This window comes from Pseudomonas sp. Z1-29 (assembly GCF_051131995.1).
In the GTDB taxonomy this organism is placed as follows: domain Bacteria; phylum Pseudomonadota; class Gammaproteobacteria; order Pseudomonadales; family Pseudomonadaceae; genus Aquipseudomonas.
Window position 1 is genome coordinate 1,485,555 of sequence record NZ_CP071645.1, and the last position, 57,671, is coordinate 1,543,225.

General features: G+C 60.2%; 41 protein-coding genes, 4 tRNA genes and 1 riboswitch (2 of these 46 cut by a window edge). Of the genes, 30 read left to right on the forward strand and 15 right to left on the reverse strand.

What is annotated here, in order from left to right; all coding sequences use genetic code 11:
- A protein-coding gene (locus tag J3P84_RS07020; protein ID WP_434628921.1) for an antibiotic biosynthesis monooxygenase family protein crosses the window boundary here: on the reverse strand, positions 1-128 show its beginning. The gene continues 181 nt to the left of window position 1, outside the view; only the first 128 of its 309 coding nucleotides appear in the window; it begins with the start codon at positions 126-128; the stop codon falls past the left edge of the window.
- Positions 125-835 (reverse strand): CTP synthase C-terminal region-related (seleno)protein, encoded by a 711-nt coding sequence (locus J3P84_RS07025; protein WP_434628923.1) that lies wholly within the window; start codon positions 833-835, stop codon positions 125-127. Before J3P84_RS07025 ends, J3P84_RS07020 begins: the two co-directional genes overlap by 4 nt.
- Before the next feature lie 14 nt (positions 836-849).
- Between J3P84_RS07025 and J3P84_RS07030 the strand changes: the two genes are divergently transcribed.
- Positions 850-1,797 (forward strand): LysR family transcriptional regulator, encoded by a 948-nt coding sequence (locus tag J3P84_RS07030; protein WP_434628925.1) that lies wholly within the window; start codon positions 850-852, stop codon positions 1,795-1,797.
- 3 nt (positions 1,798-1,800) lie between these two features.
- Here J3P84_RS07030 and J3P84_RS07035 read toward each other — a convergent pair whose 3' ends face one another.
- Positions 1,801-2,409, reverse strand: a complete 609-nt coding sequence (locus J3P84_RS07035) for a TetR/AcrR family transcriptional regulator (protein ID WP_434628927.1) — start codon at positions 2,407-2,409, stop codon at positions 1,801-1,803.
- Between the two features lie 189 nt (positions 2,410-2,598).
- Here J3P84_RS07035 and J3P84_RS07040 point away from each other — a divergent pair, with 189 nt between their 5' ends.
- Positions 2,599-3,645 (forward strand): MBL fold metallo-hydrolase, encoded by a 1,047-nt coding sequence (locus J3P84_RS07040; RefSeq protein ID WP_434628929.1) that lies wholly within the window; start codon positions 2,599-2,601, stop codon positions 3,643-3,645.
- Between the two features lie 10 nt (positions 3,646-3,655).
- Here the strand turns inward: J3P84_RS07040 and J3P84_RS07045 are convergent, their stop codons facing one another.
- On the reverse strand, positions 3,656-3,973 hold the full coding sequence (locus J3P84_RS07045) for a helix-turn-helix domain-containing protein (protein WP_305499305.1): 318 nt from the start codon (positions 3,971-3,973) through the stop codon (positions 3,656-3,658).
- A gap of 293 nt (positions 3,974-4,266) precedes the next feature.
- On the opposite strand from J3P84_RS07045, the gene J3P84_RS07050 reads away from it, so the two are divergent.
- A complete protein-coding gene (locus tag J3P84_RS07050) occupies positions 4,267-4,962 on the forward strand; it encodes a DUF6933 domain-containing protein (RefSeq protein ID WP_434628931.1) in 696 nt (231 codons plus the stop codon).
- A 46-nt stretch (positions 4,963-5,008) separates the two neighbouring features.
- Here J3P84_RS07050 and J3P84_RS07055 read toward each other — a convergent pair whose 3' ends face one another.
- The gene (locus J3P84_RS07055; protein ID WP_434628933.1) at positions 5,009-6,001 is read right to left on the reverse strand and encodes a hypothetical protein; all 993 of its coding nucleotides are present in this window, start codon (positions 5,999-6,001) and stop codon (positions 5,009-5,011) included.
- Positions 6,002-6,346: 345 nt separating this feature from the next.
- Here J3P84_RS07055 and J3P84_RS07060 point away from each other — a divergent pair, with 345 nt between their 5' ends.
- Both J3P84_RS07060 and J3P84_RS07065 read left to right on the forward strand, forming a co-directional pair.
- Complete coding sequence (locus J3P84_RS07060) at positions 6,347-7,663, forward strand: HipA domain-containing protein (RefSeq protein WP_434628935.1); 1,317 nt, start codon at positions 6,347-6,349, stop codon at positions 7,661-7,663.
- Entirely contained in the window at positions 7,660-8,064 is a 405-nt protein-coding gene (locus J3P84_RS07065; protein ID WP_434628937.1) for a helix-turn-helix domain-containing protein, read from the forward strand. The genes J3P84_RS07060 and J3P84_RS07065 overlap by 4 nt, the downstream gene beginning before the upstream one ends.
- Positions 8,065-8,076: 12 nt before the next feature.
- Here J3P84_RS07065 and J3P84_RS07070 read toward each other — a convergent pair whose 3' ends face one another.
- The 5 genes from J3P84_RS07070 to J3P84_RS07090 form a co-directional block, all read right to left on the reverse strand.
- Positions 8,077-8,268, reverse strand: a complete 192-nt coding sequence (locus J3P84_RS07070) for a DNA-binding protein (protein ID WP_434628939.1) — start codon at positions 8,266-8,268, stop codon at positions 8,077-8,079.
- 163 nt (positions 8,269-8,431) lie between these two features.
- Positions 8,432-9,145, reverse strand: coding sequence for an HNH endonuclease (locus tag J3P84_RS07075; RefSeq protein ID WP_434628941.1), 714 nt, complete (start codon positions 9,143-9,145; stop codon positions 8,432-8,434).
- Positions 9,146-9,246: 101 nt separating this feature from the next.
- Positions 9,247-9,780 carry a BRO-N domain-containing protein gene (locus tag J3P84_RS07080; protein WP_434628943.1) on the reverse strand — a complete coding sequence of 178 codons (534 nt, stop codon included), beginning with the start codon at positions 9,778-9,780 and terminating at the stop codon, positions 9,247-9,249.
- A 389-nt stretch (positions 9,781-10,169) separates the two neighbouring features.
- Complete coding sequence (locus tag J3P84_RS07085; protein WP_305499322.1) at positions 10,170-11,420, reverse strand: ribonucleotide-diphosphate reductase subunit beta; 1,251 nt, start codon at positions 11,418-11,420, stop codon at positions 10,170-10,172.
- Between the two features lie 489 nt (positions 11,421-11,909).
- Positions 11,910-12,173, reverse strand: coding sequence for a DUF2790 domain-containing protein (locus J3P84_RS07090; RefSeq protein WP_434628945.1), 264 nt, complete (start codon positions 12,171-12,173; stop codon positions 11,910-11,912).
- 419 nt (positions 12,174-12,592) lie between these two features.
- Here J3P84_RS07090 and acs point away from each other — a divergent pair, with 419 nt between their 5' ends.
- The 6 genes from acs to J3P84_RS07120 all read left to right on the forward strand — a co-directional run bounded on the left by acs (position 12,593) and on the right by J3P84_RS07120 (position 19,665).
- Positions 12,593-14,548, forward strand: coding sequence for an acetate--CoA ligase (acs, locus tag J3P84_RS07095; RefSeq protein ID WP_434601607.1), 1,956 nt, complete (start codon positions 12,593-12,595; stop codon positions 14,546-14,548).
- A 954-nt stretch (positions 14,549-15,502) separates the two neighbouring features.
- Positions 15,503-16,276 (forward strand): ABC transporter substrate-binding protein, encoded by a 774-nt coding sequence (locus J3P84_RS07100; protein WP_305499327.1) that lies wholly within the window; start codon positions 15,503-15,505, stop codon positions 16,274-16,276.
- 90 nt (positions 16,277-16,366) lie between these two features.
- A complete protein-coding gene (locus tag J3P84_RS07105; protein WP_434628947.1) occupies positions 16,367-17,056 on the forward strand; it encodes an ABC transporter permease in 690 nt (229 codons plus the stop codon).
- Positions 17,053-17,751: an ABC transporter permease gene (locus J3P84_RS07110; RefSeq protein ID WP_434572342.1), complete on the forward strand. Its 699-nt coding sequence runs from the start codon at positions 17,053-17,055 to the stop codon at positions 17,749-17,751. Before J3P84_RS07105 ends, J3P84_RS07110 begins: the two co-directional genes overlap by 4 nt.
- Positions 17,752-17,807: 56 nt before the next feature.
- The gene (locus J3P84_RS07115) at positions 17,808-18,572 is read left to right on the forward strand and encodes an ABC transporter ATP-binding protein (protein WP_434601606.1); all 765 of its coding nucleotides are present in this window, start codon (positions 17,808-17,810) and stop codon (positions 18,570-18,572) included.
- Between the two features lie 112 nt (positions 18,573-18,684).
- The gene (locus tag J3P84_RS07120; protein WP_305499333.1) at positions 18,685-19,665 is read left to right on the forward strand and encodes a GlxA family transcriptional regulator; all 981 of its coding nucleotides are present in this window, start codon (positions 18,685-18,687) and stop codon (positions 19,663-19,665) included.
- 6 nt (positions 19,666-19,671) lie between these two features.
- On the opposite strand, the gene J3P84_RS07125 is transcribed toward J3P84_RS07120, so the two are convergent.
- Together J3P84_RS07125 and J3P84_RS07130 are read right to left on the reverse strand one after the other, a co-directional pair.
- Positions 19,672-24,687 (reverse strand): dermonecrotic toxin domain-containing protein, encoded by a 5,016-nt coding sequence (locus J3P84_RS07125; protein ID WP_434628949.1) that lies wholly within the window; start codon positions 24,685-24,687, stop codon positions 19,672-19,674.
- Between the two features lie 292 nt (positions 24,688-24,979).
- Positions 24,980-30,082, reverse strand: coding sequence for an NEL-type E3 ubiquitin ligase domain-containing protein (locus J3P84_RS07130; protein WP_434628951.1), 5,103 nt, complete (start codon positions 30,080-30,082; stop codon positions 24,980-24,982).
- A 334-nt stretch (positions 30,083-30,416) separates the two neighbouring features.
- Here J3P84_RS07130 and J3P84_RS07135 point away from each other — a divergent pair, with 334 nt between their 5' ends.
- From J3P84_RS07135 to astE, 7 genes are all read left to right on the forward strand, one after another.
- Positions 30,417-31,637, forward strand: coding sequence for an aspartate aminotransferase family protein (locus J3P84_RS07135; RefSeq protein ID WP_434572346.1), 1,221 nt, complete (start codon positions 30,417-30,419; stop codon positions 31,635-31,637).
- A gap of 209 nt (positions 31,638-31,846) precedes the next feature.
- On the forward strand, positions 31,847-32,866 hold the full coding sequence (gene aruF / locus J3P84_RS07140; protein WP_434628953.1) for an arginine/ornithine succinyltransferase subunit alpha: 1,020 nt from the start codon (positions 31,847-31,849) through the stop codon (positions 32,864-32,866).
- Positions 32,867-32,922: 56 nt separating this feature from the next.
- Positions 32,923-33,948 carry an arginine N-succinyltransferase gene (astA, locus tag J3P84_RS07145; protein ID WP_434628955.1) on the forward strand — a complete coding sequence of 342 codons (1,026 nt, stop codon included), beginning with the start codon at positions 32,923-32,925 and terminating at the stop codon, positions 33,946-33,948.
- Positions 33,945-35,414: a succinylglutamate-semialdehyde dehydrogenase gene (gene astD, locus J3P84_RS07150; protein ID WP_434631183.1), complete on the forward strand. Its 1,470-nt coding sequence runs from the start codon at positions 33,945-33,947 to the stop codon at positions 35,412-35,414. Before astA ends, astD begins: the two co-directional genes overlap by 4 nt.
- A 132-nt stretch (positions 35,415-35,546) precedes the next feature.
- Positions 35,547-36,893, forward strand: a complete 1,347-nt coding sequence (gene astB, locus J3P84_RS07155; RefSeq protein ID WP_434628957.1) for an N-succinylarginine dihydrolase — start codon at positions 35,547-35,549, stop codon at positions 36,891-36,893.
- A 69-nt stretch (positions 36,894-36,962) separates the two neighbouring features.
- Complete coding sequence (locus tag J3P84_RS07160; RefSeq protein WP_305499345.1) at positions 36,963-37,250, forward strand: topoisomerase II; 288 nt, start codon at positions 36,963-36,965, stop codon at positions 37,248-37,250.
- A 12-nt stretch (positions 37,251-37,262) separates the two neighbouring features.
- The gene (gene astE / locus J3P84_RS07165) at positions 37,263-38,270 is read left to right on the forward strand and encodes a succinylglutamate desuccinylase (protein WP_434628959.1); all 1,008 of its coding nucleotides are present in this window, start codon (positions 37,263-37,265) and stop codon (positions 38,268-38,270) included.
- 123 nt (positions 38,271-38,393) lie between these two features.
- On the opposite strand, the gene J3P84_RS07170 is transcribed toward astE, so the two are convergent.
- On the reverse strand, positions 38,394-38,903 hold the full coding sequence (locus J3P84_RS07170) for a 6,7-dimethyl-8-ribityllumazine synthase (protein ID WP_434628961.1): 510 nt from the start codon (positions 38,901-38,903) through the stop codon (positions 38,394-38,396).
- 101 nt (positions 38,904-39,004) lie between these two features.
- A riboswitch (FMN riboswitch) is annotated at positions 39,005-39,172 on the reverse strand.
- Positions 39,173-39,433: 261 nt separating this feature from the next.
- On the opposite strand from J3P84_RS07170, the gene ltaE reads away from it, so the two are divergent.
- The 7 genes from ltaE (at position 39,434) to J3P84_RS07205 (ending at position 45,389) form a co-directional block, all read left to right on the forward strand.
- On the forward strand, positions 39,434-40,438 hold the full coding sequence (gene ltaE, locus J3P84_RS07175) for a low-specificity L-threonine aldolase (protein ID WP_434628963.1): 1,005 nt from the start codon (positions 39,434-39,436) through the stop codon (positions 40,436-40,438).
- Between the two features lie 145 nt (positions 40,439-40,583).
- Positions 40,584-43,205, forward strand: coding sequence for an alanine--tRNA ligase (gene alaS, locus J3P84_RS07180; protein WP_434601601.1), 2,622 nt, complete (start codon positions 40,584-40,586; stop codon positions 43,203-43,205).
- A gap of 83 nt (positions 43,206-43,288) precedes the next feature.
- Complete coding sequence (locus tag J3P84_RS07185) at positions 43,289-44,530, forward strand: aspartate kinase (protein ID WP_305499355.1); 1,242 nt, start codon at positions 43,289-43,291, stop codon at positions 44,528-44,530.
- 185 nt (positions 44,531-44,715) lie between these two features.
- On the forward strand, positions 44,716-44,904 hold the full coding sequence (csrA, locus tag J3P84_RS07190) for a carbon storage regulator CsrA (RefSeq protein ID WP_003178872.1): 189 nt from the start codon (positions 44,716-44,718) through the stop codon (positions 44,902-44,904).
- Positions 44,905-44,966: 62 nt separating this feature from the next.
- A tRNA-Ser gene (locus J3P84_RS07195) sits at positions 44,967-45,057 on the forward strand.
- Between the two features lie 106 nt (positions 45,058-45,163).
- A tRNA-Arg gene (locus tag J3P84_RS07200) sits at positions 45,164-45,240 on the forward strand.
- 72 nt (positions 45,241-45,312) lie between these two features.
- Positions 45,313-45,389: transfer RNA gene (locus tag J3P84_RS07205), tRNA-Arg, on the forward strand.
- Between the two features lie 47 nt (positions 45,390-45,436).
- Here J3P84_RS07205 and J3P84_RS07210 read toward each other — a convergent pair.
- On the reverse strand, positions 45,437-45,922 hold the full coding sequence (locus J3P84_RS07210; RefSeq protein ID WP_434628966.1) for a cell envelope protein SmpA: 486 nt from the start codon (positions 45,920-45,922) through the stop codon (positions 45,437-45,439).
- Between the two features lie 321 nt (positions 45,923-46,243).
- On the opposite strand from J3P84_RS07210, the gene mgtE reads away from it, so the two are divergent.
- Positions 46,244-47,686 carry a magnesium transporter gene (gene mgtE, locus J3P84_RS07215; protein ID WP_434628968.1) on the forward strand — a complete coding sequence of 481 codons (1,443 nt, stop codon included), beginning with the start codon at positions 46,244-46,246 and terminating at the stop codon, positions 47,684-47,686.
- Positions 47,687-47,913: 227 nt separating this feature from the next.
- Here the strand turns inward: mgtE and J3P84_RS07220 are convergent, their stop codons facing one another.
- Complete coding sequence (locus tag J3P84_RS07220) at positions 47,914-48,240, reverse strand: Arc family DNA-binding protein (protein WP_010226671.1); 327 nt, start codon at positions 48,238-48,240, stop codon at positions 47,914-47,916.
- A 527-nt stretch (positions 48,241-48,767) separates the two neighbouring features.
- Between J3P84_RS07220 and J3P84_RS07225 the strand changes: the two genes are divergently transcribed.
- The 4 genes from J3P84_RS07225 to J3P84_RS07240 all read left to right on the forward strand — a co-directional run.
- Positions 48,768-48,844: transfer RNA gene (locus J3P84_RS07225), tRNA-Arg, on the forward strand.
- A 430-nt stretch (positions 48,845-49,274) separates the two neighbouring features.
- Complete coding sequence (locus J3P84_RS07230) at positions 49,275-50,936, forward strand: ShlB/FhaC/HecB family hemolysin secretion/activation protein (RefSeq protein ID WP_434628970.1); 1,662 nt, start codon at positions 49,275-49,277, stop codon at positions 50,934-50,936.
- A 9-nt stretch (positions 50,937-50,945) separates the two neighbouring features.
- Positions 50,946-51,464, forward strand: coding sequence for a toxin-activating lysine-acyltransferase (locus tag J3P84_RS07235; RefSeq protein WP_434628972.1), 519 nt, complete (start codon positions 50,946-50,948; stop codon positions 51,462-51,464).
- A gap of 45 nt (positions 51,465-51,509) precedes the next feature.
- On the forward strand, positions 51,510-57,671 hold the 5' portion of the coding sequence (locus J3P84_RS07240) for a hemagglutinin repeat-containing protein (protein WP_434628974.1). The gene runs 3,063 nt beyond the window's last position; the window shows 6,162 of its 9,225 coding nt (coding positions 1-6,162); its start codon is at positions 51,510-51,512; its stop codon lies off the right edge, out of view.

A 57,671-nucleotide genomic window follows, 5' to 3' on the forward strand; every position in this document is an offset into this window, starting at 1 on the left:
GATTCGACGCCCAGGAATCCGGGCTGCTCCCGGGCAAGGGCCAGCATGCGTTCGGCGGCTTCGGCGTAGCCTTGGTCCCCTTCGGTACGCAGGGAGGTGAAGATCACTGCGTAATAATGGCCGTTCATGGCATTTTCCTCGCGCAGGCTTCGACAAACGCTTTGACCAGCGGCGGCACCCGGCCTTCCAACGCGGCACGTTCCGGCTGGAACAGCGTTGCGACAAAAAACGGATGATCGCGCAGCTCCACCGCTCGCAGGTCGCCGGCCGAATCTCGGGCCACGGCGTGCAAGTGTCCATTCAGCAAATCCTTTTCAAAATGCGGATTGACCCCGAAGCGGCAACGGTAACCCTCGAACGCTGTCGCGCAGCCATAAGCCTTGGCGATCAGCGAATCCACTTCGAGCTGAAGGCTGTCGATGGTTTCGATCAAGGCGCAGCTCAGCGGCGTCAGCAGCGCCCGTTCCGCCTCTGGAGAGGTTTCGCCATGGGCGGCGTTGGTCCAACCCAACACATTGCGGGCATATTCCAATACGGCATGCTGAAGACCACCGCAGGTGCCGAGGAACGGGCGCCGCTGTTCGCGGGCAAAACGGATGGCCCGCAAGGCACCGCTTTCGTTCCGGTAAGGACTGCCGGGCACGCACCAGATGCCATCGAAGTTATCAAGCAGCGTGTCGTCGACGATGAGATCGGTGGCCAGCCATTGGAAACCGATATCACAGCCGGTTCGCTCGCCAGCCAGCTCAAGTGCGAGGGGGATCGCCCGGTGGGCGGTGATTTGCGGGTCATGATCGCCGATCAGGGCGATATGGATGGGACGCTGTTTTTCCATGAGAGTCTCGCCGCTTGTTGATTCCTGGTCGCCACTATAGATTGGCGTTCACGCAATCAATATTGGCGTTTATCCAAGTGTTCAATGCAGCGACGCAATATCGCCTCGGTTATCCCGACTTATCCCTGATCCTGGCGCTGGTCCGTGGCGGCTCGCTGGCCCGGGCCGGGCGGCTGCTGGAGGTGGATGTGTCGACGGTTTTCCGCTCGGTGCGCCGTTTGGAAGCGGCTCTGGGCCAGCCCTTGTTCGAGAAAAGCCGTTCCGGATATTTACCCACGAGCCTCGCGCGGGCATTGGCCGAGCAGGCCGAGCGCGCTGAGCAGGCGCTGGAGGCCGCGCGTGTCGGGGTGGAGCAGGGCGGCAACGTGGTCAGCGGCACGGTACGCCTGACCTGTACCGACTTGGTGCTGCAGGCATTGCTGTTGCCCGCTTTAGCGAGGTTCATGCCTGCCTATCCGGCGTTGACGCTGGAGCTGAGCACCACGAATGACTTCGCCAACCTTAGCCGTCGCGATGCGGATATTGCCTTGCGGCTGACGCGCACGCCGCCGGAGCATCTGGTGGGTCGAAACCTGGGCCCCGTGGTTTACCGGGTATGTGCCGGCGCCACGTATTTGTCCTCGGCCAATGCGGATGACCTGGCCGCCATGACCTGGATCGCGCCGGACGATTTCCTGCCGGATCACCCCACCGTGACCTGGCGCCGCCAGCACTTGCCTGGCGTGGTGCCTGCCTATCGCTGCAACAGCATGCTCTTGGTGACTGAACTGGTGCGGGCCGGTCTGGGCGTTGCGGCGCTGCCGGATTTCCTGATCGATGGCAACCTGGGCCTGACGCCCATTGGCGAGCCTTTGGCCGGGTATGACACGGCGCTCTGGTTGCTGACCCGGCCGGATTGCCGCGCGTTGCGCTCGGTGGTGACGCTGTTTGACGAGCTGGGGCGCAATCTGCGGCTGAACTGAGGTTCAGCGCTGGTAGCAGGCGAGGAACATGTCCAGTGCCGATTCGATCACCTGCGCCTGTTCATGGGGCGCCAGGCTTGGTTGGCCCATGGAGATCTGCGGCCAGAAAGCGAACGTCTTGATCAGCCCGTGCATCTGCTGGGCCGCAAATGCCGGGTCGACGGGTTTCAGCCGGCCATCGGCCTGGGCCATGCGAACCCAGACGGTCAGGCCTTCTTCACGCTCGCCCATGCGCGCAACCATGTCCTGGGCCCGCTCGGGGGAATGAATCGTGGCGGCGATGGCGATGCGCGCCAGGTCGAGGAAATTCTCGTCGGCCAGCATCTGCAGTTTGGCTTGGAGCAGCGTTCGCAGCTGATTGCGCAGTGGTGTTTGCGAATTGTAGGGCGTGAGCTGTTCCGCCGTGATGCTGTTCCACAACCGATTGAGAATCTCGGCGAACAGCTCTTCCTTGCTCGGGAAGTGGTTATACACCGTGCGCTTGGACACCCCCGCGGTCGCCGCGATCTTGTCCATGCTGGTGATCTCGAAGCCGCTGCTGCGGAATTCGGCAATCGCGGCCTGGAGAATAGCTTCGCGTTTTCGCTCGGTAAGGCGTTGCGGTACGGTCATGGGCACTCGTCGGCTGGAAAGGGAGAACTTACACTCGGCAGTTTACTTGCTCCCGGGATTCATGCAATCTAGAAACTACACCGTGCGGTGTAATTTATTTGCCAAACGGCTGAGCGTGTATGCAGCGGCCATCCAGCGTCCCACGACGGCGAAGCGCATCTGCGTTGACGCCCTTGGAGTTATCGCACCATGACCACTCCCTCGTTTCGCACCGACAACCCCTCATCACGGCATGAGCAAGGCAAGTTTCGCAATCATGCCTTCACTCCGCGCGAAGGATTCGGTACGACCCTGCGCGTCATCTGGAACATGATTTTTCACAAGCCGCGAACCACACGGCCCGCAGGCACCATCGAGGTCAAGCCGCTGACCCGGGACGCACTGCTGGCCGCGCCGAACCACAGCGTCTTCCGCCTCGGCCATTCCACGGTGCTGCTCAAGCTGCGAGACAAGTTCTGGCTGACCGACCCGGTGTTCGCCGAGCGTGCCTCACCCGTACAGTGGGCCGGTCCGAAGCGTTTTCACCAGCCGCCCATCAGCCTGGAAGAATTGCCGCCGATCGAAGCGGTGATCCTGTCTCACGATCATTACGACCACCTCGATTATCAGGCCATCCTCAAGCTGGCGGCCAAGACTCGGCACTTCCTCACGCCCCTTGGCGTCGGCGACACCCTGATCAAATGGGGCGTCGATGCCAGCAAGGTGCGTCAGCTGGATTGGTGGCAAGGCACCGAGGTGGACGGTATCGAGTTCATCGCTACGCCATCCCAGCACTTTTCCGGACGTGGCCTGTTCGACAGCAACAGCACCTTATGGTCGTCCTGGGTCATGATCGACGGCGCCACGCGGATCTTCTTCAGTGGCGACACCGGATATTTCGACGGTTTCAAACGCATCGGCGAACAATACGGCCCCTTTGACCTGACGCTGATGGAAACCGGCGCCTATAACGTCGACTGGCCCCACGTCCACATGCAGCCGGAGCAGACGCTGCAAGCACATATCGACCTGAAGGGCCGCTGGCTGCTGCCGATCCACAACGGCACGTTCGACCTGGCGATGCACGCCTGGTATGAACCCTTCGATCGCATCCTGGCCCTGGCCTGGGAGCGCAACGTCAGCATCACCACGCCGCAAATGGGCGAGGCCTTCAACCTGGCGCAACCGCAACGGGGTCGCGCCTGGTGGCTGGACGTGGAGCCCTCGGTTTATCAGAACCAGACCGACATGGCTTGAAAGCGGGCCTCTACTCGATCATGGCGTAGTCCGCCCGCTCCATCGGGTTGGGCGTAGCGCCCTTGATATTCATGCCGCGCCCTGGAGTGAAGCCGGGGAAAAACACCAGGCCTTCGGCTTCGAATCGAAACGCCAGGGCCAGGCGCGTGACATCGAGCAACTCGCCGCCCGCCTCGAAACGTCGGATGGCCTGGACCGAGACGCCGGATTCACGGGACAGCTCCTCGACACTCCACCCCAGCATGGCTCGGGCCTGTGCGCTGTGGGCAGGGGTGAATTGATAGACGGCGATGCGTTCCAGGGTGGTTTTGATTGCGAGAGAGGCCATGGGGGTGCTCCAAAGCTGTGGATTCAAAAATACTGTGTTTTTGTACAGTTGTTTTGATCCCGCTTCAATCTCATTTTCTTGATCAATGACCAGCGGTCGTTTCCGGCGAGGTGCTCGGTGTGTGGCCTAGTACCCGACGAAACTCTTTGAGATTGCTGGTTGCATATGATCTGCTGAGCGATCAGGAACTGGCGGTTCTGAACGAGGAGCTACGTGAGAGGATTTCTGACGCTATTCGCCAACCCTTCGAGATTGAATGGGCCGAAGACGCCTAATATTTTCCGAGAGCCAAAATGTTGATCTTCAACTGCACCGAAGCAGCCAGCAACTTTTTCAGCCGCGTGAGCAAAGGCAAGAAAATCACCCCAGTGGAAAAACCATCATCGCCTGTTATCGACGACGATGAGGGGGGTGAGTTTGCCGAACAATGGCTCGTTCATGCGATCACTGTGCAGCGCAAACACGTGTTGTTCGTCATCCACGTACGAACCCGCTACTGCATGATTTTCGCAGATGCTAAAAAGGCTGACATCGAAGGTTTTATCCGGCGGTTTTCCGAACGATGGATAGATGGCCTGATGCGTCAGGCGGGGCTGCACGATCTTCTTGACTGGGTTGACGACGAACTGATGATGGAGCGTTTCCAGGAGAGCTGTCGCGAATACGTTTTTTACAGGCGCGGTCATCGCGGTGCGCAAAAGCACATCAACGAGATTTCCTGGACGTTCGAGGACTGCGCCGCTGAATGGGGCACGTTACCCTCTAATGAGGTCTCTGCAGGCCGCTTTGATGGCAGCATGAACGACGTCCCCAGAGGCAGTAAGGAATACAAGGGCTATCAGTACCCGGATGAAGAGATGATTGTTCACTGGTTGCGACGTTATGGCGGCCTGGATGAATCAGCGGCCCAGGCAGCACATGAGCGGCACATTGAAGTGAAACAGGAGATCTGGGCGTACGAACGCGAACTTGCCCGGGATACGCAATGAAACTGAAGGCCGGAAATTTGCTGCCCGAATCAAGGCCCTGGCTTTTTTAAAGTGACTCAGTCAGTCCGGGCGCCTCCCGAATAATGAAGTGATCCAGGTTCTCGATATTGGCACTGAACACGCCGAACGTCTGCTCGGGGTTCTTCTTGCTCGGCACCTGCTGCAACTCCGGCGTGACGCCATAAAAGAAACAATACAACGGCGCATCACTGTCGATGGCGTGCTTGATCTCTTCCAGGAACGCCTTGCGCTTGCGGTAGTTATCGATCAGCTTCTTGCTCAGGTAGACGTTGACCGAATAAGGCTTCTTTTTTGCCTCGTCCGGCTGCTTGAACCAGACCTTCGCTTCGAAATCGATGCGAAAGCTTTGGGTGTAATCCTTGATCTCCTTGATCTTGCCCCAGTAGATCAGTCCCTTGTTATCCAGCAGAAAGTCGATCTTCTTGAAAAAGGAACTGTAAGGCGCGGTGTGCTCGCCAATCTTCAGCGGCATGCGTTTGAGCAGATCCTTGTTGTCGAAATTCGAGACGAAACACTCCACCGGGTGGGCGAAGACGCTGGTCTTGTCGGGTGTCGAGTCCTCGGCGGAATGGGCGTTTTCGCCGTGGGACGATGGGAGGTTCGACGTGGGCCGAGTCGCATTAACATCCTTCGGCTGATCCGACGGCTTGCGAATGTACTCACGCCGAGTCAGCAACAGCTCCGACGGGAAATGCTCTTCACGGCCGTCATCCGCTTCTGCCTCGCCACTCTCCAGCCCCAACCCTGGCGTCTTCGGACTGACATACGGGCAACCCTCGATATGCCGGGTAGTTGGCTGATTCTTGAAATGTGGCGTGCGGATGTAATTGACGTTCTTGGCGTTGAACGTCGTCAGTCGATTCTCCTCATCAAACGCCGCCCGACACACATCGTTGGGGCACTGAAAGCGCTCCTTGGCCGAGTCGAATGCCATGGTCTCGTCGAAATTAAGATCCCGAACGTCATAGATCGAAAGCTTGGCATCGAGGCTGAGGCAGTAGGCAGTGTCGAATTTCATCGAGGCTCGGGTCCGTGAAAGGAAGTGTATTAATACCGAAGGACGCGGCGGGCTGCACCCAAAGTTTCAACACACCACAAACCTCTGTGGGAGCGAGCCTGCTCGCGATGCCCTATCCCGAACCCGGTCATCAAGCCTGCCATCCGCCGATGCCCCGAAACCCGTGGCGAGGGAGCTTGCTCCCGCTGGGCTGCGGAGCGGCCCCTCGTTCTGCAGTCCAGGGGTAAGCGGAGCCGGCATCATAATACCGATTGTACGTAGAGCCCTGCCGGTAATCGGAATTATATTGCTGATATATGGAATATAAACGAGACTAACCGGCATCATAGTTCCGGTTGATGGAAAATGTCAGAGCATCTCACGATCCAGACTTACGTTGACGGCCGGTGGCACGATGCTGTGGTCTTCACTGTGTCGAACGCTCAGAAAATTGAAGAGTCGCGATGCAGCGTAGCTTATGACCAGCATTATTTGCTTCATTTCATCCATAGGCTGGATACGGCGTTTGAGCCCGCCATCAGCGTAAACCTTCCGCTGAGCTGGGACGCTATCGATAGCAAAGGCTATCCGCCATTTGTCTACGACATCATACCGGCCGGTGCTGCTCGTAAATCTCTGCAAAAACGATTCGGTGGGGATAAGCCTGACGGCATGGACATGAGCTTTTTCCTCCTGAGTCGCTGCACGCCTTCACCCATTGGACATTTACGGGTGAAGGAGTCTTTTGAGCATATCGATCAAACTCGAAAGGAGGCCTTTGCGCGCAAAGAAGTCGTAAGCCGAACCAATGATTTTCTCGAATACGCCTATGAGTCTGGTGCTGCGTTAGGCGGTGCTACGGGGGCTCAGGGGGAAGCTCCGAAGCTGATTATGGTCGAGGATGAGAATGGCGCTCTTTATGCCGACGCGATGCTTTCTGATGAGCTTGCGCGTCGCCATTGGTTGGTGAAATTTGCTCGCAACCAAGCTACTGAGCGCGACAAGAACATCCTTAGGGCCGAGTACCACTACTACAAAGCGATCTCCCAACTCGGTTTGAGCACCATATCTACAAATGAACTGGTACTTGAGGAAGCCGATAAGCCAAGCCTGTGGATGCCACGCTTTGATCGGCGAGTCGCCAACGAGGTGGTAGAGAGGATTCCGATCGAGTCGATTTATTCAGTGTGTGAGAACACTGAGCCTGGTTCGAGAATGAATCATGAGGATGTGCTCAGCCGACTGATCCACCTGTGGCGTACGAATGGGCAGGAAGGTGAGCTTGAGGAACTGTTATTTGAATACCTCCGCCGTGATCTGTTGAATCGTATCCTGGGGAATTCGGACAACCATGGGCGCAACACGGCCATCTTCAGGTATCGGGACAAATTCGAACTGGCGCCGATCTATGATCTTGCACCGATGGTTCTCGATCCGGAAGGCGTCACTCGGGTAACCAAATGGAAGGCCGAGCATATGGGAAGTCCAAACTGGGAAGTGATCTGCAGTGGCTTCCAAGACTTGGTCAGCCCTGACGTGCTCTTTGAGCGTCTGCTCGGAGCCGCCGAGACATTCAGAGCGTTACCGGATCTGCTGGTCGATCTTCCTGATGAAGTGAGGCTCGCTCAGTCTATTCCGCTGAACAATTTGGATAAGCGCCTGGTTGCATGGGGGCTGCGATGAAAGAGAACACCAACGAACGGCGCAGGGAGCTCATTGACAACATCGTCATGCAGCATGTGACGGGGATCGAAACCCTGGGAACCGCTATTCGCCGGCTACGGCTTGAGGTGACTGGCCTGGATCAGGAAACCTTTGCAGCCATGTGCAAGATGTCGACCAAGGCCCTGTACCAGATCGAGAAGGACAAGGGTAATCCAACCATTAGCACCATCGAAGCTATCTTGAGGAAATTCGGGCTGCGCCTGGGATTGACGAAGTCTGCCACGACCCTTTACACGCCGCCGCCCAAGCCGCAAAAAACGACTTCCCCAATGCCCGTTCGCGGTGCCAATCCTAAACGCAAAACCGCAGCACAGCTCGGTACGAAGGCCAAGGATGGCGACAAGGGCGTGACCGAGTAGGTGGAGAAATCTTCACTGGTTTTGAGGGCGGCCAGCTCTGAGTTCAGACGAGTCTTCTTGCTCTAGGATTTCAGCAGACACCTCGGCTATGCAGTCCTCATCGAACTCCCGCATAGTGGCCATGTCCATAGCGCCGATTTTCAGCAGCGCTTCGGCCGAGCTGTGAATCGACTCGAAGGCCTCACTTCTTATTTTTTTCGTCATTACGTGTCTCCTTGGATTGTTCTAATCCAACATAAGCTGGACTGACGCTGATGCTCTAAAAATCATGGATCATGCTTGCCTGTCGCCTTAACGCCAGTACCCGTGGTGAGGGAGCTTGCTCCCGCTGGGCTGCGAAGCAGCCCCAACCCAACTGAGCGTTTTGTCACTCAACGACCAAACGATCAACCTTCTTATACAGCGACAAAGTAAATGCCTCTCTATCACTGGCAAGATGGCAACGCCGATGGCAATTCGGGCATAGCGCAACCGCGTTGGTAATGCTGTCCGACCCGTTCTGAGCTAGATGTTTCATATGATGCACTTCAAGAAACGGCAGACCGTCCACCTCGAACGGTGCGTTCTGTCCGCAACCCGCACAAACACCTTTAGCCCACTCAGCAACCCATGCCCGGATTTTGGGATCCCGAACGTAAGACGTCGTGGTCGTACTGACTTGTTGCGGGTTCGGGTTACCTAACGGTGCGATCTTGAGCCCATTCTTTTGCAACTTGGTGGCCCGGCGGATCAACGTCTTAAGATCAGCAGTTGGAGCAGACTCGGCCGTCCCAGGCAGCATCTTATTGGCAAGCACCTTGCGGATTCGCTGAGCCACACCCGCACCAATATTCTTGGCAGGCATATAGCCGCTGATTCGGCGCAACTCCATTTGATCGAGCACCGCAGAGATGTTTTGCATGCGATATTCAATCGACGCAGGGCTACGCTTGCTCAGCGGCCCGTCGCGTAAAAGCTGGTTTTCCACCGACTTCTTGAAGCTCTGGCCGTTTAACTCGCGGTCCAGCATCTTCAAGTACGCATCAACCGAAGCCTCGAGCTCTTCGTCGCTCCAGTTACTTTTTTCCTTTGAGGTATCCATACAGTCGCCGAGGGTTGAAAACCCTCGGACGATACTGAGTGGCCATTACGGTTGTCTACGAAAATTCCTACAGAAAAAGCCGCGCTTTCGTCTTGCTGTTTCTACGGCGTCGATTGTCCGGATACGTGAAATACCTCCACCAGCCGACGCCACCAAGGTTTAGCTGTAACTGACCGCCCCCGAGTCCGATTGAGCAACAAATACGGCATGTCCCGAAGTCGAATCCAGCCGTCGTTTTGCCAATGCAACATGCTCAAGGACATCTCCGGCCAGTCCAGAACACTCAGCATCGGCCGCTCGGTATCGCTTGATGCCTGGGCGTCACGCAGGGCCGGTACGACTTGATGCGTTAGCCATTCACGCAGCAAGCGATTCCCTGGCGCGTAGTGATAAACCAGTAGGGCATACGCGCCGGACTCGCTGAGCATTAGCCGCTTTTCAGGATGGCCGTGGTAACGAATCAGCAGGGCGTGTCGCTGGTCCTCATCCAATTTGCTGACCATGCGGTCGTTCAGATGCACGCCCATTAACCGTCCGAGGTCGCGAGCGCAGAACCAAGGTTGGTTCTCCAAAAGCAGGGCATGAAGATGGAGGCTATGACGGGTGAAAACCGCCGGAATGTAAGCATCAGACATGATGTGTCTCCGAGGTATACGGAGAGCAGAGCTGTGTTTTTATGGGCATGACCACCTCTACGTTAGAAGGTTAGCGGCGCAAACCCGACGTAGAGGATCTAAGAAAAATCCCAACTAGCTTTTCTTCCCACAGAATTGCAACGTCCTTAGACAGTATGCGGTTCTATGTTCGGCGATTAGCTACTACGTTGGGCGTTTCTTAGGCACCTGCGACTAAGATAGGTAACGAGGCGATACGGCGTCAATACGGAACGATTCTGAGTTTTGCGTAGGGTAAAAGCAGCGTTACAGTCTCAGAACTAAACGCAGTTTTGCTCCGGTAGAAAACTAAAAACCCCGTTTCCACGGGGTTTTTAGTTAAATGCTGATGGTGCAACGATGACTAGAAATCAATCCCAGCTCAAAGCCCCACCCGTCTGATACTCAATCACCCGAGTCTCAAAGAAATTCTTCTCTTTCTTCAAGTCCATGATCTCGCTCATCCAAGGGAACGGGTTGGTCGTCCCTGGGTACTCTTCCTTCAGGCCAATTTGCGACAGGCGACGGTTGGCGATGAACTTGAGGTAGTCCTCCATCATCGCCGCGTTCATGCCCAGTACGCCGCGAGGCATGGTGTCGCGGGCGTATTCGATTTCCAGTTGGGTCCCTTGCAGGATCATCTGGGTTGCTTCTTCCTTCATTTCGGCGTCCCACAGGTGTGGGTTTTCGATCTTGATCTGGTTGATCACGTCGATGCCGAAGTTCAGGTGCATGGATTCGTCGCGCAGGATGTACTGGAACTGCTCGGCGACGCCGGTCATTTTGTTGCGGCGGCCCATGGAGAGGATCTGGGTGAAGCCGCAGTAGAAGAAGATGCCTTCCAGGACGCAGTAGTACGCGATCAGGTTGCGCAGCAACTCTTTATCGGTTTCCGGGGTGCCGGTTTCGAACTTCGGATCGGAGATCGAACGGGTGTATTTCAGGCCCCAGGCGGCTTTTTTCGCGACCGATGGGATCTCGTGGTACATGTTGAAGATTTCACCTTCATCCATGGCCAGCGATTCGATGCAGTACTGGTAGGCGTGGGTGTGGATCGCCTCTTCGAAGGCTTGGCGCAGGATGTACTGGCGGCACTCCGGGTTGGTGATCAGGCGGTACACGGCCAGGACCAGGTTGTTGGCAACCAGGGAGTCGGCGGTGGAGAAGAAGCCCAGGTTGCGCATGACGATGCGGCGTTCATCGTCGGTCAGGCCTTCCGGGTTTTTCCAGAGGGCGATGTCCGCGGTCATGTTGACTTCTTGCGGCATCCAATGGTTTGCGCAGCCGTCCAGGTACTTCTGCCAGGCCCAGTCGTATTTGAAAGGCACGAGCTGGTTGAGGTCGGCGCGGCAGTTGATCATGCGCTTTTCATCGACGGCGACACGGGCGGAGGCACCTTCGAGTTCGGCGAGGCCTTCGGCGACGTCGAGTTTGTCGAGGGCGGCCTTGGCGCGAATGATCGCGGCCGAGTCGCTGGCCGTCACGGCGCGGGCTTCGAGCGCGGCGGCACCGCCGGCGCTGTCGAGGCGGTCCATGTTGGCTTCAGAAGCGTGGCCGGCGTTGGCGCCTTTTACCGCGACTTCGCCGTCGTCTTCTTTGTCGAATTCGTCCCAGCTCAGCATGACGTGTCGTCTCCTGCGTGAGGGCCAGATGCCCATTGAAAGGCCTACTGGCCGCGGTGGATCTTGGAAAGTCGTTTGTTGCAGCAGCTGACGCAGGCAATAAACAGAAAAATGTACGGGTTGTACTGAAGCGGCTTGCACGTATCGGCATGGTCGGCCGTTACGCAGGCTTCAGGTTGGCTTTGATCCCTGTAAGGGGATATTGCAGGCCCGTTTAAGGCGGCATTATAAGGACTTTTTTGCCTACGTGGTGCGGCGAAATAGCTCACAGAAGAGGTCGCGGGGGGCATACCCGCATGGGAGCGAGGGTTTACAAGGCTTTGGCCGTTGAAGATTTTTTTTGCATGGATCGGATGGCGGGCTTTTTTGATCAGAAAGTGATCGATTTTTGCCGTTTTGCACTACATGTTGTGTTTGCTGGCGGTTTTTGGTGGCTCCAGACACAACCAGGCCCGATCGAAATCGGGCCATGGAAACTGCCAGTTGTGATCAGCCGTTGGAGCAGCCGGTGCCCATGACGCTGTAGCGCATGATGTGGCGCTGGCCCTTGGAATCTTCATATTCCATTTTTGCCGGGACCACTTCGCAGACATTCGGGATGGTGCTCATGGAAATGACTTTGGCGATGTCCAGGTGGGTGGAGTAGGTGTACTCCTCGATCGCCGGTTTCTGCGGTGCGACATCGGTCGGGGCCTCATCCGCCATGGCGGTGGCGCAAAGGCTGCCGAGGACCAGAACCCATAAAGCTTTCATCTGTATTTCACCTTTCTTGAGGTCGAGTGGGGTCACGCAGCCTTTTTGGGGCTGCGTGTGGAGCAAGTGTTGGAAGTTGGATCAACGGCCTTCGTGGGGGCTGTGTTGCGTCAATCGGGTTTGCCGGTTGGCGGGGTTGATTTTAGGAGGCGAGGGGAGGGGTAAACAGACTTGGTTTTGATAAACACTGTTGGTTGATCTGGTAATAATCGGCTGATTACCCGTTGGACTGATGTTGGCTCACAGGGCGCCTTCGCGAGCAGGCTCGCTCCCACATGAAGATATCTTCAGGTGGATTTGCAGGTTAGTACCGACATTTTGTAGGGACTTGTTACTACCATCGTCGAATGGTTCTATAGGCCCGCCCCAAGCTACAACGGAACCATACAAAAACAACTATTGTCACCGAGGTAAGAAAGATGAGTGCGGCTTCTGTGTATCCCGTTCGTCCCGAGGTTGCGGCCAGTACGCTGACTGACGAGGCGACCTATAAGGCCATGTACCAGCAGTCGGTCGTCAACCCCGATGGCTTCTGGCGCGAGCAGGCCAAGCGCCTCGACTGGATCAAGCCTTTCACCACGGTTAAACAGACCTCGTTCGATGATCACCATGTCGACATCAAGTGGTTTGCCGATGGCACCTTGAACGTTTCCTACAACTGCCTCGACCGTCACCTGGAAGAGCGCGGCGATCAGGTTGCGATCATCTGGGAGGGCGACGACCCGTCCGAGAGCCGCAACATCACTTATCGCGAACTGCATGAAGAAGTCTGCAAGTTCGCCAACGCCCTGCGCGGTCAGGACGTGCACCGCGGCGACGTGGTGACTATCTACATGCCGATGATTCCCGAGGCTGTGGTCGCCATGCTGGCCTGCACCCGGATCGGTGCAATCCACTCGGTGGTGTTCGGCGGCTTCTCGCCGGAAGCCCTGGCCGGCCGCATCATCGACTGCAAATCGAAAGTGGTGATCACCGCCGACGAAGGCATCCGTGCCGGCAAGAAGATCCCGCTCAAGGCCAACGTCGATGACGCGCTGACCAACCCGGAAACCAGCAGCATCCAGAAAGTCATCGTGTGCAAGCGCACGTCGGGCAACATCAAGTGGAACCAGCATCGTGACATCTGGTACGAAGACTTGATGAAAGTGGCTGGCACCGTTTGCGCGCCGAAGGAGATGGGCGCCGAGGAAGCGCTGTTCATCCTCTACACCTCCGGTTCCACCGGCAAGCCCAAGGGCGTGCAGCACACCACCGCCGGTTACTTGCTGTACGCGGCGCTGACCCATGAACGCGTGTTCGACTACAAGCCCGGTGACATCTACTGGTGCACCGCTGACGTCGGCTGGGTTACCGGCCACAGCTACATCGTCTACGGCCCGTTGGCCAATGGCGCGACCACGCTGCTGTTCGAAGGCGTGCCGAACTACCCGGACGTCACCCGGGTGGCCAAGGTGATCGACAAGCACAAGGTCAATATTCTCTACACCGCGCCGACCGCGATCCGCGCGATGATGGCCTCGGGCACCGCCGCTGTCGAAGGTGCCGATGGCAGCAGCCTGCGCCTGCTGGGTTCGGTGGGCGAGCCGATCAACCCGGAAGCCTGGGACTGGTACTACAAGAACGTCGGCAAGGAGCGTTGCCCAATCGTCGACACTTGGTGGCAGACCGAAACCGGCGGCGTGCTGATCAGCCCGCTGCCAGGCGCCACAGCGTTGAAGCCGGGTTCGGCTACGCGTCCATTCTTTGGTGTGGTGCCGGCGCTGGTGGACAACCTCGGCAACCTGATCGAAGGCGCCGCCGAAGGCAACCTGGTGATCCTCGATTCGTGGCCGGGCCAGGCACGTACGCTGTACGGCGACCATGACCGTTTTGTCGACACTTACTTCAAGACTTTCAGCGGCATGTACTTCACCGGTGACGGCGCTCGTCGCGATGAGGATGGCTACTACTGGATCACCGGTCGGGTGGACGACGTGCTCAACGTTTCCGGCCACCGCATGGGCACCGCCGAGATCGAAAGCGCCATGGTCGCCCACCCGAAAGTCGCCGAGGCGGCGGTGGTGGGGGTGCCGCACGACATCAAGGGGCAGGGCATCTATGTCTACGTCACCTTGAATGCCGGCGAAGAAACCAGCGAAGCCCTGCGCCTGGAATTGAAGAACTGGGTGCGCAAGGAGATCGGCCCGATTGCTTCGCCGGACGTGATCCAGTGGGCGCCGGGGCTGCCGAAAACCCGTTCGGGCAAGATCATGCGCCGCATCCTGCGCAAGATCGCCACGGCGGAATACGACGGCTTGGGTGATATCTCCACCCTGGCCGACCCGGGTGTGGTGGCGCACCTGATCGAGACGCACAAGACCATGAACGTCGCCTGACGCTCAGTGCAACACACAAAAGCCCCGCCTGGCAGTTTTGCCGGGTGGGGCTTTTTTGTGCGCGCCCGCCGCGCGATGTGGCTCGGGAACAAGCGCCTTTGTGGCGAGGGAGCTTGCTCCCGCTCGGCTGCGCAGCAGTCGTCAACCGGCCGGCGCGATATGCCTGAATGACCGCGGTGCCTGGTTCTGGGGCCGCTGCGCAGCCCAGCGGGAGCAAGCTCCCTCGCCACGGGTTCGGTGTTTGAATGGATAGGGTGGTCGGCCGATGGGGTGTAGCTCAGTAGCCGCGGTGCCTGGGTTTGGGGCGCCTTTGTGGCGAGGGAGCTTGCTCCCGCTCGGCTGCGCAGCAGTCGTAAATCGGCCAATGCGGTATGTCTGATTGACCGCGGTGCCTGGTTTTGGGGCCGCTGCGCAGCCCAGCGGGAGCAAGCTCCCTCGCCACGGGGGCGGTGTTTGGATGGATAGGGGGTCTGCCACAAGGAGGCGTTTGAATAAATATCGGGCTTCAAAGTAGGAGGTGTCTGAACGTTACCGGTGTTTCGAAATGTGTAACCGAACGCGCCACGACGGGGCGAAGTGAAACGCAGAGCCCCGTTTCAGGGCCGTTTCGGACCGATGGAAAAACAAGCCGACACGCTGTGCTTGCCGGATTAGAAGGGTTTGCGAATAATGGGCCCGCTATTTGCAGCATGGATCGGTTCCCTGTCTTTTGCTCTTGCATGAATTTGCGGAGCTGTCAATGTGCTCGAACAGCTTTCTCGGTGCTTCTGTAATTAGTTGTCGCATTGAAGAAATATCGGCTTCGGGCCTGTCGTTAGAATGCCGATCACTCGCTCGTCGTGGCTCGCGTTGAATAAATCGTGAGCTTCCTAGGACGCAAGTTCGTTCCACCCATTCGCATATTGGGCTGTTGCTCACTCTGCCGTTTTCGCCCTTTACCGATGGAGTCCCAAGATGAAGAAACTTGTGCTGCTTGGCGCCCTGGCACTGTCCGTGCTGTCCCTGCCGACATTCGCCGATGAGAAACCCCTGAAGATCGGTATCGAAGCGGCTTACCCTCCGTTCGCCTCGAAAGCCCCGGATGGCAGCATCGTCGGCTTCGACTACGACATCGGCAATGCGCTGTGCGAAGAGATGAAGGTCAAGTGCGTGTGGGTCGAGCAGGAGTTCGACGGCCTGATCCCGGCGCTGAAGGTACGCAAGATCGACGCGATTCTGTCGTCCATGTCGATCACTGAAGATCGCAAGAAGTCCGTTGACTTCACCAACAAGTACTACAACACCCCGGCCCGCCTGGTGATGAAGGCCGGTACCCAGGTGAGCGACGGCCTGGCCGAGCTCAAGGGCAAGAACATCGGCGTACAGCGCGGTTCGATCCACGAGCGTTTCGCCCGTGAAGTCCTGGCCCCGCTGGGTGCCGAGATCAAGCCGTACGGTTCGCAGAACGAAATCTACCTGGACGTTTCCGCCGGTCGTCTCGATGGCACCGTGGCCGACGCGACGCTGCTGGATGACGGCTTCCTGAAGACTGACGCGGGCAAGGGCTTCGCCTTCGTCGGCCCGGCCTTCACCGACGAGAAATACTTCGGCGACGGCATCGGTATCGCGGTTCGCAAGGGCGATGCGCTGAAAGACAAGATCAACAGCGCGATCACCGCCATTCGCGAGAACGGCAAGTACAAGCAAATCCAGGACAAATACTTCGCCTTCGATATCTACGGCAAGTAACCACGTCCCGCCACTGCGGCGAAATGGCGCAAGCAACAGGATCTCTGCGGTTTGCGCCATTTTTTCATCCCACTTTCGAGGACCTGAATCATGTTGAAAGGCTACGGGGCTGTCATCCTCGATGGCGCATGGTTGACGCTTCAGCTCGCCTTGTCGTCCATGGCCCTGGCCATTGTCCTGGGGCTGATCGGTGTCGCGTTGCGCCTCTCGCCGGTGCGTTGGCTGGCGTGGCTGGGCGACCTGTATTCCACGGTCATCCGCGGCATTCCCGACCTGGTGCTGATCCTGCTGATCTTCTATGGCGGCCAGGACTTGATCAACCGCGTTGCGCCGATGCTCGGCTATGACGACTACATCGACCTGAACCCGTTGGCGGCCGGTATCGGCACCCTGGGTTTCATCTTCGGTGCGTACCTGTCCGAGACCTTTCGCGGCGCCTTCATGGCGATCCCCAAGGGGCAGGCCGAGGCGGGCATGGCGTATGGCATGAACGGCTTCCAGGTGTTTTTCCGGGTGCTGGTGCCGCAGATGATTCGCCTGGCGATCCCGGGCTTCACCAACAACTGGCTGGTACTGACCAAGGCCACCGCGCTGATTTCGGTCGTGGGCCTGCAAGACATGATGTTCAAGGCCAAGCAGGCGGCGGATGCCACCCGTGAGCCTTTCACCTTCTTCCTCGCGGTGGCGGCGATGTACCTGGTGATCACCAGTGTCTCGTTGCTGGCATTGCGTCACCTTGAGAAGCGCTACTCGGTAGGCGTAAGGGCGGCTGATCTATGATCTTCGACTACAACGTCATCTATGAAGCCTTGCCGCTGTACTTCAGTGGCCTGCTGACCACCTTGAAGCTGCTGGCCCTGTCGCTGTTCTTCGGCCTGTTGGCGGCGCTGCCCCTGGGGCTGATGCGGGTGTCGAAGCAGCCAATCGTCAACATGACGGCCTGGCTCTACACCTACGTGATCCGCGGCACGCCGATGCTGGTGCAGCTGTTCCTGATCTACTACGGGCTGGCGCAGTTCCAGGTGGTGCGCGAGAGCTTCCTCTGGCCATGGCTGTCCAGCGCGACGTTCTGTGCGTGCCTGGCGTTCGCCATCAACACCAGCGCCTACACCGCCGAAATCATCGCCGGCAGCCTGCGGGCCACGCCCAACGGCGAGATCGAGGCGGCCAAGGCCATGGGCATGTCGCGCTACAAGCTGTACCGCCGGATCCTGCTGCCGTCGGCGTTGCGCCGGGCACTGCCGCAATACAGCAACGAAGTGATCATGATGCTGCAGACCACCAGCCTGGCGTCCATCGTCACCCTGATCGACATCACCGGCGCCGCGCGCACGGTGAACGCGCAGTATTACCTGCCGTTCGAGGCCTACATCACGGCCGGCGTTTTTTACCTGTGCCTGACCTTCATCCTGGTGCGCCTGTTCAAACTGGCCGAGCGCCGCTGGCTGGGTTACCTAGCCCCGCGCAAGCACTGATAACGCATCGATCCGATCGACTGCTCAACGACTGACGTTTTGTGAGAACCGACCGCATGTACAAGCTTGAAGTCCAAGACCTGCATAAACGCTATGGCAGTCATGAAGTGCTCAAGGGCGTGTCCCTGAAAGCCGCCGCTGGCGACGTGATCAGCATCATCGGCTCCAGTGGCTCCGGCAAGAGCACCTTCCTGCGTTGCATCAACCTGCTTGAGCAACCCCATGCCGGCAAGATTTTGCTCAACAACGAAGAGCTGAAGCTGGTAGCGGGCAAGGACGGCGCCATGAAGGCCGCAGACCCCAAGCAGCTGCAACGCATGCGCTCGCGGTTGTCGATGGTGTTCCAGCATTTCAACCTGTGGTCGCACATGACCGCACTGGAAAACATCATCGAAGCGCCCGTGCACGTACTGGGCGTGGCCAAGGCCGAGGCGCGGGAGAAGGCCGAGCATTACCTGAACAAGGTCGGCGTGGCGCATCGCAAGGACGCCTACCCGGGCCACATGTCCGGCGGCGAACAACAGCGCGTGGCGATTGCCCGGGCGCTGGCGATGGAGCCTGAAGTGATGCTGTTCGACGAGCCAACCTCGGCGCTGGACCCGGAGCTGGTCGGCGACGTGCTCAAGGTGATGCAGGCCCTGGCGCTGGAAGGCCGGACCATGGTGGTGGTGACTCACGAGATGGGCTTCGCCCGCGAGGTGTCGAACCAACTGGTGTTCCTACACAAAGGCATCGTCGAAGAAAGCGGCAACCCGCGCGAAGTGCTGGTCAATCCGCAATCGGAGCGCTTGCAACAATTCCTGTCGGGCAGCCTGAAGTAATCGCTCCCGTACGCACCTGATTTGGGTCATGCTGCGCACCGCGCGCCAGATGGTCTAATTTGGTTGCAGCCGCTTTTGGCTTTAACACTGTTTTCGCTTCGGATCGCTCGCCATGACTGCCCATCGAATAGGTTTCCTGATTTGGCCCAGCACTAAAGCGTTGACGCTGGCGCTGGCCGAGGAGGCCTTGCGTGTTGCGCAGCGAGTGCATCCGGACGTGGTCTACGAGCTGTCGTTTTTGCACGCCGAGCCGCCGGCCGAGGGTGCCTGGCAGCTGCCGGGCGAACCCTGGGCCGGCAAGCTCGAAGGCCTGCAGAAACTGTTCCTGCTGGCCGACGAGCCGCCGACGTCGCTGGCCTCGCCGCTGAGCAGCGCGCTCAAGCAACTGGTGCGCGCCGGATGCGTCATTGGCGGCTTGTCCGCCGGTGTCTATCCGCTGGCCCAGTTGGGCTTGCTTGATGGGTACCGGGCCGCCGTGCACTGGCGCTGGCAGGACGATTTCTCGGAGCGTTTTCCCAAGGTTATCGCCACCAGCCATTTGTTCGACTGGGACCGCGATCGCCTGAGCGCCTGCGGCGGCATGTCGGTGCTGGACCTGTTGTTGGCGGTGCTGGCGCGCGATCACGGCGCCGAGCTGGCCGGCGCGGTCTCGGAGGAACTGGTGGTCGAGCGCATTCGCGAAGGCGGCGAGCGCCAGCGCATCCCGTTGCAGAACCGCCTCGGCTCCAGTCATCCGAAGCTCACCCAGGCGGTGTTGCTGATGGAGGCCAACATCGAAGAGCCGCTGACCACCGACGAAATCGCCCAGCATGTGTGCGTGTCCCGTCGGCAGCTGGAGCGAATCTTCAAGCAATACCTTAACCGCGTGCCCAGCCAGTACTACTTGGAGCTGCGCCTGAACAAGGCCCGGCAGATGCTGATGCAGACCAGTAAATCGATCATCCAGATCGGCCTGTCCTGCGGTTTCTCCTCCGGGCCGCATTTCTCCAGCGCCTACCGCAACTTCTTCGGCGCCACGCCGCGGGAAGATCGTAACCAGCGGCGCAGCAGCAGCCCGTTCGAATTGTCGTCGGTGCCGTCGGAGCGCGGCTGAGATTTGCTAGCGGTGTGTCTGCAACGGGTTCCCTTGCGCATCCAGCCTGGCCGCGGCCACGCCCATGTCGTTACCGGTTTGCTGATAGCGGATTCGTAGAAGCCCCAGGCCCTGTTCCGAGAACGGGTTGCCGTCCAGTTCGAAGTCCTCACCAGTCTCGGCGCTCATTTCGAGGATATCGACGGGCAGGTCGGTGATCAGGTTATTGCTGAGGTCGAGGGTCAGCAGCGTGGGCATGCTGAAAACGTCTTCTGGCACCCGCGTCAGTTGCGAGTCGGGTAGCAATAAGGTTTTCAACCGGGTCATGCGCCAGACCTCTGGCGTAGTACCCAGCGGGTTGCCGCTCAAATCCAGATCTTCCAGCCCGGTCAATCCGGCGAGACGCCCCGCGTCGGCAGGTGTCAGCCGAATCCTGCAGTTTTGCAGGGTGAGGTCGGTCAGCTGGGGTATGTTGAATATCGATTCGGGCAGCTGTCCCAGGTTGAAATCGGCCACGTTCACGGTCTGAAGATTGGGAAAGCACTGGAGCAGGCCATCCACTCCGGTCGTGGCAACGCCGCCTTGCAGGTCGACTGTCGTAATGTGCTCGAATCGCGCATCGAGCCTGGGCATTGCGCCATGGATGTTCCCGGCGAACGCGAACCTGTCGGGAAGCTCGGCGGGGTCTTGATAGAAGTCGCGTTGCCAGCAATCCACAAGCTTCTCTTTGAGCGCACTGCGCCTGAGCTGCTCTTGTGTCAGGGCGATCGGATCCGGCAGGAACACGTCTTGCCGCCATCGTTCGAGGTCGGCTGTGAGCTGGGCCAATTCGCTTTCCAGGCGTGACAGCCCTCCGGGAACCTCATCGAGCGTACCCGGCAGGCTGAAAATGAATCGATTGGCGTCCCTGCGGCTAAGTGACGGGTACAGCGCCTGTACCCGTCGGCTCAATTCATGCGGGGCATCTACACTCATGTGCTCGGCGTTTTCCAGGGCGTAGGCTTTCACTCGGTCGAGCGCCGCCCGGGAGAGGGGATTGCCGGTGAGGTCGATCTTCTTGCTGACCTCGCCCGGCAACTCGAACAGCGCTGGGGGCAGGTCGGTGATGCGGTTGCGTTCGAGCCTCGCGGTGGTCAGGTGCGGACGAGTTTCAAGCCCTGTTGGCACCTGATCGATACCTGTGTTCCTGAGCTTCAACTGCCGCAGCTCTGCCATCCTGCTTACATCGGGGGCCCCCCCGAGTGGATTATCGGACAGGTCCAGCACACGCAACCGAGTCATGGATGAAAGCGCGGCATGGCTGTTGGCATCCAGAGTGATCCGGCAATTGTTCAGCGTCAGTACGCCCAGATCCGGCAGGCTGGTGATCTGCTCCGGTAGCGTTCGGATCGGTATCCCATCGATGTCCAGATGCCGGAGGCCGGGAAAGGCCTGCAGGAATTCGACGAGGCCCTCGGTTGTGCTGTCGCCAGCCAATTGCAGATAGGTCACATGCGTGAAGCGCATCCTCAGGGGCGGCAACGGACCTGGCATCGGTTCTTCCAGTTCCAATACGTGGCTGGGTCTGGTATGGCTGCCTTGAAACTCATCCAGCTCCGTTTCCCGCCGCAGGCATCGCTTGATCTCCTCGGCCCAGCGCTGACGGTTGAGTCTGGCTGCCTGGTAGTCGCTGGCGCTCACGATGACTCCCGTCCCGGCGGCGGGTTGCGGCGTATCGCTCACCCATCGGGAAAGATCCACCTCCAGTGCCGAGTAGGATTGTTGCAATGCCACCAAGGTCGAGTTGGCACCTCCGGGGCGGCTTTCCAGAGACCTGACCAGGTTGCGGATCTGCTCTGCATTGAACGTCGGAAACAGGTCTTGCGCGCGTTCCTCCGGCGTTGGTGAAGCGCTCGGTCCACTGGCCGGCGCGCCGGGCCGATAGCCATCCATGCCGCCGGGCAGGCGCATGATTCTGCTGTCGTAGTGGGGTTTGCGGACTGGGTCGCTGGCCAGCAGTACTCGCATGCTGTCGAGGTCCAGCGGGGAGCGGCCGATGGCCTGGCGCAGGCGCTCGCCTTGGCCGATGTGGATGCCCAGCGCGTTGCGTTGCGCATCGGGCAAAGCCTGCAGCACGCCTTGATAGATATCCGTCGGGCCATGCAGTTCGAGACCGGCATCATCAAAGGGGGTATAGCGTCTGTCGTCGCCGCGAACCAGGGTCCTGACGATTTTTGCCTGGGGGGCTCCGACGCTGTCGTGCAACGTGCCCCTGAAGGAGTAAGCGCGCATGTCCAAGCGTACCTCCGCGGACCAGTTGAGCAATCGATCCAACGAATGCAGGACCAGCCGATCAGTGTCGGCCCCGCCAAGGTTGTCGATATACAGGCCTTCGTAGGCGCGAACGGTGCGGGTTTCCAGCAGGGTCCAGCGCGCCAGTTCATCGATGCGCGGCGAAAAACGGTTGGCGCCGATGCCCTTGTATTCCTCGACCGTGGCGGTGCGCAGCAGCTCTTCGGCGACGCTGCGAGGCAGACCCTGATAACGGTCCATCAGGTTTCGAGCCGCGGGATCAGGGGGGACCTGCTTCGCGCTGTAGCGCGTTTCGAATAACGAGGCCCATTTGTCATTGGCCAGTTTTGCCATCTGCTGGCGCAACCGGGTCGTTCGGGCGCCGAGGCTGGTGGGCGGGAGGCCGGGTTCTTCGTCCAGCAGCGTCTTGATCTCCGGTTCGCTCAAGCCCTGAATGATCGTATCGAGCATCGCCCCATTGTTCATCTGCGCTTCGGGGATGTCGATCATGGGTAGGCGCGAGGCGGGCGGATAACTCCATGCGACTTTTCCGGCACCATCGAGAAAGCGCAGCCCCCGGGTCGATAGCAGCAGCCCATAACTGGTCAACAGCTGTATTTGGGTTTGCACGTCGGCGCTGCGATAGAGCAACGGATCGTCACTGCCCATCAGGTCAACGAAACGTTGAAGATCCTGGGCGACCTTGAAGCGCTCCAACGTATCGGCCAGCAGCGGCGGTGGCGGTTCGTTGTTGATGTGCAATTTGCGCAGCGCATCGGGGTGAGTGCCGCTGACGGTGAGCATCTGCTGGAGTTGCTCGTCGGAGAATGCGTCGGTTTGCTGGCCTAGACGGCGGACGAGCGTGGTGTCGTCCCAGGTCAACGGGCGGTCCAGCTCCGTTCGCCAGGCGCCGGCGCCATTGTGGCTGAGCTGTGGAGCATAGGCATCCTCGCGTGCCGGGTGCTCGATCTGATAAATGCCTTCGCCAGCATCTTGCCTGACGACAAAGCGCTGCGCGTCCAGCTTCAGGATCTTTCGGCCGAGGTGCTCATGCAGGCCAAGCTGATCGGGGCCGGCGCTGCTGACCGGTTCGATATCCTGGTGATAGGGTGTCAGGTCCGGGGACCACAAGCGTTGCTGGCCATCAGGGCGGGTGACCGGCATCAGGTTGTCGATGAAGGTCCATAATTGCTTTGGCAGTGCCTGGCGCAGCATACCCTCCGCTATCGGTACACCAACCACGAAGCCGCCGAGCTCGACTAATGTTTCCATCACGCTCATCAGGTGCTCGAAAGCCTGTTGTTTTAAGCCTTCGGCCCAATCGATGATTCCTTCGAACGTATCGTCCAGCAGTTGGTAAGCGGCATAGCCGAGCATCAAGGCGCCCAGCGGCGGGAAAAAAGGCGTGGCGATGAACGCGGCGATACTGACCAGTTCGCTGGCAATCCTGGACAGGGCGTCCCAGCGTTTCCAGCGGGCGTTGCGGTCGGCGCTGGCAGTGGAAACGGCAATGGTTCGGGCGTCATTGAGGATTTTGTTCAGCTTGCCTTGATAGAGGTGCCGCATCAGGTCGCCTGGGGTCAACTGTGCGCTGAACAGCAGGTTGGGCTTATCGGCCGGGGTTTCTCGCCATGGTGGGCGGGAGTCACCGGGAGCCGGTCGGTGCCATTGGATGGAAGCCAGCCGCTGGTTCAGCTCGAAGAAAAACAACGGGCGTTCCTGATGTCCGACAAAGCGACTGAAGAATTGCTGGCAGTCTTTTTCTCGCAGCCTTTGAGTCAACGCCGAGCTGAACAGCGTGGAGGAGGCGTATTCCTTGATTGCGCCTTGGGGGTCGTCGGGAATATAGGCGACCAGTGGCACGGTGTGCTGCGCCTGTTCGAAGTCCGGGGCGAACAGCACTATGCCGGTCAGCGCAACGTCCATGATCTTCAAGTCATGGCTGCACAGTGGCTGGCCGTCGAGCTGCATGCCTGACAAACCGTCCAGCAGGCCGAGGACCTGCGAGTGGCTTTGCGCGCTGATGTCTTTTTTCATCAGCGCCAGGTGCAGGGCGGCCTTGAGTGCCACTTCCTGGCTTTCGCTGACCTGGCGCTGCAGTGCGCGGGTTGCAACGGTGTCGCCGATGCCCAGTTGTTGCTGAAGGTGACGCTGGTACTGGCCGCCGATATCCAGTTCCCGACACAGCTGGATAAATGCCGGAATCGGCATCTGCTGCCTGATCGACGTCAGCGGTTTGAAACGTCCCGTCTCGCCTTCCTCCGAGCTCTTCGTGGTCTCGGCGACATAGGTCGAGCCTGGTTCGTAGGCATCGGGCTTTGCCTCGTCCGGTTCAAAGTTGTGCAAAGCAGCATCCAGCAAAGAAACCTTCCACGTCCGCGCGCCACCGGAGGGGATCGGCAGCCATGGAATATTCAGTGGTACGTACAGCCATAACTGGGTTTTCTCGACGTCCAGCGTCAAGCCGAACTGAGTCCTGATCGCGGCTTCAAGCAGCGGCTTGGCAAAGGCATTGATGTCCTGCAGCGCTTGCAGTCGCTCCTCGAGCCCATTGCGTGCGCGCCACTGGGCGGCATTCAAGCGCTTCATCTGCGCGTGCCGGGAGGCGGGTGCGCCGAGCAGCCAGGGAGCAAATAGCGGCTTGGCCTGCCTGAGCTCAGTCTGTTGTTGTGCGGGGGCCTTGCCCACCCAGGACGGGATGGCATCGAGCACGTGCTGATAGTGGGATTTGACCGGGGTTCCGGTGTCGGCTGTAGTGTTAAGTTCGTGCATTAGGGTGGCCTTCGAAAGTCAGTGAAGGCGCCAGCAGAACAAAATTTTCCAAGCCAAAGGCACTACATATATATAGCGCCTGAAATGCATGGCACGCCGCGCGGTGTTGCGTAATCTGCGGCGCGGCGTGGATGCGGTGTACACAGTTTCAAGAGCTTCGCGAGCAGGCTCGCTCCCACGGGTTTTTTGTTGTGGATACGGAACCTTCGGCAGCCCCGAACCCTTGTGGGAGCGAGCCTGCTCGCGAAGGGTGGCTCGTCGAGCCGTCATCGCTGCCAGGTGCAGACGAGTGTTAAACCAGGCGGGCCCGGGTGAGCGCTTCACTGGTCAGTTGGCGCCTGAGCTCTTTCCGCCGGTCGGCGATGGCGCTGTAGGCTCGGTTATAGGTGCTGTCCGGCATTTTACCTGCGGTCAGCACATCAGCTTCAGGCACGCTCAACTGGCTGGCGAGCTCGATCAGCCTCTGTTTTTTTGCCGGATTCCTGTCTTCCAGGCGGGTATTGAATTCGACCCACTCGTGTTGCAGGTCCCGCAGTTCTTCTAGCTGCTCGGCCTGGGCTTCGTAGAGTTCATCGTTGGCCTGGAGTCTATCGGCGTAGGCGTCGCTCAGGTAAGTGTCCCAGAACTCGACATCAAGGATCTGATTGACCAAGCCACCGTTACGCTCACCCTCTCGCACCAGGCGCATGGCATTCTTTATTTGCGGTTCGGTGACGTTCGCCGTGTTTCGATAAACCATGTGCTTCGATACCCACGGCAGCTCCAGGCTATTGGTAAATCGGGCCTGATAGGCCGTGTGCACCTCGACCTCGTCCACCGTGCCGGGTTCACCGTTGATTACCTCGCTGGTGAACCGCAGGCCCAGGCCGTCCTTTTCTACAGGCAATACACGCTGCGCCACGTCGGCGCGGGCGATTTCGTAGAGCTTGTTGAGCCGTGCTTTGCCCCTGGCCAGGCCGATCAGGTTTTTTTCCAGCGTCGGCGCATCGCTGCCTGCGTGAGAGAACTCAGAGAGCATGGTCTCGATCCCCATGGCATTGAAGATCTGCGCCCCGGCATCTGCACAGTTGGTTGGGGCGTCGGCCATTGTGAACAGCTTCTCGCGAAGCTCGGTGTCGTCACTGGCGGCATCTATGATTCGCCAGACCTGCCGAGTGAGCTCGGGGCGGTTTTCTTCATAGGCCTGTTGATCTTCTTCGGTCTCGAAAACGTCGTCGGTTATTTCCATCCTGGCAATCACTTCGAAAAATCCTTGGGAGCCGTGCTCATGTTCTAAAAGATCCCAAGTGATTTTCTTCGCCTCTATGTCTCGGCCCCGGTAGTCCTCTAGCCAGAAAGCACTGCCTTCGTCGCCTCGCGGTGGATACGTACGATTAGGGTCAAGGCCCCAGGAACGGCGGTACTCGGCTAGCTTGTTATCGCTTTGCAAATCGAGTTTCTGCCGGTCCAGATGGGTCTGGGCCACGATCCAGGCTTCGGGGGATGCGCCTTCGCAGGCAGGGACAGTAATTATCTCGTTGCCCAGCAACCGCAACTCAAAATGCTCGGGCCTTGGGCGCGAAAACAGCCCCTCAGGCCAGTCGGTGATCTGTGTCCTGTCCAGTATGAGCGCTTCGAGATTGGGTAGTCGGCTGATGTCGGGAGCGAGTCCCAGTGGGTTTTGGCTGAGGTTCAGAAAACGCAGCAACGGTAGTCTTTGCAGCCCAGCTGCCGTGGAGGGATCGATAACGATTCTGTTCTGCGAAAGGTCGATGAATCTGAGGGTTGGCAGGGTATTCAATGCCACCGGCAGGCGTTGAAGACTGTTGCCGGAGGCAGTCAGGATCCGGAGCTTGGGAAAGTTCGATAGGAAGTCTTCGCTGAGTGACGACAAGTCGCAATCATCCAGGCTCAACTCTTTTACATGAGGGAGTTTTTTGCTCAATGTGAGATCTTCGAGCCTTACATTATCGAGCGAGATTCCCTCCAGGCGCAGTGTTGCGTCCTCTTCCAGGACAAAACCCTCGGTGCAGATATGCGCTTTTTCACCCCGCAGCCAGGATCGCTTGATTTCAGCCACGACCTCGCGTCGGGTGTTGAGGATCCTGCGAGCATCGATGTGGCGGGGCAGGGTGGACGCCCATTTATCCAGCTCATCAAAAAGCTGCTTCTTCTCGGTCTCCAACTCTGTGAGTTTTTGCAGTTGCTCCTCGGAGTCGAGCCTGCTGACCATGTTGGCAATCTGCTCTTCATCTCGAGTCGGATAGATTTCTTTCAGCCGTTCAGCCAATGGGTCGACTTCGGCGGGCAAGGCTTCGGCCGCAGGCCATAAACGGCTAAAAATCGGCCCACGCAGCAGGGTTTCGGTTTCGCGGGCGGTGGAGGCGCCGACGGCTGGGAAATCCATCGCGGTGCGTATCCGGCGGGTGTTCTGGTACTGGTCGATAAGCCAGTGCTTGAATTTTTCGCCTGGCTTGAAGCGCGAGGTCAATTTGCCGAGATTTTTCGGCGGCAGGGCATTGAGCAATGCGTTGTGGAAACGTTTGGCCGGATGCAGCAATTGGTCATCATTGTCACGCACTTCATATTTGCCTGGCTCTGTGCGCACCAGCACGCGTTTGAGCGAAGCGCGCTGCGGTTGATGGTTTGCGCGCAGCGTGCCGTCAATTACTTTGTCGCGGACTTCAATGTGGACATCGCTGATCGCGTCGGAAAAAGCCTTGAGGGTGTTGAGCGTCAGCGTTTCACCTTCTGGGGTGAGCAGGTCGTCTTCAAGAAGACCTTCCTGGGCGCGGGTTATCCGGGTTTGTACGTGCATCTCCTCGGCCAGGTTCCTGAGTCGCAGGGGAACGCGGTTCTGGTCGGTCATAGCGGTGTTTTCCGCAGGCGTGGCCGTGTCGAGCAGTACCCGGGTCACTGGCGCAGGCAGGTCCGCAATCGTGTTTTCGACCAGTGCAGCTTCTGGCGCCTGCCTGGGTTCTTGTCCGCGGTATTCCTGCTCGAAGATTTCCATCTTGCGGCTCGCGGCGCGGTCGGCCAGTTTTTCGTTCAGACGCTGTGGCGCCTGTTCTTTCGGGGTTTGCGATCCGACCAAGTCGCTGAGTTGTTGCTCATCGAGACCCTCGACAATAAGCGGAGCAAGTTTTCCGCCGTTCAGGTCTGCTAGGGAGATCCTGAAGGTGTCGGCGGACGGGACGGATGCCCCGTAGTGATGAGGTGTGCCGGTTAACGTGGAGTCGGCAAATACCTCCAGGGCTTTGTCGCTGGGCCAGCCATCCAGTTCGGTTACCAGGGGTTCAAACCAGCCGCCTTGGGTGTCCAGCGCTTCGCCCGCGCGGATACGGCCGATATTCTGGTCGACAGTCCGGTGGGTTCTGAAGCGCGCCAAGGTATCGTCCAGCAAGGGCGGCATGGCTTCGTTTTGCAGATGAACCCTGCGCAGAACGCCTTCGTCGGTGCCGCTGATGATGCGCAGCTGTTGCAGTTCGGCATCGCTGAAGCCATCCGTCGCGTGGCCCAGGCGCCGCATCAGTGTCTGGCTTTTCCAGGCTTGCGGTTGTTCACCCTCCATCAACCAGGCGCCCTGGCCGTTATGTTCCATTCGCGGGCTGAAGGCGTCGGGCCGGGTCGGGTGAGTCAGGGTATAGCGTTCTGTTTCGGCGGTTTTGCTCAGGGCCAGGATGTGCTGTGAATCGTCATCCGCTGCCAGCTTCAGCAAGATGCGGCTGTCATGTTCGTGCAGGCCAAGCGTGTCGGGTTTCGAGGTGGGCGGTACTTCGATCGGGTGTGCATAGGGTGCCGGGTCAGGGTTCCACAGCCGCGTTTTGCCATCGGTGGAAATCACCGGCTTGAGGTTTTTGACGAACGATGATGGTTTGGCGAGCAAATCCCCGACAATGCTCCCCCCTACGGCAAACCCGGCCGCTTGGAGTACGGTTTCGACAATGCTGAACAAATGTTCAAAAGCTTCGATCGATTTGCCCGCCACCCAGTCGCGTACACCTTCGTAAGCGTCTTCGAGCAGTTGATAGGCCATCTGCAGCAACATCAACTCGCCGACGACCGGCACAAAGGGCGCGATGACAAATAGCGCGGCGTTGAACAGCGCAAGGCCGATACTCTTTATTCGCTCCCAGCGATCATGGCGGGTCTTGCGGTCTTCACTGTCGGTAGACACAGCAATGACTTTCGCGTCCTTGAAGATCTTGCTCAATTGTTTGCTGTAGAGCTCTTCCAGGAAATTCCCGGATATTTTCGAAGCCGAGTAGTCCAGGCTTGGGTCTGGAATTGGTTTCAGATCTTCGACAAATCCATGCTCCGGCATCCCGAAGTCGGGAGCGTTAGGGCGATCCTCGATGACGTGGAAAAATTTGCGCTTGAGGGCCCCGTGGAAACTGCCCAGTTGGTCATGCTGGATAAAGCGGCTGAAAAACTTTTTGTAGCTGTCGCCGCGTAGTTGCTCGGTGAGGTGCGTCATGAACGCAGCCATCGACGGGTATTCCTTGAGGGGGACCTTCGGGTCGTGGGGGATGTAGACGACGACGGGGGCGGAGGCTGACCACTCATTGCCGGGGGAGAAGATCATGGGGCCGGTCAATGGCGTCGAGAGCAAGGTCAGGTCATAAGTCTGCCAGGTGTTATCCCGCCCCGCGATAAAGGCCAGCAGCGACTGCAGGCTGCTTTTCTGGATGGCGAGAGTCAGGCTTGCGTGGTGCAGGACGGCTTTCAGGTCCGCTAGTTGGCTGGCGATGATCCGGGTTTTGAGACGCAGTTGTTTGCCATGGTCATCCAGGCCCAGCTCCTCCCTCAGATGGGTGTCGTAGCGCCGACCGATATCCAGCTCCCGGCAGAATCTGACGAACTGATCGACCGGAAGCTTGCCGGTGACCTCGTCGAGTATCCTGAACCGGCCCTGTGCGTCAGGGCGGGTGATGAAGCCGGACTCGGGAAGGTGTGCATCCGCTTCTCCCTCGAAGGCCTCGAAGTTATGCAAGGCTGCGTCGAGTACCGACACACGCCATTGCTTCGAGCCATCCGTGGGCAGGTCAATGATTGGAAGTCTGGTCGGAATATAGAGGTTTATGAATGTTTCCCTGACATCCAGATCGATGTTGAAGCGTTGCTTGATATGTTTCTTGAGCAGCGGCTCGGCAAACGAATGCACATCCAGTAATCGCTCCAGCTCCTTTTCGACCTCGTTACGTTTTGTCCAGCTGTCTGTGTGTGTACCTCTCAGTTCCTTGTGTTGTGCCGGCGTGGCCTGCTTGAACCAATCGGGAAGTTCGGGACGGATGGTTTTCAAATGCTCGAGTTGCTTGAGCGGGGTCTTGGCGACCCACTCAGGCAGGGCTTTTTCAATGAGCTTGTGATGGGCGATCTTGCGCCTGGGAAGCACGACGGTGATGGGCGTATTCATGGTTGATTCCGAATAGGTTGATGGAGGCCGATCCCCGCGGGATCGGCACGCCAGCAAACCTGATTTGCGCAACGCAAAGGCACTACATATGTATGGCATGGGCGATGCCGACCGATGCTTGAAGCAAATCTCGACGCTGTCGCCGCAAATCCTGCGCCAACGTTTAAACTGCGCCTTTGCGATGCTATTTGTCGCATTGGCGTAAACCCGCGAAAATCATGGGTTGGCGCTATAAGAAGTTGTCGCTTGGCGGCAAGGCCGGGCTGAAAACTGTCCTTACAATCCTCACCAAGCTCGCCAGTTCCAGGCGGGTGTTCCTCTTCAGGAGACTCCGATGTCCGTTGAGCAAGCCGCGGTCCAACGCGCCGATTTCGACCAGGTAATGGTTCCCAACTATGCACCTGCTGCCTTTATCCCTGTGCGTGGTGCCGGTTCCCGCGTGTGGGACCAGTCCGGTCGCGAATTGATCGACTTTGCTGGCGGCATCGCAGTCAACGTATTGGGCCATGCCCATCCGGCGCTGGTCGGAGCCCTGACCGAGCAGGCCAACAAGCTGTGGCATGTGTCGAACGTATTCACCAACGAGCCGGCCTTGCGCCTGGCCCACAAGCTGGTCGACGCGACCTTTGCCGAGCGTGCGTTCTTCTGCAACTCCGGCGCCGAAGCCAACGAGGCCGCGTTCAAGCTGGCCCGTCGCGTCGGCTTTGATCGGTTTGGCAGCGAAAAATACGAGATCATCGCCGCGCTCAATAGCTTCCACGGGCGGACCCTGTTCACCGTCAACGTTGGCGGGCAGTCGAAGTACTCCGACGGTTTCGGTCCTAAAATCACCGGCATCACCCACGTTCCTTATAACGACCTTGCGGCTTTGCAGGCGGCGGTCTCGGACAAGACCTGCGCCGTGGTGCTGGAGCCGATCCAGGGCGAGGGCGGCGTGTTGCCGGGCGATCTGGCTTACCTGCAAGGCGCCCGCGAGCTGTGCGATGCACACAATGCGCTGCTGGTATTCGACGAAGTGCAGACCGGCATGGGCCGCAGTGGCGAATTGTTCGCCTACATGCACTACGGCGTGGTTCCGGACATCCTCACCAGCGCCAAGAGCCTGGGCGGCGGTTTCCCGATCGCGGCGATGCTCACCACCGAAGCGCTGGCCAAGCACCTGGTGGTCGGCACCCACGGCACCACCTATGGCGGTAACCCGCTGGCCTGCGCGGTGGCCGAAGCGGTGATCGACGTGGTCAACACGCCTGAAGTGCTCGGTGGCGTCAAAGCCAAGCATCTGAAATTCAAGGCGCGCCTGGAGCAGATCGGCGAGAAGTACGGCCTGTTTACCCAGGTCCGTGGTCTGGGCCTGTTGATCGGCTGCGTGCTGAACGACGCCTGGAAAGGCAAGGCCAAGGACATCTTCAACGCCGCCGAGCAAGAAGGCCTGATGATTCTGCAAGCCGGCCCGGACGTGATTCGTTTCGCCCCGAGCCTGGTAGTGGAAGACGCCGACATCGACGCCGGCCTGGACCGCTTCGAGCGGGCTGCGGCGAAGCTGACGCAAGCCTGATCCAGACTTGACCGGCCCTGGTGGGGGTCGGGCTTTTGTGGGAGCGAGCCTGCTCGCGAATGGAATCGCCTCGGTCTGCCAGGCAGATCGAGTCGTCTGCTTCGCGAGCAGGCTCGCTCCCACAGGAGATTCACTTCAGTGTCCGGTTTTTATTCTCTGTGTATCGGCCTTACGGTCGAACCGTTTATTTCAAGTTAAGGAGTGACACCATGCTGGTGATGCGCCCCGCGCAAATGGCTGACCTGGGCGAGGTACAGCGGCTGGCTGCGGACAGTCCGATCGGTGTCACTTCCTTGCCGGACGACGTGGAACGCCTGAGCGACAAGATCGCTGCAAGCGAAGCCTCGTTCGCCGCCGAAGTCAGTTTCAACGGTGAGGAAAGCTATTTCTTCGTCCTCGAAGACACCACCACCGGCAAGCTGGTGGGTTGTTCGGCCATCGTCGCGTCGGCGGGCTATTCCGAGCCGTTCTACAGCTTTCGCAACGAGACGTTCGTCCATGCCTCCCGCGAGCTGAAGATCCACAACAAGATTCACGTCCTGTCCCAGTGCCACGACCTGACCGGCAACAGCCTGTTGACCAGTTTCTACGTGGTCCCGGAACTGGTCGGCTCGCCCTGGGCGGAGCTCAACTCCCGCGGACGCCTGCTGTTCGTGGCCAGCCATCCGGAGCGCTTCGCCGATTCGGTGGTGACCGAGATCGTCGGCTACAGCGACGAGAATGGCGATTCACCGTTCTGGGACGCCATCGGTCGCAATTTCTTCGACCTCAATTACGCCGCCGCCGAGCGCCTGTGCGGGCTGAAAAGCCGGACCTTCCTCGCCGAGCTGATGCCGCATTACCCGATCTACGTGCCGCTGTTGCCGGACGCCGCCCAGGAAGCCATGGGCCAGGTCCACCCGCGTGCACAGATCACCTTCGATATCCTGATGCGCGAAGGTTTCGAGACCGATCACTACATCGACATCTTCGACGGCGGTCCGACCTTGCATGCGCGTGTCTCGGGGATCCGCTCGATCGCCCAGAGCCGCGTGGTGCCGGTCAAGATCGGTGAAACGGTGAAGGGCATTGGCCGCCAGTACCTGGTGGCCAATGCCCAACTGCAGGATTACCGCGCCGTGCTGCTCGAACTCGATTACGCGCCGGGCAAGCCCGTGACACTGGATATGGAAGCGGCCGAAGCCCTGGGCGTCGGCGAGGGTGCCAGCGTGCGCCTGGTAGCCGTATAACGCTTTACAGACGAGTTTTTCGCGGGTGGCTTGAGCGGCCCGTTTGAGGAGATAGCATGATCGTTCGTCCCGTACGCAGCAGCGATTTACCCGCGCTGATCGCCCTGGCCCGCAGCACCGGCACCGGCCTGACCACCTTGCCGGCCAACGAAGAGCGCCTGGCGCATCGGGTCGGCTGGGCCGAGAAGACCTTTCGCGGCGAAGCCGGGCGTGGTGACGCGGACTACCTGTTCGTGCTCGAAGACGACGACGGTCGCGTGGTGGGCATTTCCGCCATCGCCGGTGCCGTGGGGCTGCGCGAGCCCTGGTACAACTTCCGCGTCGGCCTGACGGTCAGCGCTTCCCAGGAGCTGAACATCTACCGGGAAATCCCGACACTGTTCCTGGCCAACGACCTGACCGGCAACTCCGAGCTGTGCTCGCTGTTCCTGCACGCCGACTACCGCAACGGCCTGAACGGTCGCATGCTGGCCAAGGCGCGGCTGCTGTTCATCGCCGAATTCTCCCAGCTGTTCGGCAACAAGATCATCGCCGAGATGCGCGGCATGTCCGACGAAAACGGCCGTTCGCCGTTCTGGGAAAGCCTCGGTCGGCACTTCTTCAAGATGGAATTCAGCCAGGCCGATTACCTGACCGGCGTGGGCAACAAGGCTTTCATTGCCGAATTGATGCCCAAGTTCCCGCTGTACACCTGCTTCCTGTCCGAGGATGCCCGGGCCGTGATCGGCCAGGTCCATCCCGACACCGAACCGGCGCTGTCGATGCTCAAGAGCGAAGGCTTCAGTTATCAGGGCTATGTCGACATCTTCGACGCCGGCCCGGCCGTCGAATGCGAGACCGGCAAGATCCGCGCGATTCGCGACAGCCAGGCACTGGTGCTGGCCATCGGTACGCCGGGCGATGACGCCACGCCGTTCCTCATCCATAACCGCAAGTGCCAGGACTGCCGCATCACCGCGGCGCCTGCGCGCTTCGCCGCGGGCACCCTGGTGGTCGATCCGCTGACCGCCAAACGTCTTCAACTCAACGCCGGCGACCAGGTGCGTGCCGTGGCGTTGTCCGCCGCTCGGGAGACCAAATAATGAAATCGTTGTACATCGCGGGAAGCTGGCTGGAAGGCCAGGGCGACGTCTTTGAGTCGTTGAACCCGGTCACCCAGCAAGTGTTGTGGACGGGCAAGGGCGCCACGGCGGCGCAGGTCGAGTCGGCCGTGCAGGCGGCGCGCCAGGCGTTCCCGGAGTGGGCGCGGCGCTCGCTGGATGAACGCATCCAGGTGCTCGAAGCCTTCGCCGGCACCTTGAAGACGCAGGCTGACGAATTGGCCCGTTGCATCGGTGAGGAAACCGGCAAGCCGCTGTGGGAAGCCGCCACCGAAGTCACCAGCATGATCAACAAGGTGGGGATTTCGGTACAGAGCTACCGCGAGCGCACCGGCGAAAAGAGCGGCCCCCTGGGCGACGCCACCGCCGTGCTGCGGCACAAGCCCCACGGTGTGGTGGCGGTATTCGGCCCTTACAACTTCCCCGGCCATTTGCCCAACGGGCACATCGTGCCGGCGCTGCTGGCGGGTAACTGCGTGTTGTTCAAACCGAGCGAGCTGACCCCGAAAGTCGCCGAGCTGACGGTCCAGTGCTGGGTCGAGGCCGGCCTGCCGGCGGGCGTGCTGAACCTGCTGCAAGGTGCGCGGGAAACCGGTATCGCCCTGGCGGCGGATCCGGGCATCGACGGGCTGTTCTTCACCGGTTCCAGTCGCACCGGCAACCTGCTGCATCAGCAATTCTCCGGTCGTCCGGACAAGATCCTCGCGCTGGAAATGGGCGGCAACAACCCACTGGTGGTGGATGAAGTGGCCGACGTCGATGCGGCGGTCTATACGATCATCCAGTCGGCGTTCATTTCCGCCGGCCAGCGTTGCACCTGCGCACGCCGCCTGTTGGTGCCGGAAGGTGCCTGGGGCGATGCCTTGCTGGCGCGCCTGGTGCAGGTCAGCTCGACTATCGAAGTCGGCGCCTTTGACCAGCAACCGGCGCCGTTCATGGGCTCGGTGGTTTCCTTAGGCGCGGCGAAGGCGCTGATGGACGCGCAGAATCATTTGCTGGGCAAGGGCGCCGCGCCGCTGCTCGCCATGACCCAGCCGCAGCCCCAGGCCGCGTTGCTGACACCGGGTATCCTCGACGTGACCGCCGTGACCGAGCGCCCCGACGAAGAATTGTTCGGGCCGCTGCTGCAGGTGATCCGCTACAAGGATTTCGCCGCCGCGATCAGCGAAGCCAACAATACCCAATATGGCCTGGCCGCCGGGTTGCTCTCGGATTCGCAAGAACGTTACGACCAGTTCTGGCTGCAAAGCCGCGCCGGCATCGTCAACTGGAACAAACAGCTGACCGGCGCCGCCAGCAGCGCGCCGTTCGGCGGCATCGGCGCCTCGGGCAACCACCGCGCCAGTGCTTATTACGCGGCGGATTACTGCGCGTACCCGGTGGCGTCGCTGGAGACACCAAGCCTGGTGATGCCGGCCAGCCTGACGCCTGGCGTGCGAATGGCGTAGCACCCTTCGCGAGCAGGCTCGCTCCCACAAGGGATTACGCTGAACCCTGTGAGAGCGAGCCTCGTTCGCCAAGGCCGTGCCGCGGTCGTTACTTGATGTCTATAAAAAACAGATTCTCGTGGAGCCTCGCTGATGAAATCCTATGAAGTCAACTTTGACGGTCTAGTGGGGCCGACCCATAACTACGGCGGGCTCTCGTACGGCAACGTCGCGTCCCAGAGCAACAGCCAGCAATCCTCGAACCCCAAGGAAGCGGCGCTGCAAGGCCTGGCGAAAATGAAGGCGCTGATGGACATGGGCTTCCAGCAGGGCGTGCTGGCGCCGCAGGAGCGTCCGGACGTGGCGGCCTTGCGTCGGCTGGGCTTTGCCGGCAGCGATGCGCAGGTCATCCAGCGCGCCGCGAAAGAAGCGATGCCGCTGCTGGTTGCCAGTTGCTCGGCCTCGAGTATGTGGGTGGCGAACGCCGCCACCGTCAGCCCGAGCGCCGACACCGCTGACGGCCGCGTGCATTTCACCGCCGCCAACCTCAATTGCAAATACCACCGCAGCATCGAGCACCCGACCACCAGCCGCGTGTTGGGCGCGATGTTCGCCGACCAGCAGCACTTCGCCCATCACGCCGCGTTGCCCGCGGTGGCGCAATTCGGCGATGAAGGCGCGGCCAACCACACGCGATTCTGCCGTGCCTATGGCGAGGCCGGCGTCGAGTTTTTTGTCTTCGGCCGCAGCGCCTTCGACAGCCGCTACCCGTCGCCACAGAAATACCCGGCGCGCCAGACCCTCGAAGCGTCCCGCGCCGTTGCCCGCCTGCACGGCCTGAGCGAGGAGGGCGTGGTGTACGCTCAACAGAACCCGGCGGTGATCGACCAGGGCGTCTTCCACAACGACGTGATCGCGGTCGGTAACGGCGAAGTATTGTTCTATCACGAGGACGCGTTCCTCGACACGGACCGGATGCTGGCCGAGCTGAGCGATAAAATCGCCAAGGTCGGTGGGAAATTTCAGCCAGTGTGCGTACCGCGTTCGGCGGTCACCGTGGATGATGCGGTACGTTCCTACCTGTTCAATAGCCAGTTGCTGTCGCGTGCCGACGGCTCGATGCTGTTGATCGTGCCGGAAGAATGCCGTGGCAACGAACGCGTCTGGAACTACCTGCAAGGCCTGACGGGGTCTGGCGGGGTGATTCGCGAAGTGAAGGTCTTCGATCTCAAGCAAAGCATGCAGAACGGCGGCGGCCCCGCTTGCCTGAGGTTGCGCGTGGCGCTTAACGAAACCGAACTGGCGGCCGTCAACCCAGGGGTTATCATGACCGCGCCGCTGTATGAGTCGTTGACCCAATGGGTCGAGCGCCATTACCGCGACCGCATGACCGAAAACGACCTGGCGGACCCGCAATTGTTGCTTGAGTGCCGGTCGGCACTGGATGAACTGACACAAATCCTTAAACTTGGCGCGGTTTATCCTTTCCAGATCAATTGAAAGCGCGCGCGTCCTGACTACAGTCAAAGCAGGGCGCGTTGCCTTATCCCCCGACGAGAATGTAAAGACATGAGCGATACCCTGCAGCTGATCCTAGAAGACACCGACGGCACGCAACTGGAAACCTCCTGCACCCGCGTCGCGGTGATGTGGCAGGGCAAGGAGCTGTGGATCCAGCAGGACGGTCGCGGCCAGCTGTTGATCGGCGTCGACGTCGAGGAAGGGGACGCGGAATACGCCAACCTCTTGCTGCGTCCATTGGCGACCAACCTGGTCAGCCTGCAACTGGAAATGGAACCGGCCGACATCGGCGATGACGACCACGTCCATGGCCCTGACTGCGGCCACGATCACTAAGGAAACCGCGCTATGCTCGCCCTCGGCAAACTGCTTGAACTGACCCTCGCCGGCCGCGAACCGGCGGAGAAGACTCAACTGACTGTCGAAGGCGTACGGATGCGCTGGTTGAGCGAGGGCGCGCTGGAGGTCAAGCCGCCCGAAGCCCGGGACAACGGCCTGGACCTGCTGCTGTCGGCCGGTATCCATGGCAATGAAACCGCGCCGATCGAGTTGCTCGATCGACTGCTGCACGACATTGCCCGTGGCGACCTGAAGCCGCGGGCACGCATTCTATTTCTGTTCGGCAACCCCGAGGCGATTCGTCGCGGCGAGCGTTTTGTCGAGCAGGACGTCAACCGGCTGTTCAACGGCCGCCACGAACTGAGCGGCGGCCCCGAGGCGTTGCGCGCCTGTGAGCTGGAACGGCTGGCCGCGAGTTTCTTCAGCGTGCCGGACCGCAGCCGTCTGCACTACGACTTGCACACCGCCATTCGCGGTTCGAAGATCGAGCAGTTCGCCCTGTACCCCTGGAAGGAAGGTCGCCAACATTCACGTCGCGAGCTGGCGCGCCTGCGCGCGGCGGGCATGGAAGCGGTATTGCTGCAGAACAAACCGTCCATCGTCTTCAGCGCGTACACCTACGATCAGCTGGGCGCCGAGTCCTTCACCCTGGAACTGGGCAAGGCCCGGCCGTTCGGGCAGAACGGTGGCGTCAACGTCAACCAGCTGGAAACCCGCCTGCACCAGGTCATCGAAGGCAACGAGCCGGAGCTGGAAGACAGCCTGGATGGTCTGCAACTGTTCAGCGTGGCGCGGGAAATCATCAAGCACAGCGACAGCTTCCGCCTGAACCTGCCGGCGGACATCGAGAACTTCTCGGAGCTTGAAAAAGGTTACGTCCTGGCCGAGGACATCGCCCAGACCCGCTGGGTGATCGAAGAAGAGGGCGCGCGGATCATCTTCCCCAATCCCAAGGTCAAGAATGGCTTGCGCGCGGGCATCCTGATCGTGCCCGCGACGGACGAGAACCTGGCCTAAAGCCAACGCAGAACCAATGTGGGAGCGAGCTTGCTCGCGATTGCGGTGCTTCAGTCAATGTTGAAGGTGACTGACAGTCCGCTATCGCGAGCAAGCTCGCTCCCACAGGGTCTCAGTGTTTCTTTAGACCGCTACCGCCCGCTGCTCACTGCGGCGCAACGCCCGCGTCTTGTGCAGCGTATCGGCACAGGTCTTCGCCGCTTCCTGGCCCTTGTGCACGAAGTGATCGAAGAAGAATTTCTGATGTTCTTCGCCAGCGTGGAAGTGATGCGGCGTCAACACGACCGAAAATACCGGCACTTCGGTTTCCAGCTGAACCTGCATCAAACCGCTGATCACCGATTGGGCGACGAACTCGTGGCGATAGATGCCACCGTCCACCACCAGGCCGGCGGCGACGATGCCGGCGTAACGACCTGACTTGGCCAGCAGCTTGGCGTGCAGCGGGATTTCGAACGCGCCGCCGACTTCGAAGAAGTCGATGTCACTTTCCTGATAACCCTGGCTGATCATCTCAGTGACGAAGCCTTTACGGCTCTGGTCGACGATTTCCTTGTGCCAGCAGGCCTGGATGAACGCGACGCGCTCGCCCGGATGGGTTTTGGTCTTGCTGTCGATTGCGGTGGGTTGCATGTTCTGGTTCCTGTTTGTGTGAAAAACAGGGCGTCATGAATCGAAGGGGATTCGAGGGTACGCCGCGCACAAGACAGTCGCAGGCGGCCCTTGGGTGTCAATCCCGTTCTCTCTTCATCCGGACTATGACCGTCGGCCCCGGAATCACACCGGGTCTGCTGACCTTGTCGCTACACTGTAAAGACCGTGTAGCACCAAGCGCTCGCGGGCTATGCGCATTGCGCGCAATTACCGCCGGTGGGGAGTTGCACCCCGCCCTGAGAACGTTTTGCCGTCACGTTTTGTGACGGCGCAGGATTTTTAACACATAACCCCCTGTGGGAGCGAGCCTGCTCGCGAATACGGTGTGTCAGCTAAATAAATGTCGCTGACCCAACGCGTTCGCGAGCAGGCTCGCTCCCACAGGGGAACTGATCAATCTTCAGGCCAGGTGTTCTTTTCCTTCGGCCGGGCTTGATTATTCCTGCCCATGCCCGCAGTAATTGCCCTTCGAAAGGGAATTTCCCCCATCTGAAACCGAGGCCAGATTCATGAGCGCTATCGACCTTCGCAGCGACACGGTGACCCAACCTTGCGCCGGCATGCTGGATGCCATGGCCAGCGCGCCGACCGGCGACGATGTGTATGGCGAAGACCCGACCGTCAATCGTCTCGAAGCCGAGCTGGCCGCGCGCCTGGGGTTCGCGGCGGCGTTGTTCGTGCCCACGGGCACCATGAGCAACCTGCTGGGGTTGATGGCCCACTGTGAGCGCGGCGATGAATACATCGTCGGCCAGCAGGCCCACACCTACAAATACGAGGGTGGCGGTGCGGCGGTGCTCGGTTCGATCCAGCCCCAGCCCCTGGAAGTGCAGGCGGACGGCTCGCTGGACTTGGCGCAAGTGGCTGCCGCGATCAAGCCCGACGATTTCCATTTTGCCCGCACCCGCCTGCTGGCCCTGGAAAACACCATGCAGGGCAAGGTCTTGCCGCTGGAATACCTGGCGCAAGCCCGGCGTTTCACTCGGCAACATGGCCTGGCGCTGCACCTGGACGGCGCGCGGCTGTACAACGCCGCCGTCAAGCTGAACGTGGACGCCCGGGAGATCACCCAGCATTTCGATTCGGTGTCGGTGTGCCTGTCCAAGGGGCTCGGTGCCCCGGTGGGCTCGGTGCTGTGCGGCACTGACGAGTTGATCGGCAAGGCCCGTCGGCTGCGCAAGATGGTCGGTGGCGGCATGCGCCAGGCCGGGATCCTCGCGGCGGCGGGGCTGTATGCCCTGGAACATAACGTCCGACGCCTGGCCGACGATCACGCCAATGCCCAGCGGCTTGCCGAGGGCTTGCGTGCGGCGGGTTATTCCGTCGAGCCGGTGCAGACCAACATGGTCTACGTGCAGATCGGCGAGCGGGCCGAGGCGATAAAGGCCTATGCCGCCGAGCGACGCATCCAGCTCAGTGCCGCGCCCCGTCTGCGGATGGTCACCCACATGGATGTCGGCGCCGGGCAAATCGACCAGGTGATCGACACTTTCGTCGAATTTTCCCGCAACTGATCCTTTCAGCGGTCCGATTGACGGTTTCTATCGCATAACACACTGTACCCCACGCAAAGGGCCGATATAATGCGGCCCTTTGCCGTTGCTTCGTCTGTTGACGTTTTGCACAGGCCTTTGGCCGCAGCCTCCGTGGAAGAACCTAATGAAAAGCGCAGAAATCCGTGAAGCCTTCCTTCGCTTCTTCGAAGAGCAAGGCCACACCCGAGTAGCCTCCAGCTCTTTGATTCCGGGCAACGACCCGACCCTGCTGTTCACCAACGCGGGGATGAACCAGTTCAAGGACTGCTTCCTGGGCCAGGAAAAACGTGCCTACACCCGCGCGGTGAGCAGCCAGAAATGCGTGCGTGCCGGTGGCAAGCACAACGACCTGGAAAACGTCGGCTATACCGCTCGTCACCACACCTTTTTCGAAATGCTGGGTAACTTCAGCTTCGGTGACTATTTCAAGCGCGACGCCATCACCTTCGCCTGGACATTCCTGACTTCCGAAAAGTGGCTGAACCTGCCGAAGGAAAAGCTCTGGGTCACGGTCTACGCCACCGACGACGAAGCCTACGACATCTGGACCAAAGAGGTCGGTGTCCCGGCTGAACGCATGGTGCGCATCGGCGACAACAAAGGCGCGCCTTACGCTTCCGACAACTTCTGGACCATGGGTGATACCGGCCCGTGCGGCCCTTGCACCGAGATCTTCTACGATCACGGTGCCGACATCTGGGGCGGCCCACCCGGCTCGCCGGAAGAAGACGGCGACCGCTACATCGAGATCTGGAACAACGTGTTCATGCAGTTCAACCGCACCGCCGACGGCGTGTTGCATCCGCTGCCGGCGCCGTCGGTAGACACCGGCATGGGCCTGGAGCGGATCAGTGCGGTGTTGCAGCACGTCCACTCCAACTACGAGATCGACCTGTTCCAGAGCCTGCTGGCCGCTTCGGCCAAGGCCATCGGTTGCACCAACGACAACCAGGCCTCGCTGAAAGTGGTGGCCGACCATATCCGTTCCTGCGGCTTCCTGATCGCCGACGGCGTGCTGCCTTCCAACGAAGGTCGCGGCTATGTGCTGCGCCGGATCATTCGTCGCGCCTGCCGTCACGGCAACAAGCTGGGCGCCAAGGGCAGCTTCTTCTATCAGATCGTCGCGGCGCTCGTGGCCGAGATGGGCGAGGCCTTTCCGGAGCTCAAGACTCAGCAGGCGCACATCGAACGTGTCCTCAAGGGTGAAGAAGAGCAGTTCGCCAAGACCCTGGAGCAGGGCCTGAAGATTCTCGAGCAGGATCTGGCCGAGCTCAAGGGCAACGTGGTTCCCGGTGACGTGGTGTTCAAGCTGTACGATACCTATGGCTTCCCGATGGACCTGACCGGCGACATCGCCCGCGAACGCAACCTGACCCTCGACGAGGAAGGTTTCGAGCGCGAGATGGAAGCCCAGCGCGTGCGTGCGCGCTCCGCCAGCTCCTTCGGCATGGACTACAACAGCCTGGTCAAGGTTGACGTGGCCACCGAATTTACCGGTTACGCCGCGACCACCGGCTCGGCCAAGATCGTGGCTATCTACAAGGACGGGCAATCGGTCGATATCCTGAGCGAAGGCCAGGAAGGCGTGATCGTGCTGGACAAGACTCCTTTCTACGCCGAGTCCGGCGGCCAGATCGGCGACAGCGGCTACTTGCAGGCCGGCAACTCGCGCTTCGATGTGCGTGACACCACCAAGACCGGCGGCGCGTTCCTGCACCACGGCGTGCTGGCCTCCGGCAGCCTGATGGTCGCAGCGCCCGTGGCCGCCCATGTCGACGCCGAGGTCCGTCACGCGACTGCGTTGAACCACTCCGCGACACACTTGCTGCACGCAGCGTTGCGCCAGGTGCTGGGTGAACACGTTCAGCAGAAGGGCTCGTTGGTGGACAGCCAGCGCCTGCGCTTCGACTTCAGCCATTTCGAAGCGATCAAGCCTGAGCAACTCAAGGCGCTGGAAGACATCGTCAACGCCGAGATCCGCAAGAACTCCCCGGTAGAGACCGAGGAAACCGACATCGAGACCGCCAAGCGCAAAGGCGCGATGGCGCTGTTCGGCGAGAAGTACGGCGACAATGTGCGCGTGCTGAGCATGGGCGATTTCTCGGTGGAGCTGTGCGGTGGCATCCACGCCAATCGTACCGGCGACATCGGCCTGCTGAAGATCATCAGCGAAGGCGGCGTGGCCTCCGGTGTGCGGCGTATCGAGGCGGTCACTGGCGCTGCTGCGCTGGCCTACCTCAACGCGGCTGAAGAACAACTCAAGGAAGCGGCGAGCCTGATCAAGGGCAGCCGTGACAACCTGATCGACAAGCTGTCGGCTGTGCTGGAGCGCAACCGCCTACTGGAAAAGCAGCTTGAACAGTTGCAGGCCAAGGCTGCCAGCGCCGCGGGCGACGATCTGTCGGCCCAGGCGGTGGACGTCAAGGGTGTGAAAGTGCTGGCCGTGCGTCTCGACGGCCAGGACGGCAAGGCGCTGCTGGCGCTGGTCGATCAACTGAAAAACAAACTCGGCCGCGCAGTGATCCTGCTCGGCGGTGTCCATGAGGAAAAGGTCGTTCTCGTCGCAGGCGTGACCAAAGACCTGACTGGCCAACTCAAAGCCGGTGATTTGATGAAGCAGGCCGCTGCGGCAGTGGGCGGGAAGGGCGGTGGTCGTCCGGACATGGCGCAAGGCGGCGGTACCGACGCCAGCGCCCTGGACGCGGCACTGGCCCAGACCGTTGCATTTGTAGAGCAGGGCATTTAAGGCAGCGCCCCGGGTTCGCCAAGGCGGGCCCGGGCGCTGTCGAGATTATTTGGGCGCCCTTCATGGGCAGAGGCGGCTTTGAAATGGCTTTGATCGTACAGAAATTTGGAGGCACCTCGGTCGGCACCGTCGAGAGAATCGAACAAGTCGCCGACAAGGTTAAGAAATTCCGTGACGCTGGCGATGACCTGGTGGTCGTGCTGTCGGCAATGAGCGGCGAGACCAACCGTCTGATCGATCTGGCCAAGCAAATCAGTGGCGACCAGCAACCGGTCCCCCGTGAGCTGGACGTAATCGTTTCCACTGGCGAGCAGGTGACCATCGCCTTGCTGGCCATGGCGCTGATCAAGCGTGGCGTACCGGCGGTGTCCTACACCGGCAACCAGGTGCGTATCCTGACCGACAGTGCGCATAACAAAGCGCGTATCCTGCAGATCGACGACCAGAAGATTCGCGGTGACCTGAAGGCTGGCCGCGTCGTGGTTGTCGCCGGTTTTCAGGGCGTGGACGAGCACGGCAACATCACCACCCTCGGCCGTGGCGGTTCCGATACCACTGGCGTGGCCCTGGCGGCAGCCCTCAAGGCTGACGAGTGCCAGATCTACACCGATGTGGATGGCGTCTACACCACCGATCCGCGGGTCGTGCCCGTGGCTCAGCGCCTGGACAAGATCACCTTCGAAGAGATGCTGGAAATGGCCAGCCTCGGTTCCAAGGTGTTGCAGATCCGCGCGGTAGAGTTCGCCGGCAAGTACAACGTTCCGCTGCGCGTTCTGCACAGCTTCAAGGAGGGTCCGGGCACCCTCATTACTATCGATGAAGAGGAATCCATGGAACAGCCGATCATTTCCGGCATCGCTTTCAACCGCGATGAAGCCAAGCTGACCATCCGTGGCGTGCCAGACACTCCCGGCGTGGCGTTCAAGATTCTCGGCCCGATCAGCGCGGCCAACATTGAAGTCGATATGATCGTGCAGAACGTCGCGCACGATAACACCACCGACTTCACCTTCACCGTGCACCGCAACGATTACCAGGCCGCTGAAACCGTGCTGAAAAAGACCGCTGGCGAGATTGGCGCCCGGGAAGTGGTGGGCGACACCAAGATCGCCAAGGTCTCGATCGTCGGCGTCGGCATGCGCTCCCACGCAGGCGTGGCCAGCCGCATGTTCGAATCGCTGGCCAAGGAAAGCATCAACATCCAGATGATCTCCACCTCGGAAATCAAGGTGTCGGTGGTGATCGAAGAGAAGTACCTGGAACTGGCCGTGCGCGCCCTGCACACGGCTTTTGAGCTCGACGCTGCGGCCCGACAGGGCGAGTAAGGCGTTGCCTTGAGGGCGCGGTTTCGACCGCGCCCTTTGTTTTTCCGGATGGCATGTCCCAAAACTGTTCTTTTGCGCCCGCTGGTCAATACTAGGCCTGTGGGCTGCGACCGTTTCGGTTGTAGGTGTCATGCCCTTTTTTTGCAGACTGTTGTTCCTGAACTGAATCGCGTGAGGAGAAAGGTATGCTGATTCTGACCCGTCGGTGCGCAGAGAGCCTGATTATTGGCGATGGCGAAATCACCGTGACCGTGCTCGGCGTCAAAGGAAACCAAGTGCGTATCGGCGTCAACGCGCCGAAAGAGGTCGCTGTGCACCGGGAGGAAATTTACCTGCGTATCAAGAAAGAGAAGGACGACGAACCAAGCCATTAATTTTTATCGATTTTTATGTTTGCAAACGGGGATGAAGGTGGTTAATATACGCCCCGTGTTGCGGAGAGCTGGCCGAGTGGCCGAAGGCGCTCCCCTGCTAAGGGAGTACACCTCAAAAGGGTGTCGGGGGTTCGAATCCCCCGTTCTCCGCCATTATTCGTTTAGTGCGCTGTCTCTGGCTTGATCGGTAAGTGTTTGAAATTACTGAAAAAAGCGCTTTACAAAAAGATTCGGCGACCTATAATGCGCGGCAACAAATGCACTCGTAGCTCAGCTGGATAGAGTACTCGGCTACGAACCGAGCGGTCACAGGTTCGAATCCTGTCGAGTGCACCATTTAAGAGTTGCTTGCAGCGATGCAAATAACTTGGCTACAACCAGTTGTGATCTGGTATAAAACCACAACTTGCACTCGTAGCTCAGCTGGATAGAGTACTCGGCTACGAACCGAGCGGTCACAGGTTCGAATCCTGTCGAGTGCACCAAACACCAAAAAGCCTGCGTCCAACGCGGGCTTTTTGCTGTCTGGGATTTAACGTTTCACGCAGCCTTTTCCATCGAACGCGACCTCGGTGCTGCGGCCGTTCCTCTTTTTGTAGGTATAGCGCGTGTTCGAATTCCGCACCTTGATCGTGTCGGGCCTGCCGAGTGCGCTCTCCACGTCTTGCTGGCTCATGCCAGCGATTACCCGCCGATTCATGATTGCCTCCCGGCGCTGACTGGCGTCGATCAGATTCCCGCAGTCGTCCTCCAACTGGCCAACGATGGTCGGTGCCTTGCGTCTGTTTGTGTTGTCGGATGTTTTCAGCGGCAGCGCTTCCGGCAGCAGCGGTGCGACGTGGCCTGGGTTGAATGAGTTTATCTGCTGCACGGACAGGATCTCCCCGGACGGGCAGCTCAGGCTCGTGAACGTCACCTGCCCGGCGCCGTTTTCGCAGCGATGCACGGTTTGTGCGACGCTCCAGAGAGGCAAGCAGGCTAAGGCGGCGAGTGGAAACAGACAGCGGTTTGCGAGCATCCGGGCTTCCTCCTTGACCGTTGGTAAAGAAGGGTAGCCGCTACATTTGCGCCGCAGCGTGTGTTTTCTTTTCAGAATAAGTCGTCGTAAATGCAGAGGTTCAGCCTGTGTTCAGGTTTGTCTCGCAAGCGCTTGTTCTTGCCACGATTTTTTAACGTTCTAGAGCGTCAAGCGGTGTATGATTGCGGCCGTCAGCCCCGCCGGGGCTTTGGAATATCTTCATGGACTTACCCAGTAGTTACTCAATATCGCGTTTTACCAATCATGAATTGACTGATTGATCCTTCCGGCGTGCTCCACTGCTGGGAGTGGAGTTCGCCTATGACCGAAGTAGAAGTAAAAAAAACGCAGGAAAGCCTTCAGGATCGCCTCGCTCAAGTCGTTGAGCTGCTGCATCGTCAGCGGGTCGTCGAAGACCTGACGCATCGCCAGGAAGGCCCTCATTCCGACCGGGTCGGGAACCTGGTCCACCGGCAGAATCTCGTCGAGTTGCAGCGCAAGCTCGATGACCTGCACTCGGCCGACGTCGCCTACATCCTCGAAGCCTTGCCACTGGAAGAACGTCTGACCGTCTGGCAGCTGGTCCAGGCCGATCGCGACGGTGACATCCTGCTGGAAGTGTCCGACTCGGTTCGTGAAACCCTGATCGCCGACATGGATGATCACGAGCTGTTGGCGGCGGCCAAGGAGATGGACGCCGACGAGCTCGCCGACCTCGCCCCCGAACTGCCGCGCGATGTTGTCCATGAGTTGATGGAAGCCCTTGATGGGCAACAGCGCGAGCGTGTCCGCTCGGCATTGTCCTACGACGAGGAGCAGGTCGGTGCGCTGATGGACTTCGAGATGGTGACGATCCGCGAGGATGTCAGCCTTGAAGTGGTCTTGCGTTACCTGCGTCGCCTCAAGGAGCTGCCGGGGCATACCGACAAACTCTTCGTGGTTGATTACGACGGCGTGCTCACCGGCGTGCTGCCGATCAAGCGGCTGCTCGTCAATGACCCGGAGAAGCAGGTTGCCGAGGTCATGGCCAGCGACACGGTGAGTTTCCATCCCGACGAAAATGCCTACGACGCGGCCCAGGCATTCGAGCGTTATGACTTGATTTCCGCGCCGGTGGTGGACAAGAACGGCAAACTGATCGGCCGTCTCACCATCGACGAAATGGTTGACCTGATTCGTGAGGAAAGCGAAAGCGAAGTCCTCAGCATGGCCGGTCTGCGAGAAGAGGAAGACATCTTCGCTTCGGTCTGGAGATCCCTGCGCAACCGTTGGGCCTGGCTGGCGGTCAATCTGGTTACGGCGTTTGTCGCTTCTCGCGTCATCGGCCTGTTCGAAGGCTCCATCGAGAAACTGGTAGCGCTGGCGGCGTTGATGCCTATCGTAGCCGGCATCGGCGGCAACTCTGGCAACCAGACCATCACCATGATCGTTCGCGCCATGGCGCTGGACCAGGTCAGCACCGGCAATACGTCGCGATTGATGCGCAAGGAGCTGGCGGTGGCGTTGATCAACGGCGTGATCTGGGGCGGCGTGATCGGCGTGGTGGCGTACCTGCTATACGGCAGTTGGTCGCTGGGTGTGGTGATGACCGCGGCGATGACGCTCAATCTGCTGCTGGCGGCGTTGATGGGAGTATTGATCCCGATGACCCTGGCCCGCCTGGGGCGCGACCCGGCAATGGGCGCCAGCGTGATGATTACCGCCATGACGGACAGTGGAGGGTTCTTCATCTTCCTGGGCCTGGCGACGATTTTTCTGCTCTGAATGGCTCCTCAAGAAGCCCGCTTGATTGGCGTAATGCTGTTCACTTAAGGCAACCGACGAACCCGTGGCGAGGGAGCAAGCTCCCTCGCCACGGGTACTTCATTTTTCTCAAGTGAATTGCATTAGCCTGTTTGGCGGGCTTTTTTGTGCGCGATGGTTTTTGCCAGGGGCCGGATTCCAGGCAAAAAAAAGCCAGCACAAGGCTGGCTTTAATAATTGGGTGGTGATCAGGACGCGTCTGCGGCCATTTCTGCGTCGTGGGCAATCAGCGAAACGAGGGCGTTCTGCTGACGATGGGAAAGTTGTCGGAAGCGTTGAAGCAACTCGCGCTCGTGCAACGACAGCTCAGGGCTGTCCAGGCGCATGCTCAACTCTTCACCCAATGCCCCTTCCTGAATCAGGCTTTGCTCAAGGCGCGCGATGATTTCGGAGTTCATGCTGCGGTGATGATTACGAGCCACCTCGGCAATGCGTTCCCGCATTCCGTCTGGCAGACGCACGACGAACTTGTCAGCCGTACGGCTGGAATAAATTGCCTGTTTCATTGGGCGCATATTTATTTAACCGGTTAGTTCAGGGGAGCGGTTCTCGGGATTGGCCGCAGGATGTCGATAGGACAAGGTCTGCAGCCAAATGTTCAACCTGAATTGTTAAGAGGCCGCATGATGCCTCAAAATTGCCAGATCATTGGCGCCAATTCTGTGACAAATTCTGATCCGGGTAAAGGCGTTATGCCAGCACCCTTCGTCAAAAAATGCGGACTGGTTTGAAAAAACACACAGGTTCCGCATTTGTGACCACTGCATCGTGTCGTTGTGCCATACCGTTTGGCGGATAACCGCTACGGAGCAAAACGCCGACTGTCCTTGCTCTGTACAGGATAGTGGCAAAATGCCGATTTACTAGGCCGACGAGCCGGGGATGGATGAATGGTGGCTGAATTCGCCAGGTCTGTGCTCCACGCAGCGGTTCAGCTGCACCATTTGCCTACACTTATCAGGCAACGACGACATGACAAACGCGAGAGCGGCCGTTAACATGCACGCCGTCCAACGCACCGCGTTTCTCGCGGTCGACTCGTGTCTCAGTAGCTCAATTGGATAGAGCATCCCCCTCCTAAGGGGAAGGTTGGCAGTTCGAACCTGCCCTGGGACACCATTATTAAACAGTGATTTAGCGCAAATGCCGCTCACTTCCCCGCGTGCATACTCCCTATCCAAACGAACAACCTCTACTTCAGCGTCCTGATCGTGCCCTGAACAGCCTTTCATCCTCCTCAGGCTGTGACCGATTGCCCATTTTGACCCTTTTGTATCGAGTCTGTTTCTGTAACACGAAACTTCCTCCCCCCTCTGCTATCTGACCGTCTCGGTACGTTGTAGGAATACCTACCTCTTTTATCTGTATCAGTGCCAATGCCGCGACCGGCGGGCCTGACTTATCGTGTTTTTGATTCAAACCACAAGGATGTGACATGCAGCCAGCCGCACCCTGCCGACCGCGTAGCAGCCCTCGCCGTTGTGTTGACGCAACCCGTTCATCTGCACGAAACGCCAGGCGTCTCGCGCTGCTGTTGATGGCGGCCTGCATGACGGGACCGTGGAGTGCTGCACAGGCGGCTGGGCCTGAAGAAGAACTCTTGCGCCAGCAAGAGCGCGAACGGGTGCTGAGGGAGCAATTGGAATCCCGGCCGGACGTGCGCCTGCAGGCGGCACCCGTGGACGAAGGTGTCGATCGTTTGCCCTCCAGGGAGAGCCCCTGCTTTGCGATCAATGACATCCGCCTGATCGGCGAGGCGTCGGAACAATTCCAGTGGGCGTTGCGCGCTGCCAACCCCAAGGATGATCCCGCCATTGGCCGTTGCCTCGGTGGCGGCGGGATCAACCTGACGATGAAACGCATGCAGAATGCGATCATCGAGGCCGGCTACGTCACCACGCGCGTACTGGCCGAAGCCCAGGATCTGAACAGTGGGGTCCTGGTGTTGACCCTCGTGCCGGGGCGCATCCGTGAGATTCGTTTCGAAGAGGGCACCAGCTCGCGAGCCAATGCCTGGAACGCGATGCCGGCCAGTCCTGGCGATCTGCTCAACTTGCGCGACATCGAGCAGGCGCTGGAGAACTTCAAGCGCGTGCCGACCGCCGAGGCCGACATCAAGATCGCGCCCGCCCGTGCCGCCGACGCCAAACCCGGTGAGAGCGACGTGGTAATCGCCTGGAGCCAGCGGTTCCCCGCTCGGGTGAGCCTGTCGGTAGACAATTCGGGCAGCAAGACCACGGGTAAATACCAGGGCAACGTGTCGCTGTCCTTGGACAACCTGCTGTCGCTCAACGATTTGTTCTACGCCAGTGTGAACCATGACTTGGGCGGTGGTGAATCCGGCCATCGCGGCTCCGATGGCAGCACGCTGCATTACTCGCTGCCGTTCGGCTACTGGCAGTTGGGGTTCACCAGCAGCGAATACAACTATGAACAGTCGGTCGCCGGCGCCAACCAGACCTATCAGTACCGGGGCGAGAGCCGCAACAACGAATTGCGCCTGTCCCGCCTGCTGTACCGCGACGCTGTTCGCAAGACTACCGCCTGGGGCAGCCTGTGGACGCGTTCGTCGGAGAACTTCATCGACGACACCGAAATCGGTAACCAGAAACGCCGCATGGCCGGTTGGCAGTTGGGGTTGGACCATCGGGAATTCATTGGCGCTTCGATTCTCGACCTGGGCGTCGCCTACCGTCGCGGCACTGGGGCCAACGACGCGCTCAGGGCCCCCGAAGAAGATTTTGATGCCGGCACGTCACGCTCGCAGATCATTACCGCCGATGCCCAATTGCAGGTGCCGTTCCTGGTCGGCGATCAGCGCCTGCGCTACATCGGCGGCTGGCGCGCGCAATGGAACCGTACGCCGCTGGTGCCCCAGGATCGCTTCTCCATTGGCGGGCGCTACAGCGTGCGGGGCTTTGATGGCGAAAACATTCTGTCCGCCGACCGCGGCTGGACGCTGCGCAACGAAATCGGCCTGTCCCTGGGGCAGACCGGCCAGGAGCTCTACACCGGTATCGACTATGGCGAAGTCAGCGGCCAGGCCAGTGAATTCCTGATCGGCCAGCGCCTGGCGGGGGCCGTAGTGGGTATCCGCGGTGGTTACAAGGGCCTGTCCTATGACTGGTCGCTGGGTACGCCGTTGAAGAAACCCGATGGTTTCGAGACGGCCAACGTGACCAGCGCGTTCACCGTCATCTGGTCATTCTGAGGTGATCCCATGCAGTTCGAGACGCTAGACATTATCGCCCCCGGCCTGATCGACGAACCCTGGAGCGAAGCCGCGGTGTTCGGCTCCGCCACCTGGTTGTGGATGCATTCCAAAGCCCATCGCGATGCGCCGTTGCACACGTTGCCGACGCTGCTGTTGCCGGCCCTCAAGCATCGCCAGTTCGTGCTCGGCTCCGAACACGGCAAGCCGGTGTTCTACCTGTCCTGGCTCAACCTCGACGAGGCGGCAGAGCAACGTTACCTGCGCCAGTCGCCGCTTGCGCTGACCCAGGGCGACTGGAACAGCGGCGAACGCCTCTGGCTCAACGATTGGGTCGCTCCCTTTGGGCACACGGCGGTATTGAGCCGCTTGTTGCAACGTCATCTTTTCATCAATCGCTGCGCCCGTGCCCTCTATCACCGAGGTGACGAGCGCGGCCTGCGGGTCAAGACATTCCAGGGGATCGGGGTCATCCCCGAACAGGCCCAAGCCTGGTTTGCCGCTCATCCGCTGGCAATCGAAGCGTAACTCCAACCACTGGTCGTGCGGGCAGGCTCCGCAAATGGAATTGCTATGAACAAGCATCTGTACCGAATCGTTTTCAACAAGGCCCGCGGACTGTTGATGGTCGTGGCCGAGAACGTCACCAGCCAGGTCAAAGCGCCGGGGACCTGCTCTGGGCCGACGGCTGGCGCAGCGGCTTGCACGGCGACACTCGGGGCGTTGCGCTTTGCCTTGATGGCAGCGATTGGCCTGGTGTCCTTGAGCGTGGCGCCAACCTGGGCCGGCACCATTGTCGCCGATCCAGGCGCGCCGGCCGGTCAGCGACCAGGAGTGATACAGAGCGCCAACGGCACGCCGCAGGTCAATATCCAGGCCCCCAGCGCCGGCGGTGTCTCGCGCAATACCTATAACCAGTTTGACGTCGATGGCCGGGGGGTAATCCTCAACAACGGCGCGGGCAATAGCCAGACGAAACTGGGCGGTTGGATCGAAGGCAACCCGATGTTGGGCAATGGCGGCGCGCGAGTCATCCTCAACGAAGTCAATTCCAGTAATCCCAGCCAGTTGCGCGGTTACGTCGAAGTCGCCGGCCAGCGCGCCGAAGTGGTGATCGCCAACCCGTCCGGTATCACCTGCAACGGTTGCGGCTTCATCAACGCGGATCGGGCCACCCTCAGCACCGGCCGGGCGCAACTGGAGAGCGGTCGCATCACGGGCTACACCGTGCAGGGCGGCGCCATCAACATTGAGGGCAAAGGCCTGGATGCCCGCGAGACCGACTACACGGACCTGATTGCCCGTTCGGTGCAGGTCAACGCCGGGGTGTGGGCCAACGACTTGAAGGTCACCGCCGGACGTAATCAGGTCAATGCCGACAACACCCAGGCCACGCCGCTGCCGGGCGCCGACGATGAGAAACCCACCGTTGCCGTCGATGTCGCCAAGCTCGGCGGCATGTATGCCGGGAAGATCATGCTGGTGGGTACGGAGGCCGGCGTAGGGGTGCGCAACGCCGGGCAGATCGGCGCCATGGCTGGCGAGGTGGTCATCAGCGCCGACGGCAAATTGCAAAACCAAGGTGCGATCAGCAGCGCAACGGCGACGCGAATCACTGCCGCCAGCGTTGATAACAGCGGCACGCTCTATGCCAAGGGCGACCTGGGGCTCGACAGCGCCAGTGACATCGACAACAGCGGCACCGTTGCCAGCCAGAACCACACGACGCTGACCGCCAAGACTATTCGCAGCACCACGGCCTCGAGCCTGGCGGCGGGCGTCGGGGCGGACGGCAAGCTGGGCAGCAGCGGCAACCTCGCGCTACGGGCCGCCACGGTCAAGGCGCAGGGCCAGAACCTTGCCGGCGGCGATGTCAGCGTCGAGGCGGCTGACCTGGACCTGAGCGGCAGCCAGACCCTGGGCCGCAACATCACCCTGACGGCCCGCACTGGCGATGCCAACCTCAGTGGCAGTCAAGTCGATGCGAACCAGGTGCTGAATGCCAAGGCGGCCAAGACCCTGCGCACCGATGCGGCCAAGGTCAACGCCGGCAACCTGCAAGTGAGCGCGCGTGATGTGTCCAATATCGGCGGTGAACTGGTGCAGACCGGCACCGCCGATACCTCGATCACCGCCGTCGCCACGCTCGACAACAGCGGTGGGCGGATTGCCTCCAACGGCAACAACCTGAAGCTTGGCGCCCATCGCCTCGACAACAGCAACAGCAAGGTCGAACACGCCGGCAAAGGCACCCTGGACATCCAGGCCACTCAGTTGGCCGGCAGCAAAGGCACCTTGGCGAGCAATGGCACGTTGAGCGTCAAGGCCCGCGAGGTGGTGGTCGATGATGGTCTGACCCAAGGCCAACAGATCACGCTCGACACCACGACCCTGTCCAACCAGCGTGGACGCATTCTCCAGACCGGCGCGCAAACGTTGCAGGTCACCGCCCGTGAACGTTTCGACAATCAGGCCGGGCAAGTCAGCAGTCCCGGCGCGGTGAACGTGAAGGTCGGCACGTTGAACAACCAGGGCGCTAAAGTCCTCGCTACCGATAACGGTACGTTGACCGTCACGGCCGACAAAGAGATCAATAACGGCGGCGGGACGCTGGCCGCCAGCGGTACGACAAAGGTCAGCGGCGAGGCGCTGGATAACGCCCAAGGCACCGTGAGTGCCGGCGGTGAGCTGTACGCGACGTTCGACCGCTTGAATAATATCGGCGGCACGCTGGCCGCGACCCAGCGCATGGAGATCATCGCCGGGCAGTTGAACAACACCAACGGCGTGCTGGGCTCGGTGAATTCCGGGGTGCTGGTCAGTGTCTCGGCGGATGCGCTGAACAACAGCGGCGGACGCCTTGAAGCGCTGGGTGATATCGAGCTGTCGGCCCAGGGCTTGAATAACCAGGGCGGGGTAATCAGTGGCCGGGCCTTGGACCTGAACAGCCACGGCCTGCTGATGGACAACAGCCAGGGCACGTTGAATGCCGGTGCGACCCTTGATCTGCGCAGCGGTGAATTGCGCAACGCGGCGGGCCTGATCCAGGCCAAGGGCAAGCTGTTCATCGATACCGGCAGCCAGGCGCTGAACAACCTTCAGTCCGGCACCACCCAAGGCATCAGCGGCCAGGACGCGGTGGAAATCCACAGCGCCCATTTCAACAACAGCACCGGCTTCCTCGGCGCCAAGGGCGCTCTGGTGCTCAAGGCCACCGACCTCACCAACGGCAGCGGCGGCCAGATCATTGGCCAGAACAGCGTACAGGTCGAAGGCGCCCGGGTGGATAACCGCGGCGGCCAGTTGCAGGGCCTCGGCGATGTCCAGTTGGTGCTGGGCGAGACGCTCGACAACCAGGGCGGACTGGTTCGCAGTGCCGGAACCCTGGGCGTGACTGCCGATGTGCTCGACAACAGCGCCACCCAAGGTGCCAACCAGGGCCTCGAAGGCCGCGCCATGAGCCTGGCGCTCGACACCTTCGGCAACCAGGCCGGTGCCGTGCGCGTCGACCAAGGGTTGTCCATCGGCGTCAGCCAGGCGTTGGATAACCAGGGCGGCCTGGTTTCCGCGGGAGTCGGCTTGACCATCACCGATCGCGATCCGGCGCAACGTCGCCAGGCGGTGCACAACCTCGACGGAACCCTGCTCGCCGGTAGCCTGCTGTCCCTCAACGCGGCCTATTACGCGGGCACCGGTCGAGCCCTGAGCCTGGGCGACCTGACGTTCAGCCTGCAAAGTGGCCTGGACCTGAGTGGCCAGATCCAGGCCAATAACAAAGTTGACCTGAGCACCGATGGGGCTTTCAACAACAGCGGAAAACTGCTGGCGGGCAATCTCCTGCTGGTGCGTTCGCAGACGCTGGACAACGCCGCCACTGGCGAGATCAGCGCCGGCCAGGTTCGCCTGGACGTCAACGACAGCCTGACCAACCGTGGCCTGATCGACGGCCAGCAAGTGCGTGTGCAAGCGCTGTCGCTGAATAACCTGGGCACCGGGCGTCTGTACGGTGATCGATTGGCGATCGCCACCTCGGCGCTGGCCAACCGCGACGAGAACGGCGTCGCTGCGACCATCGCCGCCCGTGAGTCGCTGGACATTGGCACCGGCACCCTGGACAACCGCGAGCAGGCAATGATTTTCAGTGCCGGAGACCTCGCCATCGGCGGTGCGCTGAGCGCCACTGACAAAGCCCAGGACCGGGCCCAACTGCTGACCAACGCCAGTGCGACCATCGAGGCCCTCGGCAACCTGTCGCTCGATGTGCAAAGCGTGCGCAACACCAACGAACACTTCAGTACCCAACAGGTGGAAGTCAGCCGCACCGCCTTGCAGGAATTCCAGCTCAGCGGTTCGCCGAACCGTTACCAGGGCAACCAGATTTCCGTGAGCCACGACGAGGTCAATTACCTCAACACGCCTGAGGGGAGCAAAGATAGCTGGAACCGCTACGACTACACCCGCGTGGTCCAGGAAACCCAGATCGCCACCTCGGCACCAGCGCAGATCCTTTCTGGCGGGACCATGGCGATCAGCGCAGGGGACGTGCTCAACGACAAGAGCCGCATCATTGCCGGCGGGTTGTTGCAGGCCGACATTACCAGCCTGACCAACACTGAACTGACCGGCCAGCGCATCACCACCGACAGCGGCACCGCAACGAGCTTCTATCGCATCCAGCGCAAGGGCCGGGACCGTCAGGGAACAGCCATGACGGGCTACACGCCTGCGCCCTTGATCCAGGACATCACCTTGCAACCGACCGTGTTCGCCCAGAACGCCGCCGGCAATGGTACCGGCACCCAGATCAGCGCTCGCGCCACACAGGGCGTCGGCGAACAGATCGCCGCCACGGGCACGGTCAGCGCTCCGGTCGGCAGGACCCATCAAGTAGCGCCCATCGTTCAGGTCGCGGCCCAGACCACCCTCAACAGCAAGGGCGTGGCCGAGCAGATCCGCAGCGGCGGGCCATCCCTGGCCTTGCCGGACAACAGCCTGTTCACCACAAATCCCCAGAACACCAGCAGCTACCTGATCGAAACCGATCCGCGTTTTGCCAGCTACCGCACCTGGCTGTCATCGGACTACATGCTGCAGCGCCTGCAAGTCGACCCGGCATTGACGCAACAACGTCTGGGCGACGGTTTCTACGAACAGAAATTGATCCGCGAACAGGTGGCGCAACTTACCGGCCGACGTTTCCTTGATGGTTACGCCAATGATGAAGCGCAGTATCGCGCCCTGATCGACAACGCCGTGACCGTCGCCAGTCAATGGCAGCTGGTGCCCGGCGTGGCCCTGACCTCCGCGCAAATGGCTCAATTGACCAGCGACATTGTCTGGCTGGTGCAGAAGCAGGTGACCCTGGCCAACGGCGACACCCGCAATGTGCTGGTGCCACAAGTGTATGTACGGGTCCAGGAGGGCGACCTCAACGGCTCCGGCGCGTTGATAGCCGGGCAGCAGTTGAACCTGAACATCGCTGGCGACCTGATCAACAGTGGCAGCCTGGCCGGGCGCAGTGTCATGGCGATCACTGCGCAGAACATCGACAACCTTGGTGGGCGCATCCAGGCCGACAAGGCATCGCTCACCGCGCGGGAAAACCTCAACAATCTCGGCGGCCTGATCGGTGCCGTGGACAACCTGTCGATCAAGGCCGGGCAGGACGTCAACGTCGTCTCCAGCAGCCGGGACAGCAGCAGCGCCCAAGGCACCCGCACCAACCTGTCGCGGGTGGCCGGGCTGTTCGTCAGCGGCGCCCAGGGCACGATGGGCGTGAGTGCCGGCAACGACCTCAACCTCACCGGGGCCCAGGTGGTCAATGCCGGCAAGGGCGGCAGCACGTTGCTGGAGGCGGGCAAGAACATCAACCTGGCCACCGTCGGCGAAGCCCATGAGCAAGCGCTGGCCTGGAACAGCAGCAACTGGCGCAAGGATGCCAGCCAGACCGAAGTCGGCTCCCAGATCCAAGGGCAGGGCGACGTGCGCTTGAGCGCCGGCCAGGATCTCAACGCCCGCGCGGCCCAGGTCACCAGCGAGCAAGGCGCGGTGTTTGCAGAGGCCAAGCGCGACGTCAACCTGACCACCGGCCAGAACTACCAGTTCGCCGATGAAGCCCACAAGGTCAAGGGCAGCAACGGGATGTTCTCCAGCAAGACCACCACCACCCGCGACACCATCAGCCAGACCTCGCTCGAAGGCTCCACCCTGAGCGGCGAGCAGACCTATGTGCAGGCCGGTCGCGACATCAACCTGAAGGGCAGCAACGTGGTGTCCACGACCCAGACGGTGCTGGTGGCGGACAACAACGTCAACATCGAAGCCGACACTGCCAGCAGCAGCGAACGCCACGACAAGTCCGTGAAGAAAAGCGGCCTGTTCAGCGGCGGCGGTATCGCCGTTACCATGGGGACCCAGCAACAAAGCGTCAAGGACCTCACCACCGAGCATACGGCCGTGGCCAGCACGGTCGGCTCGACCACCGGTGATGTGCTGATCGAAGCGGGCAAGGGCTATCGCCAAGTGGGCAGCCAGGTGTCGGCGCCACAAGGCAACATCGACGTCACGGCGCAGACCATCGACGTCGTCGAGGCGCGCAACACCCGCGAGCGCGAGCGTGAAACCCTGTTCAAGCAGACCGGGTTCACCCTCACCGTGACCAATCCGGTGATCAGCGCGATCCAGACGTCCCAGCAAATGAAACGGGCATCGGAGAAAACCGATGACGGGCGCATG

Excerpts from the sequence above, each read along its gene's own strand:
- J3P84_RS07110 (WP_434572342.1), top strand. The coding sequence starts at position 17,053 with ATGATCTTCGACTACAACGTCATCTATGAAGCCTTGCCGCTGTACTTC.
- J3P84_RS07070 (WP_434628939.1), bottom strand. The coding sequence starts at position 8,268 with ATGACGAAAAAAATAAGAAGTGAGGCCTTCGAGTCGATTCACAGCTCG.
- alaS (WP_434601601.1), top strand. The coding sequence starts at position 40,584 with ATGAAAAGCGCAGAAATCCGTGAAGCCTTCCTTCGCTTCTTCGAAGAG.
- J3P84_RS07170 (WP_434628961.1), bottom strand. The coding sequence starts at position 38,903 with ATGCAACCCACCGCAATCGACAGCAAGACCAAAACCCATCCGGGCGAG.
- J3P84_RS07130 (WP_434628951.1), bottom strand. The coding sequence starts at position 30,082 with ATGAATACGCCCATCACCGTCGTGCTTCCCAGGCGCAAGATCGCCCAT.
- J3P84_RS07115 (WP_434601606.1), top strand. The coding sequence starts at position 17,808 with ATGTACAAGCTTGAAGTCCAAGACCTGCATAAACGCTATGGCAGTCAT.
- J3P84_RS07220 (WP_010226671.1), bottom strand. The coding sequence starts at position 48,240 with ATGCGCCCAATGAAACAGGCAATTTATTCCAGCCGTACGGCTGACAAG.
- astB (WP_434628957.1), top strand. The coding sequence starts at position 35,547 with ATGAAATCCTATGAAGTCAACTTTGACGGTCTAGTGGGGCCGACCCAT.
- J3P84_RS07045 (WP_305499305.1), bottom strand. The coding sequence starts at position 3,973 with ATGGCCTCTCTCGCAATCAAAACCACCCTGGAACGCATCGCCGTCTAT.
- J3P84_RS07120 (WP_305499333.1), top strand. The coding sequence starts at position 18,685 with ATGACTGCCCATCGAATAGGTTTCCTGATTTGGCCCAGCACTAAAGCG.
- J3P84_RS07185 (WP_305499355.1), top strand. The coding sequence starts at position 43,289 with ATGGCTTTGATCGTACAGAAATTTGGAGGCACCTCGGTCGGCACCGTC.
- astA (WP_434628955.1), top strand. The coding sequence starts at position 32,923 with ATGATCGTTCGTCCCGTACGCAGCAGCGATTTACCCGCGCTGATCGCC.
- J3P84_RS07105 (WP_434628947.1), top strand. The coding sequence starts at position 16,367 with ATGTTGAAAGGCTACGGGGCTGTCATCCTCGATGGCGCATGGTTGACG.
- J3P84_RS07050 (WP_434628931.1), top strand. The coding sequence starts at position 4,267 with ATGTTGATCTTCAACTGCACCGAAGCAGCCAGCAACTTTTTCAGCCGC.
- J3P84_RS07080 (WP_434628943.1), bottom strand. The coding sequence starts at position 9,780 with ATGTCTGATGCTTACATTCCGGCGGTTTTCACCCGTCATAGCCTCCAT.
- J3P84_RS07040 (WP_434628929.1), top strand. The coding sequence starts at position 2,599 with ATGACCACTCCCTCGTTTCGCACCGACAACCCCTCATCACGGCATGAG.
- J3P84_RS07090 (WP_434628945.1), bottom strand. The coding sequence starts at position 12,173 with ATGAAAGCTTTATGGGTTCTGGTCCTCGGCAGCCTTTGCGCCACCGCC.
- J3P84_RS07230 (WP_434628970.1), top strand. The coding sequence starts at position 49,275 with ATGACGGGACCGTGGAGTGCTGCACAGGCGGCTGGGCCTGAAGAAGAA.
- J3P84_RS07135 (WP_434572346.1), top strand. The coding sequence starts at position 30,417 with ATGTCCGTTGAGCAAGCCGCGGTCCAACGCGCCGATTTCGACCAGGTA.
- J3P84_RS07055 (WP_434628933.1), bottom strand. The coding sequence starts at position 6,001 with ATGAAATTCGACACTGCCTACTGCCTCAGCCTCGATGCCAAGCTTTCG.
- J3P84_RS07025 (WP_434628923.1), bottom strand. The coding sequence starts at position 835 with ATGGAAAAACAGCGTCCCATCCATATCGCCCTGATCGGCGATCATGAC.
- acs (WP_434601607.1), top strand. The coding sequence starts at position 12,593 with ATGAGTGCGGCTTCTGTGTATCCCGTTCGTCCCGAGGTTGCGGCCAGT.
- csrA (WP_003178872.1), top strand. The coding sequence starts at position 44,716 with ATGCTGATTCTGACCCGTCGGTGCGCAGAGAGCCTGATTATTGGCGAT.
- J3P84_RS07235 (WP_434628972.1), top strand. The coding sequence starts at position 50,946 with ATGCAGTTCGAGACGCTAGACATTATCGCCCCCGGCCTGATCGACGAA.
- J3P84_RS07160 (WP_305499345.1), top strand. The coding sequence starts at position 36,963 with ATGAGCGATACCCTGCAGCTGATCCTAGAAGACACCGACGGCACGCAA.
- J3P84_RS07060 (WP_434628935.1), top strand. The coding sequence starts at position 6,347 with ATGTCAGAGCATCTCACGATCCAGACTTACGTTGACGGCCGGTGGCAC.
- J3P84_RS07065 (WP_434628937.1), top strand. The coding sequence starts at position 7,660 with ATGAAAGAGAACACCAACGAACGGCGCAGGGAGCTCATTGACAACATC.
- J3P84_RS07210 (WP_434628966.1), bottom strand. The coding sequence starts at position 45,922 with ATGCTCGCAAACCGCTGTCTGTTTCCACTCGCCGCCTTAGCCTGCTTG.
- J3P84_RS07035 (WP_434628927.1), bottom strand. The coding sequence starts at position 2,409 with ATGACCGTACCGCAACGCCTTACCGAGCGAAAACGCGAAGCTATTCTC.
- J3P84_RS07100 (WP_305499327.1), top strand. The coding sequence starts at position 15,503 with ATGAAGAAACTTGTGCTGCTTGGCGCCCTGGCACTGTCCGTGCTGTCC.
- mgtE (WP_434628968.1), top strand. The coding sequence starts at position 46,244 with ATGACCGAAGTAGAAGTAAAAAAAACGCAGGAAAGCCTTCAGGATCGC.
- J3P84_RS07125 (WP_434628949.1), bottom strand. The coding sequence starts at position 24,687 with ATGCACGAACTTAACACTACAGCCGACACCGGAACCCCGGTCAAATCC.
- ltaE (WP_434628963.1), top strand. The coding sequence starts at position 39,434 with ATGAGCGCTATCGACCTTCGCAGCGACACGGTGACCCAACCTTGCGCC.
- J3P84_RS07075 (WP_434628941.1), bottom strand. The coding sequence starts at position 9,145 with ATGGATACCTCAAAGGAAAAAAGTAACTGGAGCGACGAAGAGCTCGAG.
- J3P84_RS07085 (WP_305499322.1), bottom strand. The coding sequence starts at position 11,420 with ATGCTGAGCTGGGACGAATTCGACAAAGAAGACGACGGCGAAGTCGCG.
- astE (WP_434628959.1), top strand. The coding sequence starts at position 37,263 with ATGCTCGCCCTCGGCAAACTGCTTGAACTGACCCTCGCCGGCCGCGAA.
- aruF (WP_434628953.1), top strand. The coding sequence starts at position 31,847 with ATGCTGGTGATGCGCCCCGCGCAAATGGCTGACCTGGGCGAGGTACAG.